The sequence below is a fragment of the Streptomyces sp. NBC_01306 genome (assembly GCF_026340465.1).
GTDB lineage: Bacteria > Actinomycetota > Actinomycetes > Streptomycetales > Streptomycetaceae > Streptomyces.
Window position 1 is genome coordinate 5056771 of record NZ_JAPEPC010000001.1, and the last position, 57671, is coordinate 5114441.

The following is a 57671-nucleotide window of genomic DNA, read 5'->3' on the forward strand; positions in this document are numbered from 1 at the left end:
TGCGCGGGCGGTGGACCCTGCACTGTGCCCCCGCTCGGCGGGTGTACCACTCGACCTCCCCCTGTCTACGTCCAAACGATCGGTCTTCGGACCGGTCTTTCGCGATCGGTCTTCCACGATCCGGCGCGGCTGTCCTTGGCGCTTCCCACGAACTTCCCCATTCACGAACGCCCTGACTGTTCATGAACTCCGGGGCACGCGAAGACAAGTGCCCGGCCAGCAGTATGGCCGCAGCGGCCCGGTCCGCACACCCGGATGGGCCGGATCTTGATCGAATCGATCCGTCTCCTGCCCTCCGCCAGGAGCCTCCCAAGCCTTTCCCCGCTGCTGTCCCGCCTGTCCCGCCTGTGCCGCGCCCGCTCCGCGACGTCCTCACCTTGAATACGCCGCCCGGACCGATTCGGTTCCCGTTCCAGCCCCGCCGCCCGGGTGTCACCGGCGTGCCGTCCGGGCGGAACGCGCACATCAGGGGCGTACGGAAAGGGGGTTGTGCCCCGCTCCACGCGGATCCCAACCCCTCCGCGCCATCGGGACACAACCCCCTCCACCCATCGGGCCGCGCCCTCAGGCGTACTGCTCCCGGATCCGCGCGTAGGACGCCGCCGGGGCCGCGATCCGGTCAAGACCCAGCAGAGCGGCGCCGAGCACCGGTGAGGCCGACACCACCCGGGGGACGGCTTTCGGCGCACGGTCGGCCAGCAGCTGCCGTATGCGGTCGTCCAACTGCGGGTGCCGTGCGGCCAGTACGCTCCCGCCCAGCAGCACCGGAGTCTCCTCGTCGAGCAGGCCGAGCCGGCCCAGCGCCACCGCGGCGAGCGAGACGACCTCCTCCGCCTGCCGCTCGACGACCGAGCGGGCGACCGGGTCACCGGCCGCCGCGGTCGCGAAGAGGACCGGTGCCAGTTCGTGCTTGCGCTCCACCGGGATGCGGCCGAGGTGCAGCGCTTCGATCACCGCGTACATCGTCGGCAGCCCGAAGTGCGCGGGCACCGTCCGCATCAGCTCGGTGGCCCCGCCGCGCCCGTCCTCGGCGCGCGCCGCATGGAACAGCGCTTCCTCGGCCAGACCGCCGCCGCCTCCCCAGTCGCCGGAGATGCGGCCGATCGCGGGGAAGCGGGCGGTGCGTCCGTCGGGTGTCATCCCGACACAGTTGATGCCGGCCCCGCACACGACGGCCACCCCGCGTGGTTCGTCCACGCCCGCGCGCAGGATCGCGAAGGTGTCGTTGCGCACCTCGACCGCCGGGCCCCAGCCGCGTGCCTGGATGGCGGCGGCCAGGTCCCGTTCCTCGACCGGGAGATCGGCATTGGCCAGACAGGCGGAGACGAACGAGGCGTACGGCGGAAGAACAACACCACCAGCCGCACCGCCCTCACGCGCGCCACTGACCCCCATCCCACCAGCCGCACCGCCCTCACCCGCGCCACCGCTCCCACCAGCTGCGACGCCCCTGCTCCCCCCCGGCACGGCGCAAGCCCCCGCGTGTGCCGCAGCCGCCCCCGCGACCGCCTGCGCCACCGCTGCCTCGACCGCGACGGCCAGCACGTCCAGCGCCGCCTCGATCCCCACCAAAGGCGGCTGGAAGCCGCCGGAGCGGCCCCGGCCCAGGACGGTGCCGTCCGCCGCGATGACGGCAGCGTCCGTCTTGCTGTTGCCGGCGTCGATCGCCAGCACACTTGCTGTCAGGCCCACGCGAAGTGCTCCCGGTTGTGCGCGATGAGCTTGTCCGTCAACTCGTCGGCGTACGCGTACTGCCCGATCAGCGGGTGCGCGAGCAGCGCCCGGAACACCCGGTCCCGGCCGCCGCGCAGCGCGGCTTCCAGGGCGAGGTCCTCGTACGCCGTGACGTTCGCGACCAGACCGGCGTACAGCGGGTCCAGCGCGGGCACGGCCAGCGGTGTCGCGCCACTGCCGTCCACCGTCGCCTGCACCTCGATCACGGCGTCGTCGGGGAGGAACGGCAGCGTCCCGTTGTTGTACGTGTTGACCACCTGGTACGTGGATCCTCCCGACCCCAGCAGCGAGGACGCCAGGTCGACGGCCGCCTCCGAGTAGAAGGCGCCGCCCCGCTTGGCGAGCAGCGCGGGCTTCTCGTCCAGCTTCGGGTCGCCGTACATGGTGAGCAGTTCCTTCTCCATCGCTGCGACCTCGGCGGCCCGCGACGGCTTGCTGCCCAGCTCCCTGACGACCGCGTCGTGTGCGTAGAAGTAGCGCAGGTAGTACGAGGGCACCACCCCGAGCCGGTCCAGGACCGAGCGCGGCAGCCGCAGGTCGTCGGCCATCGCGTCGCCGTGCTCGCCGAGCAGCTTCGGCAGGACGTCCTCGCCGTCGGGGCCGCCCAGGCGGACACCCAGCTCCCAGGTGAGGTGGTTGAGCCCCACGTGGTTGAGGAACACGTCGGACGGCGCCACATCGAGGTGCGCGGCGAACTTCCGCTGGAAGCCGATGGCCACGTTGCAGAGCCCGACGGCCTTGTGCCCGGCCTGGAGCAGCGCCCGGGTGACGATGCCCACCGGGTTGGTGAAGTCGATGATCCAGGCATTGGGGTTGGTGCGGCGTACGCGCTCGGCGATGTCCAGCACCACCGGTACCGTGCGCATCGCCTTGGCGAGGCCGCCCGCGCCCGTCGTCTCCTGCCCGACGCAGCCGCACTCCAGCGGCCAGGTCTCGTCCTGCTGCCGGGCGGCCTGGCCGCCGACGCGCAGCTGGAGCAGGACCGCGTCGGCGTCGGCGACACCCGCGTCGAGGTCCGACGTCGTCGTGATGACCCCGGGGTGCCCCTGCTTGGCGAAGATCCGCCGGGCGAGACCGCCCACCAGTTCAAGACGGTCGGCCGCGGGGTCGACGAGCACCAGCTCACTGATCGGCAGCGTGTCCCGCAACCGCGCGAAGCCGTCGATGAGTTCGGGCGTATAGGTGGATCCGCCCCCCACTACTGCGAGCTTCATTTCAGCTAACCCTTCACTCCGGTCAGTGTGACGCCCTCGACGAATGCCTTCTGTGCGAAGAAGAAGACGAGGATCACAGGGGCCATGACCAGGACGGTCGCGGCCATGGTCAGATTCCAGTCGGTATGGTGTGCGCCCTTGAAGGACTCCAGGCCGTAGGAGAGCGTCCAGGCGGCCGAGTTCTCCGAGGTGTAGATCTGCGGGCCGAAGTAGTCGTTCCAGGCGTAGAAGAACTGGAAGAGCGCGACGGCCGCGATGCCCGGTTTGGCCATCGGGACGATGACCTTCAGCAGCGTGCGGAACTCGCCGCAGCCGTCGACCCTGGCCGCGTCGATGTACTCGTTGGGGATGGTCAGCAGGAACTGCCGCAGCAGGAAGATGGAGAACGCGTCACCGAACGCCATCGGGATGATCAGCGGCCAGAGCGTGCCCGACAGGTCCAGCTGCTTCGCCCAGAACAGGTACATCGGGATGATGACGACCTGCGGCGGCAGCATCATCATCGAGATGACGAGCATCAGCGACAGATGCCGGCCGCGGAAGCGGAACTTGGCGAGCGCGTACGCCACGGGCAGCGACGACACCACGGTCAGTACGGTGCCGAGACCCGCGTACAGCAGGGTGTTCCGCCACCAGGACAGGAAGCCCGGAGTGTCGAACACTTTGCGGTAGTTGGACCACTCGAAGGTGTGCGGCCACAGGTCACGGGTGAGTGCCTGCTGGTCGCTCATCAGCGAGGTGAGGATCACGAAGACGAACGGCAGCACGAAGAAGAGCGCCGCCGCCACGCCCAGGGCGTGCACGGCGATCCAGTGCAGCAGGGTCTTGCGGCGGGCGGTCCGCAGGGCGGAGTCATCGGCGTCGTCCTCCCGGCCCCGGACCGGGGGGTTCTCTGCGACCTGGGTGAGCTGTGTCATGACGGTCAGTCACCTGCCTGTACGAGCCCGCTGCGGCGCCGCATCAGCAGTGCGGTGAATGCCATGGCCAGGGCGAAGAGGACGAGCGCGACCACGCACGCGGAGCCGTAGTCGAAGCGCTGGAAGCCGAGCGTGTAGACGAGCTGCGGCAGGGTCAGCGTGGACTTGTCGGGGAAACCGGGCTGGAACTGCTGCCCGGAGCCGCCGATGATGCCCGAAGCGACCTTCCCGGCCACCAGTGGCTGGGTGTAGTACTGCATCGCCTGGATGATCCCGGTGACCACGGCGAACATGATGATCGGCGAGATGTTCGGCAGCGTCACGAACCGGAAGCGCTGCACCGCCGACGCGCCGTCCAGCTCCGCCGCCTCGTACTGCTCCTTCGGTACGTCGAGGAGTGCGGCCATGAAGATCACCATCAGGTCGCCGATGCCCCACACCGCGAGCATGGTGAGCGCGGGCTTCGACCAGGTGGCGTCGGTGAACCAGCCGGGTGTCGGCAGCCCGATGTCACCGAGGATCGAATTGACCGGCCCCGTCCCCGGGTTGAGCAGGAAGACGAAGGCCAGCGTCGCCGCGACCGGCGGCGCGAGATACGGCAGGTAGAAGAGGGTCCGGAAGATCCCGGCGCCCGTCTTGATCTTCGTGATCAGCATTCCGATGCCGAGCCCGAACACCACCCGGCAGGCGACCATCACGACCACCAGCCAGAGCGTGTTGCGCATCGCGGGCCAGAAGTCCGGGTACTCGGTGAAGACGTACGTCCAGTTCGTCAGGCCGTTGAAGGACGGGGCCCTGAAGCCGTCGTACTTCGTGAAGGAGAAGTAGACGGTCGAGACCAGCGGGTACACGAAGAAGACGCTGAACCCGATGAGCCAGGGCGACATGAAGGCCGCCGTCCGCACTGCCGCGCGGCGGCGCTTCGAACGCGGGGTGTACGTGGTCATGGCGAGGCTACTTCGCCTTCTCGTTGTCCTTGTCGATCTGCGACGCGGTCTTCCGCAGACCGGCCTTCAGATCCTTCGCCCTGCCGGACTCGAAGTCGTATCCGAAGTCCTGGAGGGTCACCTGGTAGGTGCCGCCGTTGACCGACGGGGGAGTGGTGTTGGAGGCCGGGTTCTGCGCGATGTCCAGGAACGTCTTCAACCGCGGGTCGAACTTCAGCTTCGGCGACTTGAGCGCGGCCAGCGTGGACGGGATGTTGTGGATGTCGTTGGCGAAGTCCACCACCGCGTCGGTGTCGGTGGTGATGTACTTCACGAACTCCCAGGAGGCGTTCTGCTTCTTGCTGGTCGACGCGATACCGGCGATCGTGCCGGTGATGTAGCCCTTGCCGTACGAGGCGGCCTGGTCGTCGGGGACCGGCAGCGGCGCGATGCCGATGTCCACCTTCGACTTGGCGTCCTGGGCCATCCCGAGCCGCCACTCGCCGTCGACCTGCATGGCGACCTGGCCGGTCTGGAAGGGGTGCTTGGCGCCCCACTCGTCACCGAACGTGGCCCGGTACTTCTCCAGCTTGGTGAAGCCACCCAGCTTCTTCACCAGGTTCTGCTGCCAGGTGAACATCTTCGCGAAGGCGGGGTCCTTGGCGACATTGGACTTGCCGTCCTTGCCGACGTAGGTGGGGCTCCACTGCGCCACCATGTGGCTCGGTGTCGACTCATAGCCGTGGAAGTCCGGCATGAAGCCGAGCTGCTGGTACGAGTCGCCCTTGGACTTCGTCAGCTTGACGGCGTCCTGGTCGAACTCGGTCCAGGTCTTCGGCGGCGCGGTGATCCCGGCGTCCTTGAACTCGGCCTTGTTGTAGTAGAGCGCGTACGCGTCGCTGAGCAGCGGCAGGGTGCAGCGCACGCCGTCGAACTGCGTGTAGTCCTGGAGCGGCTTGGAGAAGGTCTTGTCCAGGTCGATCTTCGACTTGGCGAGGAAGGGCTTCAGATCCGCGAAGGCACCGGACGAGCAGAACTTGCCGACGTTGTCGGTGGTGAAGGAGGAGACGACGTCGGGGGCGTCCGAACCGCCGCCGCGCAGCGCCTGGTTGATCTTGTCGTCGGTCATGTTGCCGACGACCTTCACCTTGATGTTCGGGTGGATCTTCTCGAACCGGTCGACGTCCGCCTGTATCGCCTTGACCTCGCTCGCGGCGCTCCAGCCGTGCCAGAAGGTGATGGTGGTCTTCGCGTTCACGTCGTCGGTCGCGCCGCCCGAACTCTGACCCGTACAGGCCGAGGCGAGCAGGGACATGGATGCGACAGCGACGACGGCCGCGGCCAGTCGGCGGTTTCTGGGCATGACGGAATCTCCCTCTGGCAGATCTGGGGCTGTACGGGGGTACTGACTCGCGGAGCTGGTGCTGTACGGGGCGGTGCTTGCGGAGCTGCTTGCGGGCGCTCGGGGAAGCGGAACCTGCGGGGGTCAGTGGGCCGAGGTGTCGAACACCTCGTCGCGGGTGGTGGCGAGTGCGCTCTCCAGCGCCCCGCGCAGGACGGGCTGTTCGCGTACGGAGCCGAGGACGAGCCGGGGCCGGGACGCGGCCAGTTCGGCCAGCTCGCCCTGGACGAGTTCACGCAGCGGTTCGCCGCCCGCGACGATCAGATCGCCCGAGAGCACCAGGAGTTCGGGGTCGAGCACCGCCACCAGCGAGGCGAGACCGGTGGCCACCGCGGTGGCGAAGACCTCCAGAAGGCGGCGGTACGGTCCCCCGTCGGCCCGCGCGGCCTCGGAGATCAGCGCACTCGCCACCTCGATGTGCGAACCGCTGCCGATCTCCTCGATGCCCAGCTCCCGGGCCAGCCTGGCCAGCGCCTGGGAGCCGGCGAGCTCCTGGAAGCCCCCTGCGTTGACCTTGGTCACCTGGCGTACGAGCGGAGCGCCGGGCACCGGCATGAAGCCGACCTCGCCCGCGCCGCCGGTGAAGCCGCGGTGCAGCCGGCCGCCGAGGACGACGGCGGCGCCGACGCCCTCCTCGTTCCAGAGCAGTACGAAGTCCTCGTGACCGCGGGCGGCCCCCAGCCGCTGTTCGGCGACGGCGGCCAGATTGACGTCGTTCTCGTACTCGACGGGCATCGGCAGGGCGGCCGCCAGCTCGTCGAGCAGGGTGGGGGAGTGCCAGCCGGGCAGATGGGAGGCGTACCGCAGCCGGCCGGTGTTCGGGTCGAAGGCGCCGGGGGTGCCCACCACCACGCGCCGCAGATCGGCCCGCACCAGTCCGGCGGCCTTCGTGGCGCCGTCCAGGGCGTCGGTCACCTGCCGGACCACGCCGGTGCCGCGTCTGCCGGGGGTCGCGAGGCGGAACTCGCCGACGGTGCGTCCGGTGATGTCCGCGACGGCGGCCCGGATGCGCTGCGGGTTCACATCGATCCCGGCGGCGTGGCCGGCCGCGGCGTTGACCGCGTAGAGCTGCGCGCTCGGTCCGGGGCGGCCCTCGCTGGTGCCGGTGGCCACCACAAGACCGGCGGCCTCCAGCCGCGCCAGCAGCTGGGAGGCGGTCGGCTTGGAGAGCCCGGTCAGCTTGCCGATCTTCGTGCGGGAGAGCGGTCCGTGTTCGAGCAGCAGGTCGAGGGCGGCGCGGTCGTTCATCGCCCGCAGCACGCGGGGGGTTCCTGGAGTCGTGCCACCGGCCATGTCGTACGTACCTGCCCCTCGCGCCGCTGTCAGGAGTGCACCGTCGGGAGTGCACGCCGGGAATGCGCTGCCGGAGCGCACTGCCGGGAACGGGAATGCACTGCCGGGAAGCACTGTTAGGAAAGTTTCCAATTCGTTGGAAGGAACGTAGGCCGCAGGTCAGCCGGGCGTCAATGGTCTGTCCCGGTCCGGCAACCAAAGCGTTACCTCGGCACACGAAATGAGCGCCCCGCGTGTCCTGCGGGGCGCTCATGCGTACGGAGAGTGAACAGCGGTGGTGCGGGCTCCGGAAGCCGCCGCCGCTCGGGGCCGCTACTTCGAGAGGTTCTGCGGAGGGATCGGCGACGCGGCGAGCGACTGCGGTGACGTCGGGCTGGCCAGCGCGGACGGGGCCGACATGGCGGCCGACGAGTCGGCCGGCGGCTCCTCCGTGTCGACGGTGACGGGGCCGCCCACGACCAGGATGCCCGCCTCCTCCAGCGCGATCTTGAGCCGCCAGCGCAGCTCCCGCTCCACACCGAGGGCCTTGCCCGGCATGGTCTTGGCGGAGATCCGGATGACCATCGAGTCCAGGAGTACGGAGTCCAGGCCGAGGATCTCGACCGGGCCCCAGAGCTGTTCGTTCCACGGTTCGGACTTGGCCAGGTCCTGCCCGGCCGCGCTGATCACCTCGCGCAGCCGCTCCAGGTTCTCGGTCGGCTTGACCTGGACGTCCACGGCCGCCGTCGCCCAGCCCTGGCTGAGGTTGCCGATCCGCTTGATCTCGCCGTTGCGTACGTACCAGATCGCGCCGTTGTCACCGCGCAGCTTGGTCACCCGCAGTCCGACCTCGATCACCTCGCCGGTCGCGACCCCCGCGTCGATGCTGTCCCCGACGCCGTACTGGTCCTCCATGATCATGAAGACGCCGGAGAGGAAGTCGGTGACCAGATTGCGCGCACCGAATCCGATCGCGACCCCGGCGACCCCGGCGGACGCGAGCAGTGGAGCCAGGTCGATCTTGAGCGTGGAGAGCACCATCAGGGCCGCGGTGCCGAGGATCACGAAGGACGCCACCGAGCGCAGCACCGAACCGATGGCCTCGGACCGCTGGCGACGGCGCTCCTGGTTCACCAGGAGACCGCCGAGAGCGGTGCCTTCAACAGCCGTCGCGCTGCGGTTCATGTGCTCTATCAGCCGGGTCAGCGCCCGCCGGACGAGAGCGCGCAGCACGGTGGCGATGACCAGGATCAGGATGATCCGCAGTCCGATAGAGAGCCACGTGGACCAGTTCTGCTGCACCCAGTCGGCGGCATTCGTCGCGGACTTCTGAGCGTCGTCCAGGGAGTCGGCCGTACCTGGCCGAGAGCTGTCACCCGTCGCTAGTGACCAGGTCACGGCATGCACGGCGTTCACAGCGGAAACCTCCAGGGGAAGCGGGCAGAACCTCCACACTAACGGCGCATCACCGCTACTTCCGACGACCTGTTCGGCGGAGAGACGTATCCCACGCGGGGAACCGGCAGGAACGGCTGGGAACCGCCGACAACCCCTGAAAACCGCCGGGAACAGCGCGCGAACGGTCAGGAACGGCCAGGTGTGGACGAAAACACTCCGAGCCCGTTACCTGACGTTGGTGGCGCTTCCACCAGGCATGAGGAGAGACTGAGGACAGATCGTCCCGGCGCGAGCCACGCGCCGCCGGCGTACAAGGAGGCATCCACCGTGCCGCACGTCCTGGTCCTCAACGCGTCGTACGAGCCGCTCGGCGTCGTACCGCTCCGTCGCGCGCTCGTCCTCGTCCTGGAGAACAAGGCAGTCTCCCTGGAGGAATCCGGCGCCTTCATGCACAGTGCCACCCGCATCGTCCCCGCGCCCAGCGTCGTACGGCTGAAGCGATTCGTACGCGTCCCCTACCGGGGGCCCGTCCCGCTCACCCGCCGGGCACTGTTCGCGCGTGACGGCGGCCGCTGTATGTACTGCGGTGGCGTCGCAACCAGCGTCGACCATGTCATTCCGCGCAGCCGCGGCGGACAGCACCGCTGGGACAACGTGGTGGCCGCGTGCCGCCGCTGCAACCACGTCAAGGCCGACCGGCACCTGCTGGAACTGGGCTGGCGCCTGCGCCACCAGCCCGCCCCGCCGAGCGGCCTGGCCTGGCGCATCATCGGAACCGGACACCGGGACCCGCGCTGGCTGCCGTACCTGCAGCCGTTCGGCGCGGACGACGCCATGGCACGGATCGACGGCGTCTCGGCCTGACGACCCGCGTCACTGGGGGCCCGCCGGGGGCCGCCGGGGGCGGGTCGTGTCAGCCGACGGTGTCCTCCCTGCGGGTGGCCCGGGCGGCGAGCACGGCCGTCCCGGCGAGGGCGTGACGTCGGGGTCGGCGCACCGTCGGGTGAGCCGGGCGTGCAGCCACCCGGCGTGGCGGTCGTAGAGCGCGGCCAGCGCGGCCGGATCGCCCTTGGCCACGGCTCGCAGCAGCGCCGCGTCCCCGGCGTCGTCGTGGTCTCCCCCCAGGGAGCGGAACAGTCTCACGCTCTCCCTATCGCCGCCGCACAGGTCATCGGTTCATCGCCTCATCGATTGATGCGCCCACCGGTTCATCGCCTCACCGGTTGATCGCGTCACCGTTTCATCGCGTCACCGGTTGATCGCGTCAACTTTTTATCGCCTCACCGGTTCATTGCTTCATCGGGTGATCGCCTCATCGCTTTACCCGTCCGCGCCCAGTCGCCGCAGGGGCTGAGCGGGTTTCCGGGTGCGCGCCAGAGTGGTCGGGTGGTGTGCCGAATTGCCCGATCCGGTGGAGGTGTGGACAATTTCGTCTGCGGGGAACGGAATGTGACCCGGCGCACGTTGGTGAGACGAATACGGATGGGGCCGCGCCCGCTGGGTAGGGCTTGAGTCCAACCTCGTCGCCGACCTTACGGAGATTCTCGTGGCCGCTTCAGCGCAGCTTCTGCTCTCGGCCCTGTCCAAACCCGTCCCGGAGACCGTTCCGGAGCTCGTGCCGGACCTGATGCCCGACCCCGACGCGAGCACCAGCTCCATGGAGCTGCCGCTGACGAGCGAGCCCCCGCTCTCCGATGTCGCACCCCTCACCAGCGAACCGCCGCTCGCTGACTTCACCCCGTTGACCAGTGAGCCCACCGCATACGGAACGGCTGCCGGGGTCTGACCGCAGCCTGAACGGGGAGTCCGCATGAGCCTTGCCAGGCTCGCCGCGCTGCATGGAGTCGCCACCAGCTACGCACCGTCCGAGGACGTCACCGTCCCGGTCTCCGACACCACCGTCATCGCTGTGCTCGCCGCGCTCGACATCGACGCGTCGACACCGGAGGCGGTCAGTGCGGCGCTCGCCCGGCACGAGGCGGCCCTGGCGGACCGGCTGCTGCCGCCGACCGTGGTGGCCAGACCCGGTGAGCGCCCCCCGGCCGTACGCGACCTCCCGCCCGGCACCCGGCTGCGGATCGAGACCGAGCAGGGCGGCACCCTCGACAAGTGGCAGGAACTGCCGCTCGGCGTGCACCGATTGCATGCCCAGGCGGCCGACGGGCGCAGTGTGCGGGCCACACTCGTGGTCGCGCCGGAACGCGTGCCGCAGCCGCCGGGCCACAGCCACGGCTTCCTGGTGCAGCTCTACTCCCTGCTGTCCGCACGCTCCTGGGGCATGGGCGACCTCGGCGACCTGGCCGATCTCGCCGCCTGGTCGGGGCGGGTGCACGGCGCCGGATTCGTCCAGGTCAATCCGCTCCATGCGGCAGCGCCCGGAGCGCCCACCGACCCCTCGCCCTACCGGCCGTCGTCGCGGCGCTTCCCGGACCCCGTCCACCTGCGGGTCGAGGCCGTTCCCGAGTACGCGTACGTCGAGGACCGCAGCCATCTCCGCCGGGCCGCCGTGCTGCGGGAGGCGGTGCTCGACCGGGGCGCGCTGATCGACCGCGACGCGGTGTGGGCGCTGAAGAAGGAGGCCCTGGAGCTGGTCTACGAGGTGCCGCTCGGCCCCGGCAGACGCGCCGCCTACGCCGACTACCTCGCCGACCAGGGCCGCCCGCTGGAGGACTACGCCACCTGGTGCGCGCTGGCGGAGGAGCACGGACCCGACTGGCACACCTGGCCCGCGCCGCTCCGCGACCCCCGCTCGCACGGGACGGCCCGCGCCCGCGCCGCACTTCAGCACCGCGTCGACTTCCATATGTGGCTCGCCTGGCTGACCGACGCCCAGCTCGCCGATGCCCAGCGCGCCGCCCGCGAGGCGGGCATGGAGACCGGCCTGGTCCACGACCTCGCCGTCGGGGTGCATCCGGACGGCGCGGACGCCTGGGCCCAGCAGTCCACCTTCGCCGCGGGGATGTCCGTCGGCGCCCCGCCGGACGCCTTCAACGCCCGCGGCCAGGACTGGGGTCTGCCGCCCTGGCGCCCGGACGCGCTCGCCGCGACCGGCTACGCGCCCTACCGAGGGCTGCTCAGAGGCATCCTGCGGAACGCGGGCGCGCTCCGGATCGACCATGTGATGGGGCTCTTCCGGCTCTGGTGGGTACCCGCGGGCGGCGACCCCACCACCGGAACGTATGTCCGTTATGACGCCGACGCGATGCTGGCCGTACTCGCGCTGGAGGCCCACCGCGCGGGCGCGGCCGTCATCGGCGAGGACCTCGGCACGGTCGAGCCGGGCGTCCGTGAATCCCTCTCGCGCCGCGGTGTGCTGGGCACTTCGGTGCTCTGGTTCGAGCGCGACTGGAGCGGCACGGGCCGGCCGCTGCCGCCGGAGATGTGGCGCGAGGAGTGTGTGGCGACGGTCACCACCCACGATCTGCCGTCCACAGCGGCCCGGCTGACCGGTGAACATGTCGAACTCCGCCACCGCCTGGGCCTGCTGACCCGCCCGCTGGGCCAGGAACAGGCCGAGGACAAGGCTGAACTCGCCGAGTGGCTCGGCTTCCTCTCCCGGCTCGGGCTGCTGCCCGAGGGCTCGGGCGACGAGGAGGGGGAGGTCCGCGCGGTCCACCGCTTCCTGCTGCGCACCCCGGCCCGGATGACGGGCATCTGGCTGCCGGACGCGGTGGGGGACCGCAGGCCGCAGAATCTCCCCGGCACCTGGGACGAGTATCCCAACTGGCGGCTGCCGGTCGCCGGGCCGCAGGGCAGGCCCATGACCCTGGAGGAAGTGGCCGCTTCACCCCGTCTACACCGCCTGATGGCTGAGTTCCGGCCGCGTACGGCACCCCCGGGCGCGCAGACCACTTAGCCGTTCGCTACGTTTGGTCCGTGGACAAGAAGAACGCCCTGCGCGCCGGAGCCGTAGCAGCCGGTACGACGCTGATGATGCTGCTCATGTCGTCCCCCGCGCTCGCGCTGACCCGCGACGACGGCGACGACCCCGGTCCGGGCCTGAGTGTCTTCGACACGATCGGCCTCTTTGTGATCACACCTCTCGTGCTGTTCGGGATCATTGCCGGACTGGTGATGGTCCTCGACAAGTCCCGTAAGAAGGCCTGAACAAGAAGATCTGAGCAAGAGGGCCTCACACCCGCCCTCTTGACCCGATGTGCCGCGGAGCCGCCCGACCGGTCCCGCGGCACCTCTGCGTTCCGCCCCGGATCTTCCGGGCCCGGTGAGGTGACCCGCGGGGGATAGGTTGCGGGCATGACCGAGTGGGACATCCGGAAGCTCCAGATCCTCCGCACCCTGAGCGAGCGCGGCACCGTCACGGCCACCGCCGAGGTGCTCAGGATGACCCCGTCGGCCGTCTCCCAGCAGCTCTCCAACCTGGCGAAGCAGCTCGGCGTACCACTGCTCGTGGCGCACGGCAGACGGGTCAGGCTCACCGACGCCGCCCATCTGGTGCTCCGGCACGCCGAGGCGGTCTTCGCCCAGCTGGAGCGCGCGGACGCCGAGTTGGCCGGCTACCTCCAGGGGGAGGCGGGCGAGGTCCGGGTGGGCGCCTTCTCCACCGCGGTTCCCGCCCTGGTGGTCCCCGCGGTGGCCGCGCTGCGCCGCAGCCACCCCGCCGTCGAGGTCCGCATCCGGGAGGCGGAGGCGGCCGAGGCGTACGAGCTGCTCTCGGGCGGCGACGTCGACCTGGCGATCTCTCTCGCGGCCCACGCCCCGACCGCCCGCGACCCGCGCTTCACGCGGGTACCGCTGCTCGCCGACCCGCTCGACGTGGCGCTGCCCGCCGGGCACCCGCTGGCCGCGGCCGAGGGGCTGCGGCTCGCGGACCTCTCCGGTGAGGCGTGGATCTTCGGCGGCAGCGGCCCCTGGTCGGAGATCACCACGGCGGCCTGCGAGGCCGCCGGATTCGTCCCCGAGCAGGCGCACAGCGCGGCCGGCTGGACGGCGATCCTGGCCATGGTGGAGGCGGAGATGGGGGTCGCGCTGGTGCCCAGGATGGCGGTGGGCGGCGAGCGCCGCAGCGGGGTGGTGACCCGGGTGCTCAGCGCCGACCAGCCGCAGCGCCATGTGATCGCCGCGGTGCGGCGCGGGGCCGAGGAGGGTGCCGCGGTCGGCCGGGTGCTGGACGCGCTGCGCGAGGTCGCGGACGGGCAGGGCGGCCACCCGTAGCATTGTTCAGATCCACTGAATGGATTCTGTGGAAACTTTCGATGGACGTGATCGTTGGTTCTGGGTGACAGTCGGAGCATGACTTCCACCGATGCAGCGAGCTCCCAGGATCCCCACGCCAACGACGCGGCCCCCTACGGCGGCGGCGACCCGTACGCCGACTACCGCTCGGGGGACCACGCCTTCACCGAGCTGGTCGACCTGGCTGACCGCCGCCTCGGTGCGGGTGTCGTCGCCGCCAACGACGAGTTCTTCGCCGAGCGCGAGAACCTGCTCGTCCGCGAGCGCGCCGTCTTCGACCCCGAGCACTTCGGTCACAAGGGCAAGATCATGGACGGCTGGGAGACCCGCCGCCGGCGCGGTGCGTCCGCCGAGACGCCCTTCCCGACCCCGGACGACCACGACTGGGCGCTCGTCCGCCTCGGCGCCCCCGGCGTCATCCGCGGGATCATCGTCGACACCGCCCACTTCCGCGGCAACTACCCGCAGCAGATATCGATCCAGGGCGCCACGGTGGAAGGCTCCCCGAGCCCCGATGAGCTGCTCGCCGACGACGTGAAGTGGGAGGAGATCGTCCCGCGCTCCCCCGTGCTCGGCCACGCGGCCAACGCCTTCGAGATCACCGGCGAGCGCGTCTACACCCACGTCCGGCTCTGCCAGCACCCCGACGGCGGTGTCGCCCGCCTCCGCGTGCACGGCGAGGTCGTGCCCGACCCCGAGTGGCTCGACCTGCTCTCCACGGTCGACCTGGTCTCGGTGCTCAACGGCGCCGCCTACGAGGACGCGTCGGACCGTTTCTACTCCTCGCCGACCCAGATCATCCTGCCCGGCACCTCCCGCAAGATGGACGACGGCTGGGAGAACCGCCGTCGCCGCGTCCGCGACACCAACGACTGGGTACGGTTCCGGCTGGCCGCCCAGGGTGCCGTACGTGCCGTGGAGATCGACACCGCCTACCTCAAGGGCAACGCCGCCGGCTGGATCGCGCTGAGCGGCCGCGACGGCGAGTCGGGCGAGTGGTTCGAGATCATCCCGCGGACCAAGCTGCAGCCCGACACCCTGCACCGCTTCAAGCTGCCGTCCGAGGCGGTCGTCACCCACGTACGCCTGGACACCTTCCCGGACGGCGGGGTGGCGCGGATGCGCCTGCACGGCACCTTCACCGAGGCGGGCACTGCGGAGCTGCGCCGCCGCTACAACGCGTCCTGACCCTCGCGCACCGCTGACACCTCTGTCCGGAGGCCGGGGGGAAACCCGCACAGAGGAAGGGGCGGGTGGCTGAGGTCCTGCCGGACCCCGACCACCCGCCCCGCACTCATTCCCGGGCGCGCGCCACGGCTCTACGCGCGCGCCACGGCTCTACGCGCGCCCCACAGCCCTATGCGCACACAGCGTTATGCGCACACAGCTTTATGCGCACACAGCCTTACGCGCGCGCCGCGGCCGCGTCCGCAGCCTGGGCCCGCAGGGCCCGCTCCACGCCCGAGCGCGACTCGGACACCAGCCGGCGCAGCGCGGCGTTCGGCCCGGCGGACTCCAGCCAGGCGTCCGTCGCGTCCAGCGTCTCCTGCGACACCTGGAGCGCCGGGTAGAGCCCGATCGCGACCTGCTGGGCCATCTCGTGGCTGCGGGACTCCCAGACGTCCTTGACCGCCGCGAAGTACTTCTCCGTGTACGGGGCGAGCACCTCGCGCTGGTCGGTCTGGACGAAGCCGCCGATGACCGCTTCCTGGACGGCGTTGGGGAGCTGGTCGGACTCCACGACCGACGCCCACGCCTCCGCCTTGGCGGCCTCCGTCGGACGCGCGGCACGGGCGCTCGCCGCGTGCCGCTCACCCGCGGACGTCCGGTCGCGCTGCAGCTCGGCCGCGATCTCCTCCTCGTCGAACCGGCCGACCGCGGCCAGCCGGTGCACGAACGCCCAGCGCAGCTCGGTGTCGACGGCCAGACCCTCGATCGTCTCCTCGCCTTCGAGCAGCCCGTTCAGCAGATCGAGCTGGAGCGGCGTACGGGCCGTCGCGGCGAACGCACGGGCCCACGCCAGCTGGTGGTCGCTGCCCGCGTCGGCGGAACGCAGATGTGCCAGCGTCGCGTCCGTCCACTGGGTCAGACCGGCCTCGCGCCAGGCGGGGTCCGCGTACATGTCGAGTGCCAGCTTCACCTGGCGGTGCAGCGACTGGACGACGCCGATGTCCGACTCCTTGGAGATCCCGGACAGGACGAGCGCCAGGTAGTCGCGGGTGGCCAGCTCGCCGTCGCGGGTCATGTCCCAGGCGGACGCCCAGGACAGGGCGCGCGGCAGCGACTCGGCGAAGTCGCCCAGGTGCTCGGTGACGACGCGCAGCGACTCCTCGTCGAGGCGCACCTTCGCGTACGAGAGGTCGTCGTCGTTGAGCAGGATCACCGCGGGGCGCGGGGTGTCCTGCGGGAACGGCACCTCGGTGCGCTCGCCCTCGACGTCCAGCTCGATCCGGTTCGTACGGACGAGCTTGCCGTCCTCGTCCAGGTCGTAGCAGCCGATGGCGATGCGGTGCGGGCGCAGCGTCGGCTCGCCCTTGGCACCAGCGGGCAGCTCGGGCGCCTCCTGCCGTACGGCGAAGGAGGTGATGTGGCCGGCGCCGTCGACCTCGATCTCCGGGCGCAGGATGTTGATCCCGGCGGTCTCCAGCCACGCCGTCGACCAGGCCTTCAGATCGCGCCCCGAGGTCTTCTCCAGCGCGCCGAGCAGGTCCGCGAGGCGGGTGTTGCCGAAGGCGTGCTCCTTGAAGTACGCCTGCACGCCCTGGAAGAACTCGTCCATGCCGACATAGGCGACGAGCTGCTTGAGCACCGATGCGCCCTTGGCGTACGTGATCCCGTCGAAGTTGACCAGCACGTCGTCCAGGTCGGTGATGTCGGCCATGATCGGGTGCGTGGACGGCAGCTGGTCCTGGCGGTAGGCCCAGGTCTTCATGGAGTTGGCGAACGTCGTCCACGACTGCGGCCACTGGGAACCGTCCGCGTACGCCTGGCACGCGATCGAGGTGTACGTGGCGAACGACTCGTTCAGCCAGAGGTCGTTCCACCACTCCATCGTGACCAGGTCGCCGAACCACATGTGCGCCAGCTCGTGCAGGATGGTCTCGGCGCGTGTCTCGTACGCGGCGTCGGTGACCTTGGAGCGGAAGACGTACTGGTCGCGAATGGTCACCGCGCCCGCGTTCTCCATGGCGCCCGCGTTGAACTCCGGCACGAAGAGCTGGTCGTACTTGGCGAACGGGTACGCGTAGTCGAACTTCTCCTGGAACCAGTCGAAGCCCTGCCGGGTGACGTCGAAGATCGCGTCCGAGTCGAGGAACTCGGCCAGCGAGGGACGGCAGTAGATCCCGAGCGGGACGGACACGCCGTCCTTCTCGTAGCTGCTGTGCACCGAGTGGTACGGGCCGACGATGAGCGCCGTGATGTACGTCGAGATGCGCGGCGTCGCCTCGAACTCCCAGACGTGGTCACGCGGTTCGGGCGTCGGCGAGTTGGAGATCACGGTCCAGCCCTCGGGGGCCTTCACGGTGAACTGGAAGGTCGCCTTCAGGTCCGGCTGCTCGAAGTTGGGGAAGACCCGCCGTGCGTCGGCGACCTCGAACTGGGTGTACAGGTACGCCTGGTCGTCGACCGGGTCGACGAAGCGGTGCAGGCCCTCACCGGTGTTGGTGTACGCGCAGTCAGCGACGACCCGCAGCTCGTTCTCGCCGGCGAGCAGCCCGGAGAGCGCGATGCGCGAGTCCTTGAAGACGGCGGCGGTGTCCAGCGGCGTGCCGTTCAGGACGGCCTCGTGCACGGTCGGCGCGATGAGGTCGATGAAGGTCTCGGCCCCGGCCTCGGCGCTCCGGAAGCGCACGGTGGTCACGGACCGGTAGGTGCCTCCCTCCTGAGCGCCGCTGAGGTCGAGGTCGATCCCGTACGAGTCAACGGTGAGGAGGCTCGCGCGCTGCCGTGCCTCTTCGCGGGTCAGATTTGTGCCGGGCACCCGGGTCATCTCCTCGGTATGTGACGTTTCCGCTCATCCTTCCACGCCTTGCGCCATCCGAGTGGGCCGGAGGGGACGGGCCCGGTCCCGCGAGGCCGCGGAAGGGACGGCGGAGGGGCGGAACAGCGGAGCGCACAGCCCCGGCCGTGGGGCTGTGCGCTCGCTGTGGGGCTTGTGCCGCCCCGAAAAGTGCTGCGGTGGGCTCAGGCGCTGAGCTCCGCCGCCACCAGCTCGGCGATCTGGACGGCGTTCAGCGCGGCGCCCTTGCGGAGGTTGTCGTTCGAGACGAAGAGGGCCAGGCCGTTCTCCACGGTCTCGTCGTTGCGGATGCGGCCCACGTACGACGGGTCCGTACCGGCGGCCTGGAGGGGGGTCGGGATCTCGGAGATCTCCACGCCCGGCGCCGCCTTCAGCAGCTCGTAGGCGCGCTCCACCGTGAGGGGGCGGGCGAAGCGGGCGTTGATCTGGAGGGAGTGGCCGGAGAAGACCGGGACCCGGACGCAGGTGCCGGAGACCTTCAGCCCGGGGATCTCCAGGATCTTGCGGGACTCGTTGCGGAGCTTCTGCTCCTCGTCCGTCTCGTACGAGCCGTCGTCGACGATCGAGCCGGCCAGCGGCAGCACGTTGAAGGCGATCGGGCGCTTGTAGACGCCGGGCTCCGGGAAGTCCACCGCGCCGCCGTCGTGGGTCAGCCGGTCGGCGTCGGGGACGACCTTGGCCGCCTGGTCGTGCAGCTCGGCGACACCGGCCACACCCGAGCCGGAGACGGCCTGGTAGGTGGCGACGATCAGCGCTTCGAGACCGGCCTCGTCGTGCAGCGGGCGCAGCACCGGCATCGCGGCCATCGTCGTGCAGTTCGGGTTGGCGATGATGCCCTTGGGGCGGTCGGCGATGGCGTGCGGGTTGACCTCGGAGACGACCAGCGGGACCTCGGGGTCGCCGCGCCAGGCGGAGGAGTTGTCGATCACGACGGGCCCCTGCGCGGCGACCTTCTCCGCGAGCGCCCTGGAGGTGGCGCCGCCGGCCGAGAAGAGCACGATGTCCAGGCCGGAGTAGTCGGCCGTGGCCGCGTCCTCGACGGTGACGCCCTTGCTCTGCCAGGCGAGGGTGGTGCCCGCGGAGCGCACGGAGGCGAACAGCCGCAGCTCGTCGACCGGGAACTCCCGCTCAGCGAGGATCTTGCGCATGACTGTGCCGACCTGACCGGTGGCTCCGACGATTCCGACCCTCACGGTGACTCCTCCGTACTCACTGCGCACCTGCTGCGCTTCGTTGCTGGCCATGGTGCGGCCACGGCTGGCCGCACCATCATGCGTACGACTGGCGGCGCCTTGTCCAATCCATTGTCCGGGGAACGGACAGCGGGGCGGGCGCCGATTCTGGCGCCTGCCCCGCTCCCCTGATGTTCACACCTTATTCCGCACGGTTACGGCGTTTCACACAGTTACGGTGTGACCTTCGCGATCCGGACGCTGCCGGTGCCCGCGACCGTGCCACGGGCGTTCAGCAGCTGCACCTGGCCGAAGAGCTCACGTCCGGCGGGCGCAGGTCCCGCGGCGACGATCCGGGCACCGAGCTTCGCCGATGCCCCGGTGGCGAGCTTCACAGCCTTCGACGCGTCGACCTCGACCGAGCCGAGCGACGGCGCGAAGTACACATCGCGGTAGCCGTACGTCGTCGACCCGGCAGGTACCGCGTAGGCGTCCACCTCGACGGTGTACGTACCGGCGGCCGGCTTCACCAGGCTGACCGACTCGTCGGAGCCGCCGGTCGCGGACGAGCCGACCTGGGCGGCGCCCCGGTAGACGTAGAGATCCAGGTCGGCCCCGGTGTCCGAGGTCCCGCCGATGGACACGTCGAACCGGTCGACGCCCTCGGGGACGGTGACCGTGGTGGTCCTGCTCTCACCCTCCTCGATCGTCGGCGTCGCATCGAAGGACGAGCCGAGCGGGCCGCCCTTCAGCGTGCCGTCGATGGCGGCGAAGCCGTTGCGGACCGTCCAGTCGACCGGGGCCGCAGTGCCCGCCTCGGCCTCGGGGAGGGTCTGCACGGCCGGGTCGAAGGCGGCGCCGAGCAGCGCCACATCCAGCTTGTACGGGTTGTCGAGGTAGGGCGAGGTACGGCGGGCCTCGACCTCGATCTCCCAGACGCCCGGTGCCGGGTCCGGGTAGGAGCGCAGCTCCGGACGGCAGGTGTTGGCCGGGTTGTCGTAGTTCGGGTAGCAGCTGGGCGTCCCGGTGTCGTCCACCGGAACCCCGTACGGGTGGATCGAGATGAACCGGGTCTGGCTGCCCGACCGCAGCGCGCTCATCCCGACCTCAAGGGCCTTGGCGCCCTCCGGCACCGTCAGGAAGTACGACGTGGTGCTGTTGCGCTGCACCGAGCCGGAGTGCTTGACGGTGTACGAGGGCTTGGCGAGCGGCTCCGAGACGACCACGGTGGCCATGATCTGCTGGTCGGTGCCCACCGTCCTCGGGTCGTCGAGCTGGAGGATGGCGCTGTGCACCCCGGCCGAGGCCGGTTTCGCCCGGACGGTCACGGTCACCGCCCTGCCCAGCGGCAGGGACACCTGTGCCGGTCCTGCGAGCGAGAAGGTGCCGTCGTTGTTCCGGAAGGTCAGCCGGTGCGTGACGGGCCGGTCGGGCCCGGTGGTCCGCACGACCGTCACCTTGTACGTCTTCTGCTGCCCGGCCTTCAGACCGCCCTCGCGGTCGTAGATGCCGGTGCCGCGGCCCGGGGTCTTCAGGGCGTCGTCGATCGCGGTGTCGACCGGAGCCTGGACCGTGTACTCGTGCGCGGCGCCCTGCTTCGAGTCCGCGCCCTTCCTGATGGTCTTCCAGGCCCCGACGATGTTGATCAGGCCCGCGCCCTCGGCGTGCGCGGGGACGCCCTTGATGTGGGTGGCGGTGCTGGTGAGGGCGGTGCGCAGATCGGCCGGGGGCAGCTCGATGTGCTGCTGCTTCGCGGCCGAGAGGAGCAGTGCGCTCGCGCCGGCGGCCTGCGGGGCCGCCATCGAGGTGCCCTGGAGCATCGAGTACCCGGCGGGCAGCGAGTAGCCCGCCTCCTTCACCGGAGCGCCGGGCAGCCAGGTCTGGGTGGAGTTGATGGCGGCGCCGGGCGCGGAGAGCGTCGGAGTGAAGCCGCCGTCCTCCCGCGGGCCGCGTGAGGAGAACGGCATCATGTCGTTCTTCTTCGTCACGCCGGAGCCGTAGTCGGCGGCCCAGGTCTCCTTGGAGATGGTCGCGCCGACGGAGATCACGTGGTCGGCCAGGCCGGGGTCGCCGATGGTGTTGAGGCCGGGGCCCTCGTTGCCCGCCGAGATGACGAGCTGGACGCCGTAGGTGTCGATGAGGCGCTTGTAGAGCTCGTCCCGTGCGTTGTTGCCGTCGTTGAGCGGGGGCAGCCCGCCGATCGACATGTTCACGATGTCCACGCCGCGGTTGACGACGAGGTCCATCATCCCTTCGGTGAGGGCGACGTTGGTGCAGCCGCCGCTCCAGGTGCAGGCACGCGACGAGACGATCCTGGCGCCCGGCGCCGCACCGTTCATCGCGCCGCCGAACAGGCCGTTCGCCGCGGTGATGCCCGCGACATGGGTGGCGTGCTCGCCCTGGATGACACCGATGTTGACGTAGTCGGACGTGTCGCCCGCCGCGTTGTAGACGACGTTCTTCCGGTCCTCGACCACGAAGGGGACCCGCTCGGCGACCTCCGTCCTCGGGTCGTCCTTGCCGAAGTAGCCGATCTGGAACTTGTCCTTGTACGGCTTCATCGCGACGTCGTCGGTGAAGTCACCGTTACCGTTCAGATCCACCCGTACGGTCCCGGCGGCCGGGTCGTAGAGCACGCCCCACACGTCGGTGGTGTCGCCGTCCCGGTTGAGGTCGCCCGCCTCGTCGCCGCCGGTGGTGACCTTCTCGGCGAAGGTCTGGAAGCGGTACGAACCGGCCGGGGCCCGCCAGGTGCGGCCCGCCGCGGTGAAGGCCGGGCCCGTCACGGCGCTGTTCATCCGCAGCCAGGTGCCGTCGCCGTCGGACACCGGGTCCGTCGCGGTCACCCAGTCGACGATCTTCCGCTCGCCGGTGCTGGTCTTCCGCAGCGCCGGGTGGCCCAGGTCGACACCGGAGTCGAGGATGCCGATGGTCACGCCCCGGCCGTCGGACTTCGGGTGCTGTTTCACGAAGTCCACGGCGCCCGTCTCGAAGGACGGGTTGTACGGGTTCCTGGCCGGGGTCTTCCGGCCCGGAGCGGAGTACGGTCCGGCCGACGCACTGGACTTGGCGCCCTTCGCGGTGTCACCGGCCGGGGTCGGGTCGTCCAGCTGGATCTCCTGCTTGAGGTCGATCCCGTGGACGGATGAGAGCTTCCCGGCCGCCGCGATGGCCGAACCCGCCCTGGGAGTCGGCAGGGTGGCCCTCACGTACCCCAGCTTGTCGTCGGTCCTGCCGACGACCGCGCCGGGAACGGCGTCGAACTGCTTGCGGACCTGGGCGGTGGCGCCCGGGGCGGTGGCCACCATGACGGTCACGGACTTCGTACCGTCCTGCTCGGCCCGGCCGAGCAGCTGTGCGTCGGACGCGCCGAGCTTGGCGGAGGCCGGCCCGGTGGGCTTCGCGGCCTTCACGCCGGCGGGCGCGGGACCGTCCTGACCCGCGGCGGCGACCGCGGGTGCGACTCCGGCCGCGGCGAGGGCGAGGACCACGCCCGCGGCGGCGGCGACCCGGGCCGTGCGTCTCGCCCGGGTTATGGAGCTGGGGAATTCGAGGCTCATCTACATCCCTGTATGTGGAAGAAAAGGTCCGGAATCCGGAGCTTGATGACCGGAGCTTTACCTAAATGACCCTCTCTTGGGGAGAGTTGTCCGCCGGGTGGCCACTCCTTGGCGGTCTTCCGCCATACGCCACCCCGGTCATAGCGGCATGAGGCAGGGCAACTCCGGCCCACCGGGGCGCGAGGCGGCCCTGACGGACAGATGCAGGCCGGGACCGCCGGGCCGATGTGCCCCGATGCCGGGCGCTCCGACGGCAGCGGGTGATCCCTGTGCGGTGATCGGTGTTGCCTGTTGCGGCCTCGTTCACGCACAGGTCATGCCCGCTGCCAACCATCCGTAGGAGCGGGGAAATTCCAGCCCCGCCGCTGTTGGAGACGCGTCCGCACCCGGGGAGACCGAGTCATGTCACGTATGCGTTCCGCCGCCCGCGCGCTCGACCGCCGCGCCTTTCTCGCCGTCGCCGGGGCCGCAGCCGTATCGGCCGGCGTCGGCACGGCCATCGGGAGCGGGAGCGGCGCTTCCGCCGCCCCCGCACCGGCCGCGCCCGGCGCCGCCGTACCCGCCGCACTCCGCTCCGTACCCACCACGCCCGCCGCGCCGTCACCGGCCGGCACCACCCTGCTCACATCGGCGGCCCCCCGCACCGGCCATCCCGGCACCGGCTACCGGTGGCTGGGCGACGGCCCCGGCTGGGACCGGGTCGTACGGGACGGGCTCGCCGCCGCGGGCGCCGGGCGCGCCACCCGGCGCACCACGCTCGCCGCCTTCGTCCAGCTCACCGACCTGCACCTCACCGACGTCCAGCACCCGGTGCGCGGCGAGTTCCTGCGCCCCGCGGACATCGCAGCCTGGCGCCCGCAGGAAGCGCTCACGGTGCCCGGCGCGGTGTCCCTGGTCGAGCGCGTCAACGCGCTGCGCGCGGGCCCCGCCACCGGGGCGCCGCTCTCCTTCGTGATGACCACGGGGGACAACACCGACAACAACTCCCACGCCGAACTCGGCTGGTTCCTCAAGGTGATGAGCGGGGGCCGTATCACCCCCAACACCGGTGACCCGCACCGCTACGAAGGGGTCCAGGACTCCGGCATCAAGCACTTCTGGCACCCGGACACGGCCCTGCGCGACACGGACAAGCAGCGCGGCTTCCCGCGCATCGAGGGCTTCCTCGCCGCGGCCGTCCGCTCCGTGAACAGCCCGGGGCTGCGTATGCCCTGGTACTCGACCGTCGGCAACCACGACTCGCTCACCAGCGGATCCATGGCGGCCCGGGGCCACTTCCTGGCCGACTTCGCGGCCGGCGGGCGGAAGCTGTACGAGATCCCGGCCGCCGAGGCGCGGACCCAGCTGGTCACGGACCAGCGGAACGGGGACTTCGACGGCAGCCACTTCGCCGCCCTGGTCCGCAGACACGGCAAGGACCTGCGCCACATCACCCCGGACCCGGCCCGTGCCCCCTTCACCCCGCGCGAGTACCTCACCGCCCACCTCGACCCCGCACACGCGGGCGCCGGGCCGGTGGGACACGGCTACACCCGGGCCAACCTCGACAGCGACACCCTCTACTACACCTTCCGGGTCGCACCCGGCGTCCTCGGGATCAGCCTCGACACCACCGGCAGGGGCGGCCACTTCACCGGCACGGTCGGCACCGCGCAGCTGAACTGGCTGGAGCGGACGCTCAAGGCCCATGCGGACGAACACGTCCTGGTCTTCAGCCACCACAACAGCTGGACCATCACCAACACCCACCCCGACCCGGCCCGTCCCGGCGAGCGGAACCACTCGGGCGACGAGATCGTCGCCCTGCTGGGCAAGCACCGCAACGCGGTCGCCTGGATCAACGGCCACAGCCACCGCAACAAGATCCAGCCGCACGGCTCCTTCTGGGAGGTCACCACCGCGTCGCACATCGACTTCCCGCAGCTCGCCCGGGTCTTCGAGCTGGTCGACAACAAGGACGGCACGCTCTCGCTCTTTACCACCCTGGTCGAGTCGGCTGCGCCGCACCGCACGGACTTCACCGACCTCTCCCAGACCGGCCTCGCCGCGCTGTACCGGGAGCTTTCCTTCAACGCGCCCGGCGCCCGTACGGACCTCTCGGGCACGGCAGGCGACCGCAACACCGAACTGGTCCTCAAGAAGCGCTGATCCGCGCCCCGGGGCGCCGCCGTTCGCGGCGCCCGACCGCCGGGTCAGCGGGGCAGGATCACCACACGGGCGGCGGGCGCGCGGTCCTCGGCGGCCATCAGGGCGGTGCGCACCACCGTCGCCTGCTGCGCCGGTGCGTCACGCAGCTTGGCCGGCGTCAGATGCACGACGGTGATGCCGAGCCGCTCCAGATGGTCGCGCTTGCGGGCGTACGGCGAACCGAGCACGTCCGCATCGTCGCCGGCCGCACCTGCCGCCCCGTGACCGGAACGCGCACGGGGCACCGGCCGGGTGTCCAGCTCCACGGCCACCGCCTCGTCGGGCCAGTAGGCGTCCACACCGCCGAGCGAGGGCCCGCCGGGCAGCCGCAGCTCCACGTTCCACAGCGGATCGGGCAGCGCGTGGTCGCGCACCAGACCGTAGAGCCGGTCCTCGGCGAGCGAACGCCCCTCAGCGAGCAGCGAGTCCACCGCGTCCGACACCTGCTCGCGCGAGAGCAGCCGGGCCAGAGTCAGTTCTCGGACCAGGATGGCCGGTTCACAGTGCCCGCCGCGTACGGCCTCGGTGAGGAGCCGGCGTACCGCGTCCGCGTCCGAGAGCTCGGCGACCGCGTCGGCCAGGGCCCGTTCCACCGGCGCCACCGGCACCCCGGCGATCTGCTGGGCCCCTGGCAGGGTGTGCGCCCGGACGATCCGGGCGCAGCCCGTGGAGCGGAGCCTGCGGGTGCGCGGCACCAGCACATCGATCCGGTCGACGGAGATCAGCGGGGGAGCGGCCGAGAAGCGGTGCAGCGCGAGCGCCGCGAGGCCGGTGACCATCGTGTTGCCGTACGGGACAGGACCGGCCGCCGGACTGCCCTGGGCCGAAGGGTTGTGCGCCGGAGCGTCCTGCCCCACCCCGCGGCGCGGCTGGGACGGCACCTTCCCGGAGCGTTCCGCCGGGGGCCGCCCCGCGTACAGCAGCGCGGCGTGCAGCCGTTCCTCGCCGGTCGGCGGGCCCGGGTGCAGCACGAAGACCCCTGGCAGCAGCTGCTGCCAGGGGCCTCCGGGCCGGCACTGGGCGGCCGCGCGGGCCGCCGTCACTCCGTGCTCGCGCAGCTGCGGCGCCGAGAGCACCCTGCTGTGGACGCCGGCGGAGTGACCGGGGGAACGGGGGGAGAGCGGGGACGAGGTCTCCCCGCAGAGGGAGGTATCGCGGTTCATGCACCGGAGATGCCCATGGTCCCGCCGCCCGCTAACCCCTGTTACACAACTGTCGGCAAAACCGGACAACACCGTCCTAAAGTAAGCGCGTTCGATGGCCGAGCAGGCCGTCGCCCGATTGGCCCAGGGCGACGGCCCGCTCATGGAGCAGCCGACTGCTTTTCAGACCGCGGTGCGGCCTCTCAGACGGCCGCGGCCGCGGACCCCGCGCCGGCGTCGCACTCCTGGCCGCGCAGCGCACGCGCCAGGTCGTCCCGCGCCTCCAGGACGAGCCGGCGCAGCGCGGGCGCCGCGTCCTGGTGCCCCTCCAGCCAGGCGTCCGTCGCGTCCAGCGTCGACCGGTTGTCCTGCAGCCCGGGGAAGAGGCCCCGCACGACGAGCATCCCGATCTGGATCGAACGCTCGGTCCAGATGCGCTCGATGACCTCGAAGTACTTCGCCGCGTACGGGGCGGTCAGCTCACGCTGCGACGCCTGCCCGAACCCGCCGATCGTCGCCTCCACCAGCGCGTTGGAGAGCGTGTCGGACTCCACGAGCGCCTGCCAGGCCTCGGCCTTGACCTCCGCCGATGGGCGCGATGCCAGCGCGCGCACCTCGTGCCGCTTGCCGGACGCCGTGTCGTCGCGGGCCAGCTCCGCCGCGATGCCCTGCTCATCGGCGACACCGTGCGAGGCGAGCGGGGCCAGCAGCTCCCAGCGCAGCTCCTGGTCCACATCGAGCCCGTCGACCTTCGCCGTGCCGTCGAGCAGCCCCTGGATCAGCTGGAAGTCGGTGCCCGTCGTCGCGGTGGCCGCGAAGAACCGTGCCCAGGTCAGCTGGGCCTCGCTGCCGGGCTCGGCCAGCCGCAGTTCGCGCAGCGCGCCCTCGGCGAGCAGCTGCCCGCCCTCCTCGCGCCAGTCGGGCGCCGCGTAGTGCAGCAGCGCGCTCCGCGCCCAGGCGTGCAGCATCTGGAGCACGCCGATGTCCGACTCGCGGCCCGCGAACCGCAGCACCAGCGCGATGAAGTCCCGGGCCGGCATCAGCGCGTCCCGGGTCAGGTTCCACAGCGCCGACCAGCAGAGCGCCCGCGCGAGCGGATCGGTGATGTCGCCGAGGTGCTCGCGCAGCGTGTCCAGGGAGCCCTCGTCGAAGCGGATCTTGCAGTACGTGAGGTCGTCGTCGTTGACCAGCACCAGATCGGGCCGCTCGGCACCGGCCAGTTCGGCCACGACCGTACGCGGGCCCGACACGTCGGCCTCGGCGCGCGCGTACCGCACCAGCGCCCCGTCCTCGATCCGGTACAGCCCGACAGCGACCCGGTGGGGCCGGAGTTCGGGGTGCGAGTCGGCCGCGTCCTGCAGCACGGCCAGCTCCGTGATGCGGCACTCCGCGTCGTGGACGATGGCGGGCGTCAGCGAGTTGACCCCGGCCGTCTGGAGCCAGGAGCGCGACCAGGACACCATGTCCCGGCCGCTGGTCTCCTCCAGTACGGACAGCAGATCGCCGAGGCGGGTGTTCCCGTACGCGTTCCGCTTGAAGTAGCGGCGGGCGCCCTCCAGGAAGGCGTCTTGCCCGACGTAGGCGACCAGCTGCTTGAGCACCGAGGCGCCCTTGGCGTAGGTGATCCCGTCGAAGTTGAGCTTGGCGTCCTCCAGGTCACGGATGTCGGCCGTGACCGGATGGGTGGACGGCAGCTGGTCGGCGCGGTACGCCCAGGCCTTGCGGTTGTTGGCGAAGGTGATCCAGCCGTCGGTGAAGCGGGTGGCGTTCACCATCGAGAAGGAGCCCATGAAGTCCGCGAAGGACTCCTTCAGCCACAGGTCGTCCCACCAGACCATGGTGACGAGATCGCCGAACCACATGTGGGCCATCTCGTGCAGGATGACGTTGGCCCTGCGCTCGTACGCGGCACGCGTCACCTTGCCCCGGTAGATGTACTCCTCGCGGAACGTCACCAGACCCGGGTTCTCCATCGCTCCGAGGTTGTACTCGGGCACGAAGGCCTGGTCGTACTTGCCGAAGGGGTACGGGTAGTCGAAGTGGTCGTGGAAGAAGTCGAGACCCTGCTTGGTCACCAGGAAGATGTCATCGGCGTCGAAGTGCCTGGCAAGGCCCTTGCGGCAGAGCGCGCCGAGCGGGATCTCCAGCTCGGTCCCGTCCTCCAGGGTCCGGCGGTAGACATCCGTCACGTGGTGGTACGGGCCGGCGACGACCGCGGTGATGTACGTGGAGATCGGTTTGGTCTCGGCGAAGCTCCACACCCCGTCGGTCTGCTCGCCGACGCCGTTGCTCCACACCGTCCAGCCGTCGGGCGCGGTCACCTCGAACTCGTAGGTCGCCTTCAGGTCGGGCTGTTCGAAGTTGGCGAAGACCCGGCGCGAGTCGGCGGGCTCGTACTGCGTGTACAGATAGACCTCGCCGTCCTCCGGGTCGACGAAGCGGTGCAGGCCCTCGCCGGTCCTGCTGTACGCGCACTGCGCGTCCACGACCAGGAGGTTCTCGGTGGCGATCCCGTCGAGCGCGATCCGGGACCCGTCGAAGACGGCGGCCGGGTCCAGCTCCCGCCCGTTCAGCTTCACCGACGTCACCGACGGAGCGATCAGATCGGCGAAGGTGGAGACGCCCGCCTCGGCCGAGCGGAACCGCACGGTCGTCACCGAGCGGAAGGTGCGCGGCTCGTCGCCCGGGCCGTCCCCGACCGCCGAGCGCAGATCGAGGGCGACCGCGTACCCGTCGACAGAGAGGAGCTCGGCCCGCCTCCGGGCTTCGTCGCGGGACAGATTCTCACCGGGCACGGGCACTCCTTCGTGTATACGATCCGTTGTCCGAATCCTCCCACGCGCCGCTCGGGGGAGGCAGCCGGGAATGGCGGGGCCGACCGGGGGTGTTGCAGCAGAAGAGTTGCCGCAGTGGAGAAGTGTCGAGAAGTGCGCATCCCGAGGAGAGACATGTCCGAGAAGACCCCCGTCGACTTCTGGTTCGATCCGCTGTGCCCCTGGGCGTGGATGACGTCCCGCTGGATGCTTGAGGTCGAGAAGGTCCGGGATGTCGAGGTCCGCTGGCACGTGATGAGCCTGGCCGTCCTCAACGAGGACCGGCTCGACGAGCTGTCCGACGAGTACCGCGAGATGCTGGCCGTCAGGGCCTGGGCGCCGGTGCGGGTCGTCATCGCCGCCCAGCAGAAGCACGGCGATGAGATCGTCGGCAAGCTGTACACCGCGCTCGGCACCCGTTTCCACAACGAGGGCCAGGGCCCGACCCGGGAGGCCATCGCGGCCGCGCTGGACGAGGTGGGGCTGCCCGCCGAACTGCTCGATTACGCGGACCAGAGCCCCTTCGACTACGAGGCGGAGCTGCGCGCCTCCCACCACGAGGGCATCGACATGGTCGGCCAGGAGGTCGGCACCCCGGTCATCGCGGTCCCCGGCGCCGATGGCGAGCAGATCGCGTTCTTCGGCCCGGTCGTCACCCCGGCGCCCAAGGGCGACGAGGCGGCGAAGCTCTGGGACGGCACCCTGATGGTCGCCTCGATCCCCGGCTTCTACGAGATCAAGCGGACGCGTACCCAGGGCCCGATCTTCGACTGAGCCTTCTTCGGCCTTCTTCAGGCCTGTTGAGTCTTCTTGCGCCTTCTTGAGCCTTCGGCCGAAGTCCTGGGGTGAACGACGCCGGCAGCCGGCCTCCGCGAGTCATGTCCTCGCGGAGGCCGGCTGCTTTTCATCCGCCCGCAGGTGAAGGTTGAGAAGACGATCACGAGCAGGACGTCATGAGCACCGCGCCGTCACGGTGCGAGCAGCAGCACGTCGGCGCGCTCCTTGGCCGCGGCGTAACGCTTCGCCACGTCCTGCCAGTTGACGACCTTCCACATCGCCTCGATGAAGTCCACCTTCTGGTTCTTGTACTGCAGATAGAAGGCGTGCTCCCAGGCGTCGAAGACGAGCACAGGCACCGAACCCTGGCCGACGTTGCCCTGGTGGTCATAGATCTGCTCGACGATGAGCCGCCCGCTGACCGGCTCGTACGCGAGGACGCCCCAGCCCGAACCCTGGGTGGTCGCCGCGGCCTTGGTCAGCTGGGCCTTGAACTTGGCGAAGGAGCCGAACGACTCGGCGATCGCACCGGCCAGCTCGCCGGTGCCGTCCTTGTCGAGGGGTTCGCCGCCGCCGTCACCGGTCATGTTGTGCCAGTAGATGCTGTGCAGGATGTGGCCGGAGAGATGGAACGCGAGGTTCTTCTCCAGCCCGTTCACCGCACCCCACTGGTCCTTGTCGCGCGCCTCGGCCAGCTGCTCCAGCGTGTCGTTCGCGCCCTTCACATACGCCGCGTGGTGCTTGTCGTGGTGCAGCTCGATGATCTGGGGATTGATCACCGGTTCCAGCGCCGCGTAGTCGTACGGAAGTTCAGGAAGTGTGTAAGTCGCCATGTCGTCCGAGCCCTCCGACTGCTTATTGCAACCTCTATGCAAGTGCAGGCTAGCAGCAGGTGCGGGAAGTGTGCGGGATGGGCCGTCGTGCGGCCACGCGGGCGCACTGCCATGCGTGGACAGCCGTGCGAGGACAGCCGGAAGGGCGGGTGCCCTGTACGGCGCCCGCCCTTCCGGTCCCTCTGTCGCGTCAGCTGCCGGCGACGCCCGCCGGCGCACTCCCGCGCCGCCGTGCGCTCAACTCCCGTACGCCCGCGGCCACCAGCACCACGGCCGTCGCGCCCAGCGACCACAGCAGCTGCGGGCGCGCCGTGGCATCGGTCAGCATCAGGACGAAGACGGCGGCCAGACCGGCCAGCGTCGCCCAGGTCAGCCAGGGGAAGCCCCACATCTTCAGCTGCAGCAGCTCCGGGGCGTCCCGCTCGATCTTGCGGCGCAGCCGCAGCTGGGAGGCCGCGATCAGGGCCCAGACGAACAGCAGCACCGCGCCGACCGCGTTGAGCATGTAGAGGAAGACCGAGTCGGGCCACTGCAGATTGAGCAGGACCGACACGAAGCCGAAGGTGACGGAGGCGAGGACCGCCCGGCGCGGCACGCTGCCGGTGACCTTGAGCAGCCCGCGCGGCGCCTCGCCCCGCTCGGCCAGCGAGAAGATCATCCGTGATGAGCCGTACAGGTTGGCGTTCAGCGCGGAGAGCATCGCCACGAACACGACGATGTTCATGATGGTTCCCGCGGACGGCACGCCGATCGAGTCGAGCACCGTCACATAGGGGGAGAGCCCCGCCTTCTGCGCGCTCCAGGGCAGCACCGTCACGATGACCAGCATCGATCCCACGTAGAAGAAGAGGATCCGGACCACCGCGCTGCGCACTGCCCGGCCGACCGCGCGCACCGGGTTCTCCGTCTCCGCCGCGGCGATCGTCACGACCTCAAGACCGCCGAAGGCGAAGACGACCGCGAGCACGCCGGAGATGACGCCGTGCCAGCCGTGCGGCAGGAAGCCGCCCTGCCGGGTGAGGTTGGTCAGCCCGACCGGGTCGGTGTCCGGGAGCACGCCGAAGACCGCCAGCAGTCCGAGCGCCAGGAAGAGGACGATCGCGCCGATCTTCAGCGCCGCGAACCAGAACTCGAACTCGCCGAAGTTCCGCACGGCCGCGAGGTTGGCGACGGTGAAGACCACCATGAAGACCAGTACCCAGGTCCACTGCGGTATGCCGGGCACCCAGCCGTTGGCGATCTGGGCCGCGGCCGTCGCCTCCACCGCGAGGACGACCACCAGCAGGAACCAGTACAGCCACCCGACCGTGAACCCGGCCCAGCGCCCCAGCGCCCGCTCCGCGTGCACCGAGAAGGAACCGGAAGCGGGGAGCGCCGACGACATCTCGCCGAGCATCCGCATCACCAGCATCGCGAGTGTGCCCGCGATCAGATAGGAGACGACGATGCCGGGGCCCGCCACGGCGATGCCCGCGCCCGAACCCACGAAGAGCCCGGCGCCGATCACCCCGCCCAGGCCGAGCATGGTCAGATGGCGCTGCTTCAGCCCGGCGGAGAGAGGTTCCGCCTGGAGTGGTTCGGACATGTCAATGCTCGCGATGCTCTGGATGATGGCGCTGGACGTTTTGGCCGGCTGATCCGGCCGGGCCGTTTTGGTGAGATCCCACAGTGTCCCCAAGTGGCCACCCGTTCCGCAACGGAGATGCACCCGCCCCGGACCTTCAGTGACGAGCATCACGCGGGAAGATGGTTGAACCACGCGCTTTGTATGAAACCAACCAAAGCCCCAACCTCCGCTTTGTGGGCCGCTGATGGTGATCCGAGCGGGGCCGCCGCGCTAACGTCAGCCTGTCCCCACCTGCCCTCACCCGCGGAGTCCCGATGAGTACTGCTGCCGCCACCACCCGCCCCGGAGCGGTTCTCGCCGACCTGCTGCCCGCCACCCGTACGCGCGACATCGCGCTCGTGCTCGGCGGCGCCGCGCTCACCGGCATCGCGGCGCAGATCGCCGTGCCGATCCCCGGCTCCCCGGTCCCGGTCACCGGACAGACCTTCGCGGTGCTCCTGGTGGGCGCCGCGCTCGGCGCGCGCCGCGGCTTCCTCTCCCTCGCGCTGTACACGCTGGTGGGCATGGCGGGTATGCCGTGGTTCGCCGACGGCACGTCGGGCACCGGCAGCGCCTCGTTCGGCTACGTCCTGGGGATGCTGCTCGCATCGGCCGCGGTCGGCGCGCTGGCCCGGCGCGGCGGCGACCGGTCCGTGCTGCGCACCGCGGGGACCATGGTGCTCGGCTCGGCGATCATCTACGCGGTCGGCGTCCCGTACCTGGCGCTGACCACCGGCCTCTCGGCCTCCGCGGCCATCGCCGCCGGTCTCGTCCCGTTCCTCATCGGTGACGCGCTGAAGGCGGCCCTCGCGATGGGCGTGCTGCCGAGCGCCTGGAAGCTCGCGGGCCGCCGCGGCTGACCCCCGCGACCGACGACAGAAATGCGGGAGGGGCCGCACCCGGCGAACCGGGTGCGGCCCCTCCCGCATGGGTTGCGGACGTGTACGGATCAGCCGTCGGCCGCGGCCGGGGCAGCCGCCGCGACGGTCTTCCGCCGCCGGTCCCGCACCACCGCGACCACCAGCACCAGCGCGGCCACCAGCACCGAGAGCAGCATCTGCTTGCGCCCGTCGGTGTCGTACAGCATGTAGCCAACCACGAAGAGGATCAGGGCGATCGTCGCCCAGGTCAGATACGGGTACAGCCACATCCGTACGGTCAGCAGCTCCGGGTTCTCCCGCTCGATCCTGCGGCGCATCCGCAGCTGCGAGAAGCAGATGACCAGCCAGACGAAGAGGGCCACCGCGCCCGACGAGTTCAGCAGGAACTGGAAGACGGTGTCCTGGGCGATGTAGTTGAAGAACACCGCCACAAAGCCGAACGCGACGGACGCCCAGATCGCGACGGCGGGTACGCCGCCCTTGTTGACCGTGGCGAACGCCTTCGGGGCGTCACCGCGCTGACCGAGCGAGAAGGCCATCCTGGAGGCCGTGTACAGACCGGAGTTGAGACAGGAGAGCACCGCGGTCAGCACCACGATGTCCATGATCGTGCCGGCGCCGGGGATGTCCAGCGAGTCGAGCACGGCCACGTACGGGCTGGCCGTGACCGCCTTGGAGTCCCAGGGCAGCAGCGTGACGATGACGAAGATCGAGCCGATGTAGAACAGCGCGATCCGCCAGATCACGCTGTTGACCGCCTTGCGGACGGCCTGCACCGGGTTGGGCGACTCGGCGGCGGCCAGCGTCACGATCTCCGAGCCCATGAAGGAGAAGACGACCAGCAGCATCCCGGAGAGGATCGCGCCCGGCCCGTTCGGCAGGAATCCGCCGTGCCCGGTCAGATTGCTCATCCCGGCCGGGTCGCCGCCCGGCGGCAGGCCGAACACGGCGAGCAGCCCGATCACGATGAAGGCAATGATCGAGACGACCTTGATCCCGGCGAACCAGAATTCGAATTCGCCGAAGGAGCCGACCGAGACCAGGTTGGTGCCGGTCAGCACCAGCATCACCAGGAGGGCCCACGCCCACTGCGGTATCGCGGGCACCCACCCGGTGAGGATGGAAGCGGCCGCGGTCGCTTCCACGGCGAGGACCACGGCCCAGAAGAACCAGTAGAGCCAGCCGATGGTGAACCCGGCCCACCGGCCGAGCGCCCGGTCCGCGTACGTGGAGAAGGAACCGGAGACCGGATCCGCCGCGGCCATCTCGCCCAGCATCCGCATCACCAGGACGACGAGCAGCCCGGTCAGCGCGTACGAGAGCAGAATGCCGGGGCCCGCGGCGTTGATCCCGGCCCCGGAGCCCACGAACAGCCCCGCGCCGATCACACCGCCGATGGCGATCATCGAGAGATGACGGTTCTTCAGGCCGGCCTGAAGTCCGTCGGGAGAATCGCCACCGGGCGATCTGTCAGCGACCCGCGAAGGAGGTGCAGCACTCATGCTCTCTGTCCTTAATTGTCGCGAACGGGTCACGCACACGTGCCCCGACCAGGCGTCCCACCTACCCGGCGTGCCACACTCGAAGCATGCGCGTGTACCTCGGTTCCGATCATGCCGGTTACGAACTCAAGAACCACCTCGTCGAGTGGCTCACCGCCCACGGCCATGAGCCCGTGGACTGCGGTCCCCACATCTACGACGCCGTGGACGACTACCCGCCGTTCTGCCTCCGGGCCGCCGTGAAGACGGCCGCGGACCCCGACAGCCTCGGCGTCGTCATCGGTGGCTCCGGCAATGGTGAGCAGATCGCGGCCAACAAGGTCAAGGGGGTACGGGCGGTGCTCGCTTGGAGTGAGCAGACCGCAGCTCTCGGTCGTGAGCACAACAACGCCAACGTCATCTCCGTCGGCGGCCGGATGCACACGCAGGAGGAGGCGGTGAAGTTCGTGGAGATCTTCCTCAACACCCCGTACTCCGGCGAGGAGCGCCACCAGCGCCGCATCGACATGCTCACCGCATACGAGGCGACCGGCGAACTGCCGCCCGTCCCGGCCCACCACCCGCAGAAGGACTAACTTCTCAGTGCCCGAGGGCCACACCATCCACCGACTGGCCGCCGACCACTTCGAGAGGTTCGGCGGCCGGCCTGTGCGTGCCTCCAGTCCGCAGGGCAAGTTCTCCGGCAGTGCGGCGCTCATCGACCGCCGCACCCTGGAGACCGCCGAGGCGCACGGGAAGCATCTGTTCCTGGGTTTCGGCGCGGGCGGCTGGGTCCATATCCACCTCGGTCTGTTCGGAAAGCTGGGCTTCGGCACCGCGCCCGCCGCGCCGCCCACCGACACCGTCCGGCTGCGCCTGGTCAACGACGACGCGTACGCCGACCTGCGCGGCCCGACCACCTGCGCGCTGATCACGGACGGCGAGAAGCAGGCGATACACGACCGGCTCGGTCCCGACCCGCTCCGTCCCGAGGACTCCGCCGACCGCGCCTGGTCCCGCATCTCCCGCTCCCGTACGACCGTGGCCGCCCTGCTCATGGACCAGAAGGTGATCGCGGGCGTCGGCAACGTCTACCGCGCCGAGGTCCTCTTCCGGCACGGCATCGACCCGTACCGCGCGGGCAAGGACCTGACCCGCGCCGAGTGGGACGCGGTCTGGGCCGACCTCGTGGACCTGATGCGGGAGGGCGTACGGAACAACCGCATCGACACCGTCCGCCCCGAGCACATGCCCGAGGCGACCGGCCGGGCGCCGAGGGTCGACGACCACGGCGGTGAGGTGTACGTCTACCGCCGGGCCGCGATGCCCTGCCACCTCTGCGGCGCCGAGATCCGCACCGCACCGCTGGCCGCCCGCAACCTCTTCTGGTGCCCGGACTGCCAGCAGCGCTAGCGGACCGCCCGCACGCTCAGAACCCGTGCGGCAGCCAGGGCGCCTTGTCCGAACCGAAGGCGAGCGATGCCCCGGCCAGCGTGCCGGGCCGCAGCTCCCGCACCAGACCGGCATCCGCCAGCGCCGTGAGCGGCGTACCGCCCAGATAGGCGGCGCCCAGCTCCTGTACGGACAGTTCGAGGTCGGCCGGGTCGTCGGTCCGCACACAGGACGCGCCCCGGACGTCCCCGGTCAGCCGCCAACGCCCGCTGTTCCAGGGGCAGAAGGCGTCCTCGACGCCGAACACCACATCCACCGGGGCCCGGTAGGTACGGCCTTCGAGCGCCGCCCCCACATCCACCAGCCGCAGATGCAGCACATCGCGCACCTGGACCCGGCACCGGCGGATGTCCGACACCAGATACTGCCAGGGGTCGTCGAGCGGGCGGTTGTGGACGCGCACCGTTGACGTCAGGTCGATGCCGAACAGGAACCGCCACAGAGCCGCGCATGCCGCGGGGTCCACCGCGTCGATGTGCCGCAGGGTGACGGAGCCATCGGGGCCCGCCGCGTCGGAGTCGATCTTCGTACGGAAACGGACGTACCCCACCATCTCGCCGTCCCGCTCGGCGACCACGCACTGCAGCGGCGACGCACCCCCACGCTCGGCGGGCGGGTCGAGCAGCGGCATCCGCTCCCAGCCCGGCGCCCGCTGGAGCATTCCGGGGCGCGAACCGATGGAGCGCACATACAGCGCCTCGCACTGCGCGGCCACCTCATCGACCGGCGCGTACCGCAGCCGTACGGCGTCGGCCCCGGGCGGCACCGCGAGCGTCACCCGCGCCGTGTCGATCTCGGCCGCCAACTGCCGGGAGGCGATGCCGTATCCGAAGCGGCCGTAGATCGCCGGCTCCGAAGCGGTCAGTACGGCCAGCGGCTCTCCGAGCGCCCGTACGTCGTCCAACTGCCGCCGCATCATGGATGTCAGGATCCCGCGCCGCCGGTGCGTCGCCGCCACGCTGACCATGGTCACGCCCGCCGCCGGTACGTATGCGCCCCCCGGTACCGAGAGCTTGAAGCTGAACGCCCCCGCCGTACCCACACACAGGTCACCGTCCCAGGCGCCGATCGAGCGCTCGAACTCGGTGAGATCCTCCCAGAGCGCGCGCTCATCGGGTGATTCGTCGAACCCGCCGAAGGCCCGCATCAACCCCCGGTACCAGGTGTCCATGGTGTCGCGGCGCAGTACCTTCAGCTCGGTATCCATGAACCATCCCTACCAGCGGGGCCCATGCCGGGCGAGTCAATTTCGAACGCGATGTCACAGGGTCCCCCTGCGCGGGACCCGCACGGGTGGATAAGGTCCGGGCAATGGCCGGTCGCGTCGGAGAAGAAGCGTTCATGGCCCGGATGCGGAAGTCGGTGCACCGGGCCAGGACCGTGCTGCGCCGGTCCGGTGTCGACTACTTCCGCGGCGACGGCTCCGAAGGGCTCGCCCTCGCCACGCTCCTGCTGACCGTCCCCGCGCTGGCCTGGGCGACCATCCTCACCCCGGTCTGGTGCTCGCCCTCGACGCTGGTACTGCCCATCGTGGCCGGCGGACTGCTACTGCGCCCGGCGAGCCTGCTGGGCCTCTACGCCGCGGCGGCCGCCGCCCTCATCGTCGAGTCGGTCAAGCTCGGTCCGTACACCGGCGGGGCCACGCCGGTCACCCCCGGCACGGTCCTCACGGTGGCCGCCTGCGGGCTCTTCGGCCTGCTCATCGCGCAGTTCCGCAGCCGGGTCGGGGTGCCGTGGCGGCGCGGCGGGACCATGCTCTTCGACCTGCGTGAACGGATCCGCGTCCAGAGCAAACTCCCGCGGCTGCCCCAGGGGTGGCACCGCGAGATGGCGCTGCGGCCCGCCGGCGGTCAGTCCTTCTCGGGCGACTTCGTGGTCGCCGGGCGCACCTGTGGGGGCCGCACCCTGGAAGTCGTCCTCACGGACGTCTCCGGCAAGGGGATGGACGCGGGCTCCCGGGCCCTGCTGCTCTCGGGTGCCTTCGGCGGTCTGCTCGGCTCGCTCCCGCCCCATGACTTCCTGCCGGCCGCCAACGGCTATCTGCTGCGCCAGGACTGGGACGAGGGGTTCGCCACCTCGATCCATCTGGTCCTCGACCTGGACACGGGCGACTACGAACTCCTCTCGGCCGGCCACCTCCCGGCGCTCCAACTGCACGCGGGCAGCGGCCTGTGGGAGGAGAAGTCGGGCGAAGGCCCGCTCCTCGGTGTCTACGACGGCGCCGAGTTCGACGCGGCCAAGGGGTCACTCGGCCCCGGCGACGTCCTGATGCTCTTCACGGACGGGCTGGTCGAGGCGCCCGACCGCGACATCAGTGAGGGGATCGACCGGCTGACGGGGGAGGCCGACCGCTATGTCGCCAGCACCTTCGAGGGCGCGGCGTGGCATCTCATCGAGGCGGTGGCCAAGGACGTCAACGACGACAGGGCGCTGCTGCTGATCTGCCGGGACAGCGACGCGGGGCCCATGCTGTAGCCCGCTCCGGTCGCGCATTCGCTCTGTTACGCAGTTGCCCTGTGACGCAGTTGCTTTGTGACGCGTTGCTCTGCTGCGCAGTTGAGCCCCGTCCAACGGTTCTCCGTCGGACGGGGCTCAACTGCGGGCGGTGTGCTGCTGGTTCAGCTCCGGAGACCGGGCCCGGGGCTGGGTTCCGTTCGGATCAGGCCGGAACCTTTTCGCGCTCGCGCTCCCGCTTCCGTGCGTTCTCCACCGGGTCGGACCGGAACGCCCACTTCATCTCGGGTTCCGTCGCGAAGCGCATCACGCGCCGCACCGGCGGGGTGCAGAACAGCGTGACGGCGGCCGCCATGAAGAGCGTTGCGAAGATCTCGCCCAGCGGGCTCTTCAGCCAGCTGTAGTCGTCGATCAGGCCCGCGTACTCGATGGTCTTGATGAGCAGACCGTGCAGCAGATAGCCGCAGAGCGTGCCGGCGCCGAGCGAGGTGAACCAGGTCTTGCGGCGCGGCACGAGGGCCAGGAAGCACGCGGTCAGCACCAGCCCGCAGACGGTGAGGCCGAGCGTCATCACGACGCCCTCCCACCAGTCGACGCCGAGCTGCTGGGCGCTGGTGCCCCGGTAGAACCAGTTGAGCGTCATTCTGGGCGCCGCCCAGTAGGCGAACACCACCGTGACCAGCATGATCGCGACGGCCACCGGCCGCGCACCCCGGCGCTGCACCCACTGGAAGTGCTCGGGCTTGAGCTTCAGACCCAGCACGAAGAACGGCAGGAACTGGAGGACCCGCTGCAGATCGAGGTCGTCGCCGATGTTGGGGGTGATCGACGCGAGGATCGCGATGACGAGCGAGATGGTCATCGGATAGCGCAGATTGAGCCAGATTGGCGTGGTGAGCCGCCAGATGAAGAGGGCGATCAGGAACCACGTCAGGAAGTACGGGTCGAGCAGGCTGATCTGGTGACCGGGGTCGTTGTTGCCCCACTTCTCGTAGAGCGAGTAAGTGGTCTCGAAGATCACATAAGGAACGACGACACCCGTCACCAGCCGACGCAGCCGGTCGGGTCGCATGTCGAAACTGCGGGAGAAATATCCCGAGATAATGATGAATGCAGGCATATGGAACGTGTAGACGAACATGTACAGCGCCCGCGTGGTGCGGCTGCCGTCCATGATCGGCTCCCACGCGTGCGCCATGGCCACGAGCACGATGGCCAGGAACTTCGCGTTGTCGAAGAGAGCGTTGCGCTCCTTCTTGGCGCCGGGGGCAGGCGCCTGTACATGCGCTGTGTCCGGTCTGGGCGGCGCCTGTGAGGCTGTGGAGGTTTCGGGTTCCGTCTCCCGCGCCAGGGGGAGTGGGGCCCGCTGATATCCGTGTGGAGCATGAACCATTCGAGGAACCCTAGCGTCGCGTGAGGGAATCCGTAAAACCCTCTCCGGTGTCTGTGATATTCGCAGTACGTCTGCCCCCGCGGCTTACCTTTACTACCCTGATCTTATGTATGCATATGGGGTAACTCATCCCACTTAAATGGCGCATAACGACGCCCTTCGGGACCTGCTTCAGGGGGCTGTCCGGTGGCTGCTCGGGCTTATCGCAATCGCCTGTGAACGAAATGTGTGGGCAGTGAAACGATCGATTCGGATTTATCCCCGCGAGTGGCGGACCGCACAGTCCGGAAATTGCCGTCGCGTGCCCCGGCGGCGCCCGCGCGCCGGGCGCCGGAGCGGGACGCGCGGGGAGCGCGGGATGGCGCGATCCGATCGGCGCCGTTTCGTCACCGGGCAACAACCACAGGCCTGTTGGTGGCACCATGGACCAGCGGAAGAAGTGCTGGAGCGGCATCGTTCCCGGCCGGCAAGGCGGACCGACCAAGGGTTGTGATCAGTTGTGGCCATTTCACTGTCAGTGGTGCTGCTGTTGGCGATCGTCCTTGTGGTGTTGATCCGTGGTGGATCCATCAAGGCCGGTCCCGCGATCGTCGCCATGCTCTTCGGCTTCTTCCTGGCGTCGACGGGCATGGCTCCGTCGATCAACAGGTTCCTCAACTCGATAGCTGACACGATCAATCAGATCAAGTTCTAGCGCCGGAGCCCCGGCTCCCGACGTCCCGGCCGGCTCCGGCGAACGGTGCCGGCCGCGGCGTGCGCGGCGGCCCTGCCGGCGAGGAATCAGCGGGCGGCGGAACCGGTGATCGGTGGCTGAAACAGCGACGGCCCGGCCGGTGAAAGTACTCACCGGCCGGGCCGACTGCTGTGTGGAGCGGGCGACGGGAATCGAACCCGCGTAGCTAGTTTGGAAGACTAGGGCTCTACCATTGAGCTACGCCCGCATGCGCCGCCGGTCGGAGCGACCGCGGCACGAGAAGCATCGTAGCGGGTCGGACCCGGTCCGCGCACACCCGTTCCGTGCTGCGTGGATCCGCGGGAACGCCATGCCCCCGATAACACTGCCACGGTGCGGCGGGCGGCCATGTACCCTACGTCTCGCACCGACGGGGTGTGGCGCAGCTTGGTAGCGCGTCCGCTTTGGGAGCGGAAGGTCGTCGGTTCGAATCCGGCCACCCCGACCAGCAGCAAGATCGCATTGTGGGTCTCCTCCTGCTTGCCGTTACTATGCAAGCTGTGTGCCCGCGTGTCTCTAAAACCGGGCAGAGATTCTGAAGTCAGCCCCCAAGGAGACCGAACCGTGAAGAGCGCCGTGGAGACCCTGAACCCGACTCGGGTTCGGCTCAGCATCGAGGTGCCCTTCGAGGAGCTCAAGGACAGCCTCGACGCGGCGTACAAGAAGATCAACGAGCAGGTCACGGTGAAGGGCTTCCGTAAGGGCAAGATCCCGAACCGCGTGATCGACCAGCGCTTCGGCCGCGGTGCGGTGCTGGAGGAGGCCGTCAACGACGCCCTCCCGAAGTTCTACACCGAGGCCGTCAACGAGGGTGAGCTGAATGTCCTCGGCCAGCCCGAGGTCGACATCACGGAGCTCAAGGACGGCGAGCTGCTCTCCTTCACCGCCGAGGTCGACGTCCGGCCCGAGATCGAGATCCCGGACTACTCCGGCATCGAGGTCGAGGTCGACGCGGTCGACGTCAGCGACGAGGACGTCGACAAGGCCGTCGAGGAGCTGCGTGGCCGCTTCGCGTCCACCAACCCCGTCGAGCGCGCCGCCGCCGAGGGTGACGTCGTCACCATCGACCTGGAGGCCAAGGTCGACGGCGAGGTCCTGGAGGACGGCGTGGCCGAGGGTGTCTCGTACACCATCGGCTCCGGTGAGCTGCTCGACGGGATCGACGAGGCCGTGACCGGTCTGGAGGCCGGTGGCGAGGCCACCTTCACCTCCGAGCTCAAGGGCGGCTCCGCCGAGGGCAAGCCCGCCGAGGTCACCGTCAAGGTCACCGCGGTCGCCGCTCGTGAACTTCCCGGCCTGGACGACGACTTCGCGCAGCTGGCGAGCGAGTTCGACACGCTGGACGAGCTCAAGGCCGACAGCCGCAAGCGCCTCGAAAGCACCAAGCAGTACGAGCAGGCCACCCAGGCCCAGGAGCGCGTCCTCGACGAGCTGCTGAGGCTGGCGGAGGTCCCGATCCCCGAGAAGCTTCTTGAGGACGAGATCAACACCCGCAAGCACAACCTGGAGCACCACCAGCTCGGCCAGATGGGCCTCGACCTCGCCAAGTACCTGGAGATCCAGGGCAAGACCGAGGAAGAGTTCACGGCCGAGACCAAGGAGCAGGCCGAGAAGGGCATCAAGACCCAGTTCATTCTCGACGAGCTGGTCAACAAGGAGAAGCTGAACGTCAACCAGGAGGAGCTCACCGAGCACCTCATGCGGCGCGCCCAGTCCTCCGGCATGAGCCCCGACCAGTTCGCCCAGGCGGTCGTCGAGGGTGGCCAGGTCCCGATGCTCGTCGGCGAGGTGGCCCGCGGAAAGGCCCTCGCGGTCGTCGTCGAGGCCGTCAAGGTCAAGGACACCAACGGTGAGGTCGTCGACCTGAGCGACGACGAGGACGAGGCCGCCGAGGACGCAGCGGTCACCGAGACCGCCGAGGCGTCCGCGGACGAGACCGAGGCCAAGCCGGAGGCCTGAGCCTCCACCGGTCTCGGCCGGGCCGGTCTCCGATCCGGCCGGTTCTGATCTCGATCAAAGCGAAGGGTCCGGGCGTGCCGCACGTCCGGACCCTTCGTCGTACGCACGCGCCGGGCCTACCTTGCGCTCCCAGCGAACAGTTCGGGAAGCGGGATGGCGTTGTCCTACCTGCGCGTTAGGGTCCATGAAGAGGAGAGCCCGGGAGTAGGAAACCACCCCCGGACTCCTGCTGTACGAAGACGCTGAGACGGCCGGAGCCGTCAGAGACGAGCAGGTGGATACGTGACGAATCTGATGCCTTACGCCGCCGGCGAGCCCAACATCGGTGGCGGCCTCGGCGACCAGGTCTACAACCGACTGCTCGGTGAGCGGATCATCTTCCTCGGCCAGCAGGTCGACGACGAGATCGCCAACAAGATCACCGCGCAGCTGCTCCTCCTTGCCGCCGATCCGGAAAAGGACATCTTCCTTTACATCAACAGCCCCGGCGGCTCGGTGACGGCAGGCATGGCGGTCTACGACACCATGCAGTACATCCCGAACGACGTGGTCACCATCGGTATGGGCCTCGCGGCCTCGATGGGCCAGTTCCTGCTGACCGGCGGCACGGCCGGCAAGCGCTTCGCGCTCCCCAACACCGACATCCTGATGCACCAGGGCTCGGCCGGTCTCGGCGGCACCGCATCGGACATCAAGATCCAGGCCCAGCAGCTGCTCCGTACGAAGAAGCGCATGGCCGAGATCACCGCCCGGCACTCCGGCCAGACCGTCGACGCGATCATCCGCGACGGTGACCGCGACCGCTGGTACACGGCGGATGAGGCCAAGGAGTACGGCCTCATCGACGAGATCATCTCCTCCGCCTCGGGCGTTCCGGGCGGCGGCGGCACCGGGGCCTGACGCCCCGCATCCCTGCCTCCGACCCCCGACCGACCACTTGAACGCCACCAGGATGGTGAACACCAGCATGAACGACTACTCCGCCTCCGCCAGCGGCCTCTACACCGGCCCGCAGGTCGACAACCGCTACATCGTTCCGCGCTTCGTCGAGCGCACCTCGCAGGGCGTGCGCGAGTACGACCCGTACGCGAAGCTCTTCGAGGAGCGCGTGATCTTCCTCGGTGTGCAGATCGACGACGCCTCCGCCAACGACGTCATGGCGCAGCTGCTCTGCCTGGAGTCGATGGACCCGGACCGGGACATCTCCATCTACATCAACAGCCCCGGTGGCTCGTTCACCGCGCTGACCGCGATCTACGACACCATGCAGTTCGTGAAGCCGGACATCCAGACGGTCTGCATGGGCCAGGCGGCCTCCGCCGCCGCGGTCCTGCTGGCGGCCGGCACCCCCGGAAAGCGCATGGCGCTCCCGAACGCCCGTGTGCTGATCCACCAGCCGTCCTCGCAGACCGGCCGTGAGCAGCTCTCCGACCTGGAGATCGCGGCCAACGAAATCCTGCGTATGCGGACCCAGTTGGAAGACCTGCTGGCCAAGCACTCGACGACGCCGGTGGAGAAGATCCGCGACGACATCGAGCGCGACAAGATCCTCACGGCCGAGGACGCCCTCGCCTACGGCCTGGTCGACCAGATCGTTTCGACCCGTAAGGGCTCCGTGGGAATGATGACCACCTGATGGCCATTTGATTTACCTTCCGTCCCCTGGCACGGTGCACGTCAAAGTGAACCGTGCCAAGGGGGGCCCGAACGAGGGGCCCGGCAAGGTACCGTCGAATATGAGGCACCAGGAGACGCTGAACGTGGCGCCTCCCAGGCGAAGGGGAAGCACCTCGTGGCACGCATCGGTGATGGCGGCGACCTGCTCAAGTGCTCGTTCTGCGGGAAGAGCCAGAAGCAGGTGAAGAAGCTCATCGCAGGCCCCGGGGTGTACATCTGCGACGAGTGCATTGATCTCTGCAACGAGATCATTGAGGAAGAGCTCGCGGAGACCTCCGAAGTGCGGTGGGAGGAACTGCCCAAACCGCGCGAGATCTATGAGTTCCTTGAGGGATACGTCGTCGGGCAGGAGCCCGCGAAGAAGGCCCTCTCGGTAGCGGTCTACAACCACTACAAGCGCGTCCAGGCCGGTGAGAACGGCGGCGGCGCCAGCCGCGAGGACGCGATCGAACTCGCCAAGTCCAACATCCTGCTGCTGGGTCCCACCGGCTCCGGCAAGACGCTGCTCGCCCAGACGCTGGCCCGGATGCTCAACGTCCCGTTCGCCATCGCGGACGCGACAGCGCTGACGGAGGCCGGCTATGTCGGCGAGGACGTCGAGAACATCCTGCTCAAGCTGATCCAGGCCGCCGACTACGACGTCAAGAAGGCCGAGACCGGCATCATCTACATCGACGAGATCGACAAGGTCGCCCGCAAGAGCGAGAACCCGTCGATCACCCGTGATGTCTCCGGCGAGGGCGTCCAGCAGGCCCTGCTGAAGATCCTGGAGGGCACCACCGCGTCGGTGCCGCCGCAGGGCGGCCGCAAGCACCCGCACCAGGAGTTCATCCAGATCGACACCACGAACGTGCTGTTCATCGTGGGCGGCGCGTTCTCCGGTCTGGAGCGGATCATCGAGTCCCGGGCGGGCGCGAAGGGCATCGGCTTCGGCGCCACCATCCGCTCCAAGCGGGAGATCGAGGCCAGCGACCAGTTCCAGGAGGTCATGCCGGAGGACCTGGTGAAGTTCGGGATGATCCCCGAGTTCATCGGCCGCCTCCCGGTCCTGACGTCGGTGCACAACCTGGACCGCGAGGCGCTGCTGCAGATCCTGGTCGAGCCGCGCAACGCACTGGTGAAGCAGTACCAGCGCCTCTTCGAACTCGACGGTGTGGAGCTGGACTTCGACCGTCCCGCGCTGGAGGCCATCGCCGACCAGGCGATCCTGCGCGGCACCGGGGCGCGCGGCCTGCGCGCCATCATGGAGGAGGTCCTCCAGTCGGTGATGTACGAGGTGCCGTCCCGCAAGGACGTCGCCCGGGTCGTCATCACGGCGGACGTCGTCCGGGACAACGTGAACCCGACGCTGGTCCCGCGCGAGCCGCGGATCGTCGGCAACGACGGACGGCACGAGAAGTCCGCGTAACCGCGGCTGTGTTGAGTGCGTACGCGATGAGCGCGCAGATGAGCTGAGTGCGCACGGCGAAGGGGCGCCGGCCGGTCCATACGGACCCGGCCGGCGCCCCTTCGGTCTGAGCGCGAGCGGCTACTGCTTGACGCGGGACGTGTTGTACACCTTGGCCGTGAGGGCCGCGGCGTCGTCCAGCGAGAGCGACTGGTGGGTCATGATCAGCGACACATCGGTGTTCTGCACGATCCCGAGGGTGCTGTAGTCCGCCCAGACGCAGATGGGCAGTACGAAGGTCTTCGGCACCTGCGATGTGGGATCACTGCTGTCGCCTGTGCTGCTGGCGGTGTTCGTGACCTTGGCGTTCTGACACTTCATGAGAGCGCCGCTGAAGCCGGCCGGTGTGACCGTCTTGGGGCTGTCCTGGAGCTCGACCTTGAGGCCGCCGGACGCGGTCTTGGCGATGTTGGCCTTGGAGAGCGCGAACGCCCCGTCCAGGGCCTGCTCCGGGTCGTCGATCGTGCCCCAGAGACCGGAGAGGTTGAGGTCCTTCTCGGTCAGGTTCGAACCGGTCTTGTAGGCGGCGCCCATCTTCGAGGGGTTCTTGATGCCCAGGGCCTCGGCCTTCTCCTTGCCGCCCGCGGCCCACGCCGACTGGTCGGCGCCCTGCTGCTTCTGGTACTCGTCGATCGAAGCGGGGGCCACGAGCTTGTACCCCTTGGTGGCGGCCGAGACATCGCTGTTGCCGCCGCCCTGCGAGGTCAGCAGATAGACCCCGCCGCCGATCACCGCGACCGCCACGATCACCGCGCCGACGATCAGGCCCGTCTTCTTCTTCGGGGCCTGCGGGGGCGGCGGCACCTGGCCGTACGCGGGCTGCTGTCCGTACGGCGGCTGCTGGGGCTGCTGGCTGTACGGGTTCGGCTGGCCCGGCTGCTGCTGCGGGTATCCGTACCCCTGCGGCGGGACACCCTGCGGCGGGACGCCCTGCGGGGGCTGCTGCGGGTAGCCGTAGCCGGGCTGCGGCTGGCCGGCGGGCTGGCCGTACGGGTTGCCGGGCTGCTGCTGGGGCTGCTGCGGCTGTCCGTACGGTCCGGGCTGCTGAGGCGGCTGCTGTCCGTACGGACCTGGCTGCTGAGGCTGTTGTCCGTACGGTCCCGGCTGGTTGTAGCTCATGGACTGTGGTCCCCCTCTGGATTCTTACGTGATGCGAACATCCTGACGGACGCCTGTACGCGTGGGGGAGACGGGGGCCACAGTCTCACCAAAGATTCCCGTTTCAGTACGGGACCGTGACGCCCTTAAACTGAACCCGTGACCGAGAACTCATCGCAGACTCCAGCGCCCATCACCGAACTGCCGACCCAGTACGCGCCGGCCGAGGTAGAGGGGAAGCTGTACGAGCGCTGGGTGGAGCGCGGTTACTTCGAGGCCGACGCCAAGAGCGACAAGCCCCCGTTCACCATCGTCATCCCGCCGCCGAACGTCACGGGCGCCCTGCACCTGGGCCATGCCTTCCAGCACACGCTGATGGACGCCCTCACCCGCCGCAAGCGCATGCAGGGCTATGAGGCCCTGTGGCTGCCCGGTATGGACCACGCCGGTATCGCCACCCAGAACAAGGTCGAGCAGCAGCTCGCCGAGGAGGGCAAGTCCCGCCAGGACCTGGGGCGCGAGGAGTTCACCGCGCGCGTCTGGCAGTGGAAGGAGCAGTACGGCGGCAAGATCCTCGGGCAGATGCGCCGCCTCGGGGACGGGGTCGACTGGTCCCGTGAGCGGTTCACCATGGACGAGGGGCTGTCCCAGGCCGTCCAGACCATCTTCAAGAAGCTCTACGACGACGAGCTGATCTACCGCGCCGAGCGCATCATCAACTGGTGCCCGCGCTGTCTCACCGCGATCTCCGACATCGAGGTCGACTACCAGGACGACGACGGCGAGCTCGTCTCGCTCAAGTACGGCGAGGGCGACGAGACCCTGGTCGTCGCGACCACCCGGGTCGAGACGATGCTCGGTGACACCGGGATCGCCGTCCACCCCGACGACGCCCGGTACGCGCACCTCATCGGCAAGCGGATCAAGCTGCCGCTGACCGACCGGACCATCCCGGTCGTCGCGGACACGCACGTCGACCCGGAGTTCGGCACCGGCGCCGTCAAGGTGACGCCCGCCCATGACCCGAACGACTTCGCCATCGGCCAGCGGCACGGCCTGGAGTCCATGACGATCATGGACGAGCGCGGAGTCATCACGGTCCCCGGCCCGTTCCACGGGCTCGACCGGTTCGAGGCGCGCTCCACGATCGTCGAGGCCATGCGGGAGCAGGGCCGTGTCGTCGCCGAGAAGCGCCCGTACACGCACTCCGTCGGCCACTGCTCGCGCTGCAAGACGACCGTCGAGCCCCGGCTCTCCCTCCAGTGGTGGGTCAAGGTCGAGACGCTCGCCAAGGACGCGGGCGACGCGGTCCGCGACGGCCGCGTCACGATCCACCCGAAGGAGATGGAGAAGCGCTACTTCGACTGGGTCGACAACCTCAACGACTGGTGCATCTCACGCCAGTTGTGGTGGGGCCACCGGATCCCCGTCTGGTACGGCCCGGAGGGTGAGGTCGTCTGCGTCGGACCGGACGACGAAGTGCCCACCGGTGAGGGCTGGCGTCAGGACGAGGACGTCCTCGACACCTGGTTCTCCTCCGGCCTGTGGCCGTTCTCCACGCTCGGCTGGCCGGAGCGGACCCCGGACCTGGAGAAGTTCTACCCGACCGACGTCCTGGTCACCGGCCACGACATCATCTTCTTCTGGGTCGCCCGGATGATGATGTTCGGTCTCTACGCGATGGACGGCGTCGCACCGTTCCACACGATCGCGCTGACCGGTCTCGTCCGTGACGAGAACGGCAAGAAGATGTCCAAGTCCTTCGGCAACGTGGTCGACCCGCTGGAGTGGATGGACGAGTACGGCTCCGACGCCGTCCGCTTCACCCTCGCCAACGGCGCCAACCCCGGTGCGGACGTGCCGATCGGCGAGGACTGGGTCAAGGCGTCGCGGAACTTCGCCAACAAGATCTGGAACGCGACCCGCTTCGCGCTGATGAACGGCGCCACCGTGGAGGGCGAACTGCCGCCCGCCGAGAAGCAGTCGGCCAACGACCGGTGGATCCTGTCGCGGCTGAACGCGGTCGTCGCCGAGGCGGACGCGTACTACGACGACTACCAGTTCGCCAAACTCGCCGACACCCTCTACCACTTCGCGTGGGACGAGGTCTTCGACTGGTACGTCGAGCTGTCGAAGACGACGTTCTTCGCGGGCGGTGATCCCGCCAAGGTCTCGGCGCGGGTCCTCGGTGAGGTCCTCGACGTGATGCTGCGACTGCTCCACCCGATCGTCCCGTTCGTCACCGAGACGCTGTGGACCACGCTCACCGGCAAGGAGTCGGTCGTCGTGGCCGACTGGCCGAAGGACTCCGGCTTCCGGGACAGCGCGGCCGAGCAGGAGATCCTGCTGGTCCAGCAGGTCATCACCGAGGTCCGCCGCTTCCGCTCCGACCAGGGGCTGCAGCCGGGCCAGAAGGTCCCGGCCCAGCTCGACCTGACGGGCACGGCGCTGGCGCCCCACGAGGCGTCCATCCGGCAGGTGCTGCGGCTCCAGCCGGCGGGGGAGGGCTTCCAGGCCACCGCATCGCTGCCGGTCGCGGGTGCCAAGGTCGCACTGGACCTGTCGGGGACCATCGACGTGGCGGCCGAGCGCAAGCGGCTGACCAAGGACCTCGGCGCCGCCGAGAAGGAGAAGGCGCAGGCGCTCGGGAAGCTCGGCAACGAGGCGTTCCTGGCGAAGGCACCGGACAACGTGGTCGACAAGATCCGCACGCGCCTCGCCAAGGCCGAGGCGGACATGGAGCGGATCCAGGCCCAGCTGGACGGGCTGCCGCAGGCGTAGCCCTGGCGTGTACCCGTACGAGGAAGACCCCCGGTTCCGCCGGGGGTCTTCGTCGTACAGCCTTCGTCGTACAGCCTTCGTCGTACACGCGGGACGAGAGGCGTCACGTGGCGGGCGTCAGCACCTTGGTGCTCACCGAGTCGAACTCCTCGACGCACTTGCCCGTCCCCAGCGCCACGCACTCCAGCGGCGTCCCGGCCACGGTCACGGCGATGCCGGTGGCCGACGCGATCCGCTGATCCAGACCCGGCAGCAGCGAGCCGCCGCCCGTCAGGACGATCCCGTGCTTCATCACGTCGGCCGCCAGCTCGGGCGGGCACTCGGCCAGGGTCGACTGCACCGTGGCGACGATCGCCTCGATCGGCTCGTGCATCGCCTCGCGGATCTCGGCCGCGGTGAGGATGAGCGCGGTCGGCACCCCGTTGATCTTCTCGCGCCCCCGGACCGTGCAGGTCCGGCTCTCCAGCGCCTGGTCGTCCGGGACCGGCCAGGCCGAGCCGATCTCCAGCTTGACCTCCTCGGCGGTCCGCTCGCCGATCAGCAGGCTGCGCTCCTCGCGGATGTGCTCGGTGATCGCCGTGTTCATCCGGTCGCCCGCGAGCCGCAGCGACCGCGAGGTGACGATGCCGCCCATGGAGATCACGGCGACCTCGGTCGTACCGCCGCCGATGTCGACGACCATGGAGCCGCGCGGTTCGTCGACCGGCAGCCCGGCGCCCATCGCCGCCGCCATCGACTCGTCGAGCAGATGGACGGTGCGGCCGCCCGCCTCCTGTGCGGCCTGCACGATCGCCCGCAGCTCCACCGGGGTCACCCCGGTCGGCATGCAGACCACCATCCGGGTGCGCGTCCGCCTGCCTTTGAGGGCCTTGCGCACGAAGTACCTGATCATTTCTCTGGCGGCCTCGTAGTCGCCGATCACGCCCTCCCGCATCGGGCGGAGCGCCGAGACCGAGTCCGGGGTGCGTCCGAGGCTCTCGCGCGCCTCGTCACCGATGGCCGGGGCTCCGCGGCCGCCGTCGCGCACTGCCACCACGGAGGGTTCGTTGAGCACGATGCCCTTGCCGCGGACGTAGAGGAGCGTGTTCGCCGTACCGAGATCAATACCTATGTCCATATTTGGTAAGTCTGGCCTGACAAGGGGGTGTTCCGCGCGCCGGAGTGCTCCGAACCGGGGGTCCTGGCCCGGACGGGACGGGCGAGGTCCGGGCGCGCCGGGACCTCCGTAGACTGGTCCTGTGAGCGAGTCCGACCCTTTCGACGAAATCGTCGACGCAGCGACCGACCTTCCCCCAGCCGACGGCGCGGAATCAGCGGGGGAGACCCCGTCGTCCCCCGACCAGGCGGTGATCGAGGCCGGCAGCCGCACCCTGCGTACCCACGGCGGACCTCCGCCGGGCGACACAGTGCCGGCCAGGCCCGCCGACCCGGAGGTGGACAGGGCGCTGCGCGCGGTGGAGCAGGAGCTCATCGGCCGCTGGCCCGAGACCAGGCTCGACCCCTCCCTCGTACGGATGGAGGCGCTGCTCGACGTCCTGGGCGATCCGCACCGCGCGTACCCCTCGATCCACATCACCGGCACCAACGGCAAGACATCGACGGCCCGCATGGTCGAGGCGCTGCTCGGCGCGCTGGACCTGCGTACCGGGCGGTACACCTCGCCGCACGTCCAGTCGATCACCGAGCGCATCAGCCTCAACGGTGAGCCGATCGAGGCCGAGCGGTTCATCGAGACGTACGAGGAGATCAAGCCGTTCGTCGGCATGGTCGACGGGCAGCAGGAGCACCGGCTCTCCTTCTTCGAGGTGCTCACCGGAATGGCCTACGCGGCCTTCGCCGACGCGCCGGTGGACGTCGCCGTCGTCGAGGTCGGGATGGGCGGCAGCTGGGACGCGACGAACGTCATCGAGGCCCCTGTCGCCGTCGTCACCCCGATCTCGCTGGACCACACGGACCGCCTCGGCAACACGCCCGCCGAGATCGCCGGTGAGAAGGCCGGGATCATCAAGCAGGGCGCGACGGTCATTCTGGCGCAGCAGCCGGTCGACGCCGCCCAGGTGATGCTGAAGAAGGCCGTCGGGATGGACGCCACGGTCGCCCGCGAGGGCATGGAGTTCGGCGTCGGCACCAGGGAGATCGCCGTCGGCGGCCAGCTGCTGACGCTGCGCGGCCTGGGCGGTGACTACGAGGACGTCTTCCTCCCGCTGTACGGCGCCCACCAGGCGCACAACGCGGCGGTGGCCCTCGCCGCGGTCGAGGCGTTCTTCGGGGTCGGTGCGCAGCAGGCGCAGCGGCTCGACATCGACGTGGTCCGCAAGGCCTTCGCGTCGGTCTCGTCGCCGGGCCGCCTGGAGGTCGTACGCAGCTCCCCGACGGTCGTCCTGGACGCGGCGCACAACCCGGGGGGCGCGCTGGCGGCCGCCGCGGGTGTCACCGAGGCCTTCAGCTTCTCGCGGCTGATCGGAGTGGTCGGGGCGAGCGGCGACAAGGACGTGCGCGGACTGCTCGAAGCGTTCGAGCCGATCTTCGCGGAGATCGTGGTCACCGAGAACTCCACGCCCCGGGCGATGAGGGCGGACGACCTGGCCGCGATCGCCGTCGAGGTGTTCGGCGACGAACGCGTGGTCGTGGAGCCCCGGCTCGACGACGCTCTGGAGGCGGCGATCACGCTCGCCGAGGAAGAGGACGAGTACGCCGGAGCGGGTGTTCTCGTCACCGGTTCCGTGATCACGGTCGGCGAGGCCCGGCTGCTTCTGGGAAGGCGCTGACCTATGCGCACGCTCTGCGCGTCCACCTTGATCGGTGAGTTCTTCGTGATCGGTTTCGCCGGTCTGGTCGCCATGAAGGGCGATCTGTCGGAGACCACGGTCTGGACGGTATGCGGTATCGGGATGCTCCTCTCCGTGCTGCTGTGCGGAATGCTGAGCCGTCCGGGTGCTGTCCAGATCGGCTGGGCGCTCCAGATCGCGCTGATCGCCAGCGGTTTCTTCGTACCGGTGATGTTCATCCTCGGGGTGGCGTTCGCCGGACTGTGGTGGGCGTCCGTCCACTACGGGCGGATCGTCGACGAGGCGAAGGCCCGCTGGGCGGAGCAGGCCTCCGCAGGGCCTGACGCTGCGTAATAGGCGCACGACAGGCCCTGTAGCCTGAGGGCTCGTTACCCCTGTATCCCGTACCGCCCGTACTGAAGGAGTCCGTACAGTGAGCCAGCGCACGCTCGTTCTGCTCAAGCCCGACACCGTATGCCGCCGGCTTGTCGGCGAGGTCGTCGGCCGCATCGAGCGCAAGGCGAACTGGACCATCACGGCGATGGAGCTGCGGACGCTCGACCAGGACACGCTGGAGCAGCACTACGGCGAGCACAAGGGCAAGCCCTTCTACGAGCCGCTGGTCGAATTCATGGCCTCGGGTCCGGTCGTCGCGCTGGTCGTCGAGGGTGAGCGGGTCATCGAGGGCGTACGCGCCCTGGCGGGTCCGACTGACCCGATTGCCGCAGCGCCCGGCTCCATTCGTGGCGATTTCGGCACCATCGTCCGGGAGAACCTCATCCACGCCTCGGACTCGGAGGAGTCCGCAGAGCGAGAATTGAAGATTTTTTTCCCGGGCGTATCCTGACGTCGTGTCAGCCGAATAGCGCTCCCGGCCTCGGGCGACCGAATTAATTCGGTCGCCCTTCGGCATATGCCGGGCGATTTCGGGAACGCATCGCACCGACATGACGTCACCATGACTGAGGCGGCCACAACTTCCGCCCACATGGCGGAGGACCCTCGCGCGCTGTCCGGGCAGGCGGCATTACGATGGAAGCCTTCACACCCACAGCGCTCACTTCGCCTACCAAAAAGCCAATCGCTCCACTTGGGAAGGCCCGACGCATCCTCATGGGGAACAAGGGGAACTCAATGTCGTTCATCGGCCGTGACATGGCTATCGACCTCGGGACTGCCAACACGCTGGTGTACGTCAGGGGTCGAGGAATCGTCCTCAACGAACCCTCCGTCGTCGCCATCAACACCAACACCGGCGGGATCCTCGCCGTAGGCGCCGAGGCGAAAAAGATGATCGGCCGTACGCCGGGCAACATCGTTGCCGTACGGCCGCTGAAGGACGGCGTGATCGCCGACTTCGAAATCACCGAGCGGATGCTCCGCTACTTCATCCTGAAGATCCACAAGCGCCGCTACCTGGCCCGGCCGCGCGTCGTCGTCTGTGTTCCCTCGGGCATCACAGGGGTCGAGCGCCGCGCCGTCATCGAGGCGTCGACCCAGGCGGGCGCCCGCCAGGTGCACATCATCGAAGAGCCCATGGCGGCCGCCATCGGCTCGGGGCTGCCCGTCCACGAGGCCACCGGCAACATGGTGGTCGACATCGGCGGCGGCACCACCGAGGTCGCGGTGATCTCGCTCGGAGGAATCGTCACGGCGCAGTCGATCCGGGTCGCGGGCGACGAGCTGGACAACGCGATCATCCAGCACATCAAGAAGGAGTACTCCCTCCTCCTCGGTGAGCGCACCGCCGAACAGATCAAGATCACGATCGGCTCCGCGTTCGATCTGGAGAAGGACGAGCACACCGAGATCCGCGGCCGCGATCTCGTGTCCGGGCTGCCCAAGACGGTGGTGATCTCTGCCGCCGAGGTCCGCAAGGCCATCGAGGAGCCGGTCAACGCCATTGTCGACGCGGTCAAGACGACGCTCGACAAGTGCCCGCCCGAGCTCTCCGGCGACGTCATGGACCGCGGCATCGTCCTCACCGGCGGCGGGGCGCTGCTCCGCGGTCTGGACGAGCGGCTGCGCCACGAGACGGGCATGCCCATCCACATCGCCGAGGACCCGCTCGACTCCGTCGCCCTCGGATCGGGCAAGTGCGTCGAGGAGTTCGAGGCACTCCAGCAGGTCCTGGACGCCCAGCCCCGCCGGTGACGATCCCCGTCCTTGAGCCGTACGGGGCATGTCCGCCCCGTACGGCGGATCGTTGAAGCAAAGAGTCCGTCCGTATCCGGGCCGGCCTCCGCAAGCGAATAGTCCGACCAACGCAGAGCTTCATGGACGTAGAGCTCCACAGACACGGAGCTCCACAAACGCAGAACTCCACAAACGCATATGAATTCCGACGAGGAAGGCACGGCCTCCGCACGTGAGGGACACACGAGAGAGCCGGCTGCTCCTGGTGCTGCTGATCGCCATCGCGTTCGCGCTGATCACGGTGGACATCCGCGGCGGTGAGGCGTCTCCGGTGGATGGCGCCCGGCACGCCGCCGCCACCGTGTTCGGACCGGTCGAGAGCGGTGTCGCGGACGCCGTGAACCCGGTCGGCAACGCCATCGGTGCAGTACGGGACTCCGGCGACCGGCACAACCGCATCAGCGCGCTGCAGCGTGAGAACACCGCTCTGAAGCAGCAGCTCGGCAGCAGCGCCCGCAACCGCAGCCGCGTACGCCAGCTCGACAGCATGCTCAAGACCGCCGGCGCGGGCCAGTACGGGATCAAGGGTGCCCAGGTCATCGCCATAGGAGCGGCCCAGGGGTTCTCCTGGACGGTCACCATCGACGCCGGAACCGCCGACGGCATCAAGCGGGACATGACCGTGCTCAACGGGGACGGACTCGTCGGCCGGGTCACCACCGTCGGCCCCAACACCGCCACCGTGCTGCTCGCCAACGACCCCGACTTCACCGTCGGCACCCGGATGGAGAAGACCGACGAGGTCGGCTTCGCCACCGGCCGCGGCGACCGCCCGCTCTCGGTCCAGTTCCTGAACGGCAAGGCCGAGGTCAAGAAGGGCGACCGGCTGGTCACCTTCGGCTCCAGCAACGACAAGCCCTTCGTGCCCGGGGTGCCGGTCGGCCAGGTCGTCCGCGTGGACCCGTCCGGCGGCGACCTCACCCGTACGGTCTACGTCCGCCCGTACGTCAGCTTCACCAAGCTCGACCTGGTCGGCGTCGTCGTGGAGCCGCCGCGCAGCAACCCGCGCGACACGGTCCTCCCCGCCAAGCCCGCCAAGCCGAAGCCCACCCCCACCGTCACGGTCACCGCCACGCCTTCCGGCGCCGGGGCCAACACCGACCCCAACGCCCCCCAGCAGTAGGAGCTGATCAGTATGCGTCTCAACCGGATGCTGCTCTCGGCCACGCTGGTGGTGGTCGCCCTGGTGATCCAGGTGAGCGTGCTCGCCCGACTCCAACTCCCCGGCGCCGTGCCGGACCTGCTGCTGCTCACGGTGGTGGGCCTCGCCCTGGTGTACGGCCATGTGGGCGGCGCCCTGATCGGCTTCGGCGCCGGCCTGCTGGCCGACCTGGCCCCGCCCGCCGACCACGCCGCCGGGCGGTACGCGCTGGTGCTGTGCGTGATCGGGTACGCGGCCGGGCTCGCCAAGCCGGAGAACGGCCGGATCAGGTCCGTCACCGTACCGATGCTCGTGGTGGTCGCCGCCGCGATCGGCTCCACGCTGCTCTACGCCGGGGTGGGCTCCCTCGTCGGTGACACGGCAGCACGCCATGTGGGCCTGCTCGGGCTGCTGTTCAGCGCCGCGATCTACGACCTGCTGCTCGCACCGTTCACCGTCCCGCTCATCATGGCGCTGGCGAGACGCGCCGAGAACGACCCGCTCGCCGAAGGCCGCGACACCGGCGGAGTGACGAGCGACGTCGCCACCGGCTGGCTGGCGACGGGCACCGGACTGAAGATCGGCAGCCAGCGTGGCGGCCTGCGCATGAAGGCGGCCAAGTCACGCGCGGCGAAGGCCGGACGCATCAAGGGGGTCAAGAGGCTGTGACACTGCGACACGCGGGGGCACGGCCGTCGGATCCCGGCCGGACAATCAGTGGGGCACGGCTGTGAGCAATATTCCCGAGACCGGACGGACCTCGCGGGTCCGGATCCGGCTCGTCGTCATTCAGGTCCTGGTCTTCTCCCTCCTCCTCACCCTCGGCGGCCGGCTCTGGTACCTCCAGATCCGCAACGGCCAGGAGTACAGCGCGGAGGCCAGGAACAACCACGTCCAGCAGGTCGTACAGCCCGCCGTGCGAGGCTCCATCTTCGACGCGCGCGGGGTGCCGATCGCCGACAACGAGACCAAGCTCGTCGTCTCCGCCAACCGCACCGACCTGTTGCGGATGAGCGACGACGGCAAGGCCGTCCTCACCCGGCTGGCCGGCGTGCTCGGGATGAAGCCCAAGGACGTCATCGCGAAGGTCAGGCTCTGCGACGCCAAGACACCGAAGCCGTGCTGGAACGGCTCGCCGTACCAGCCGATCCCCGTCACCGAGACCGCCACCACCCAGCAGGCGCTCCAGATCCGCGAGCGCACCGAGGACTTCCCCGGCATCACCGCCGGGCCCACCGCGGTCCGCAGCTACCCCGGCACCGGGGGACTCAACGCCGCCCAGGTCCTCGGCTACCTCGGCCCGGTCACCGACCAGGAAGTCGCCAAGTCGAACAAGACGAACAACCCGCTGCTCCGCTCCGACCAGGTCGGCCGGGCCGGTCTTGAGTCCACGTACGACCAGCAGCTGCGCGGCAAGTCCGGTGTCACCCGCTACGAGGTGGACAACCTCGGCCGGGTCATCGGCAAGGCCGGGCAGACGGCGTCGCAGCCCGGCAGTTCCCTGGTCACCAGCATCGACTCCCGGGTGCAGGCGCTCACCGAGAAGGAACTGGACGCGACCATGAAGGCCCTCCGGAAAACCTATGACTCGGTCACCCACACCAACTACAAGGCCGACTCGGGCGCGGCCGTGGTGATGGACGTCCACACCGGGCAGGTCATCGCGATGGCCAGCGCCCCGACGTACAACCCCAACGTCTGGGGCGGCGGCATCTCGGCCAAGAACTACAGCAAGCTCACCAAGGCGTCCTCCAACTACCCCCTGCTGAACCGCGCCATCCAGGGGCAGTCGGCGCCCGGCTCGACCTTCAAGGTCATCTCCACCAGCGCCGCCATCAACGCCGGGTACGCGCCCGACGGCGGCTACCCCTGCACCTCGTCGATGACCATCGGCAACCGCGAGTTCAAGAACTTCGAGGGCGAGAACTACGGGGACATCAGCCTGGGCAAGGCCCTGGAGGTCTCCTGCGACACGGTCTTCTACCACGTGGCCTACGACCAGTGGAAGAAGGACGGCGGCAACAACCCCAAGCACCCGAAGGA

The 57671-nt window shown here is 69.5% G+C and carries 45 protein-coding genes, 2 tRNA genes and 1 pseudogene (2 of these 48 only partly in view); 26 read left to right on the plus strand and 22 right to left on the minus strand.

All coding sequences use genetic code 11. The features are described from left to right. From OG385_RS22245 to OG385_RS22280, 8 genes are all read right to left on the minus strand, one after another. A protein-coding gene (locus tag OG385_RS22245) for a hypothetical protein (RefSeq protein WP_266856962.1) crosses the window boundary here: on the minus strand, nt 1–50 show its 5' end (the start). Its footprint begins 1375 nt before the window's first position; the window shows 50 of its 1425 coding nt (coding positions 1–50); its start codon is at nt 48–50; its stop codon lies beyond the left edge, outside the window. A gap of 514 nt (nt 51–564) precedes the next feature. After that, the gene (locus tag OG385_RS22250; RefSeq protein WP_266856964.1) at nt 565–1692 is read right to left on the minus strand and encodes an N-acetylglucosamine kinase; all 1128 of its coding nucleotides are present in this window, start codon (nt 1690–1692) and stop codon (nt 565–567) included. Next, nucleotides 1683–2948, minus strand: a complete 1266-nt coding sequence (locus OG385_RS22255; RefSeq protein ID WP_266856966.1) for a 6-phospho-beta-glucosidase — start codon at nt 2946–2948, stop codon at nt 1683–1685. Before OG385_RS22255 ends, OG385_RS22250 begins: the two co-directional genes overlap by 10 nt. 5 nt (nt 2949–2953) lie before the next feature. Continuing rightward, nucleotides 2954–3865: a carbohydrate ABC transporter permease gene (locus tag OG385_RS22260; RefSeq protein WP_266856968.1), complete on the minus strand. Its 912-nt coding sequence runs from the start codon at nt 3863–3865 to the stop codon at nt 2954–2956. Nucleotides 3866–3870: 5 nt separating this feature from the next. Then, complete coding sequence (locus tag OG385_RS22265) at nt 3871–4812, minus strand: carbohydrate ABC transporter permease (protein ID WP_266856970.1); 942 nt, start codon at nt 4810–4812, stop codon at nt 3871–3873. A 7-nt stretch (nt 4813–4819) separates the two neighbouring features. After that, nucleotides 4820–6154, minus strand: coding sequence for an ABC transporter substrate-binding protein (locus tag OG385_RS22270; protein ID WP_266856972.1), 1335 nt, complete (start codon nt 6152–6154; stop codon nt 4820–4822). A gap of 123 nt (nt 6155–6277) precedes the next feature. Next, nucleotides 6278–7486: an ROK family transcriptional regulator gene (locus tag OG385_RS22275; protein ID WP_266856974.1), complete on the minus strand. Its 1209-nt coding sequence runs from the start codon at nt 7484–7486 to the stop codon at nt 6278–6280. 312 nt (nt 7487–7798) lie between these two features. After that, nucleotides 7799–8872, minus strand: coding sequence for a mechanosensitive ion channel family protein (locus tag OG385_RS22280; RefSeq protein ID WP_266861074.1), 1074 nt, complete (start codon nt 8870–8872; stop codon nt 7799–7801). A 318-nt stretch (nt 8873–9190) separates the two neighbouring features. On the opposite strand from OG385_RS22280, the gene OG385_RS22285 reads away from it, so the two are divergent. Continuing rightward, nucleotides 9191–9727, plus strand: a complete 537-nt coding sequence (locus OG385_RS22285) for an HNH endonuclease (protein ID WP_266856976.1) — start codon at nt 9191–9193, stop codon at nt 9725–9727. A gap of 117 nt (nt 9728–9844) precedes the next feature. Here OG385_RS22285 and OG385_RS22290 read toward each other — a convergent pair. Then, nucleotides 9845–10006 (minus strand): annotated as a pseudogene (locus OG385_RS22290) (RNA polymerase subunit sigma-24); the annotation flags it as partial. A 403-nt stretch (nt 10007–10409) separates the two neighbouring features. Between OG385_RS22290 and OG385_RS22295 the strand changes: the two are divergent. The 5 genes from OG385_RS22295 to alc all read left to right on the plus strand — a co-directional run bounded on the left by OG385_RS22295 (nt 10410) and on the right by alc (nt 15244). Further along, nucleotides 10410–10649, plus strand: a complete 240-nt coding sequence (locus tag OG385_RS22295) for a hypothetical protein (protein WP_266856978.1) — start codon at nt 10410–10412, stop codon at nt 10647–10649. Between the two features lie 24 nt (nt 10650–10673). Beyond that, the gene (gene malQ / locus OG385_RS22300; RefSeq protein ID WP_266856980.1) at nt 10674–12719 is read left to right on the plus strand and encodes a 4-alpha-glucanotransferase; all 2046 of its coding nucleotides are present in this window, start codon (nt 10674–10676) and stop codon (nt 12717–12719) included. A 20-nt stretch (nt 12720–12739) separates the two neighbouring features. Further along, the gene (locus OG385_RS22305) at nt 12740–12970 is read left to right on the plus strand and encodes a hypothetical protein (protein WP_266856982.1); all 231 of its coding nucleotides are present in this window, start codon (nt 12740–12742) and stop codon (nt 12968–12970) included. A gap of 147 nt (nt 12971–13117) precedes the next feature. Beyond that, nucleotides 13118–14035 carry a LysR family transcriptional regulator gene (locus OG385_RS22310; RefSeq protein WP_266856984.1) on the plus strand — a complete coding sequence of 306 codons (918 nt, stop codon included), beginning with the start codon at nt 13118–13120 and terminating at the stop codon, nt 14033–14035. Between the two features lie 78 nt (nt 14036–14113). Beyond that, on the plus strand, nt 14114–15244 hold the full coding sequence (gene alc / locus OG385_RS22315) for an allantoicase (RefSeq protein WP_266856986.1): 1131 nt from the start codon (nt 14114–14116) through the stop codon (nt 15242–15244). Between the two features lie 217 nt (nt 15245–15461). Here the strand turns inward: alc and pepN (OG385_RS22320) are convergent, their stop codons facing one another. The 3 genes from pepN (OG385_RS22320) to OG385_RS22330 form a co-directional block, all read right to left on the minus strand. Further along, on the minus strand, nt 15462–18038 hold the full coding sequence (gene pepN / locus OG385_RS22320; RefSeq protein WP_266856988.1) for an aminopeptidase N: 2577 nt from the start codon (nt 18036–18038) through the stop codon (nt 15462–15464). Nucleotides 18039–18241: 203 nt separating this feature from the next. Beyond that, complete coding sequence (locus tag OG385_RS22325; protein ID WP_266856990.1) at nt 18242–19270, minus strand: aspartate-semialdehyde dehydrogenase; 1029 nt, start codon at nt 19268–19270, stop codon at nt 18242–18244. A 212-nt stretch (nt 19271–19482) separates the two neighbouring features. After that, nucleotides 19483–22809: a S8 family serine peptidase gene (locus tag OG385_RS22330; RefSeq protein WP_266856992.1), complete on the minus strand. Its 3327-nt coding sequence runs from the start codon at nt 22807–22809 to the stop codon at nt 19483–19485. 402 nt (nt 22810–23211) lie between these two features. Between OG385_RS22330 and OG385_RS22335 the strand changes: the two genes are divergently transcribed. Next, entirely contained in the window at nt 23212–24957 is a 1746-nt protein-coding gene (locus OG385_RS22335; protein ID WP_266856994.1) for a TIGR03767 family metallophosphoesterase, read from the plus strand. Between the two features lie 44 nt (nt 24958–25001). Here OG385_RS22335 and OG385_RS22340 read toward each other — a convergent pair whose 3' ends face one another. Both OG385_RS22340 and pepN (OG385_RS22345) read right to left on the minus strand, forming a co-directional pair. Further along, nucleotides 25002–26159 (minus strand): hypothetical protein, encoded by a 1158-nt coding sequence (locus tag OG385_RS22340; protein ID WP_266856996.1) that lies wholly within the window; start codon nt 26157–26159, stop codon nt 25002–25004. Nucleotides 26160–26341: 182 nt separating this feature from the next. Next, on the minus strand, nt 26342–28933 hold the full coding sequence (gene pepN, locus OG385_RS22345; protein ID WP_266856998.1) for an aminopeptidase N: 2592 nt from the start codon (nt 28931–28933) through the stop codon (nt 26342–26344). Between the two features lie 153 nt (nt 28934–29086). Between pepN (OG385_RS22345) and OG385_RS22350 the strand changes: the two genes are divergently transcribed. After that, nucleotides 29087–29725, plus strand: coding sequence for a DsbA family protein (locus tag OG385_RS22350; protein WP_266856999.1), 639 nt, complete (start codon nt 29087–29089; stop codon nt 29723–29725). 194 nt (nt 29726–29919) lie between these two features. On the opposite strand, the gene OG385_RS22355 is transcribed toward OG385_RS22350, so the two are convergent. Both OG385_RS22355 and OG385_RS22360 read right to left on the minus strand, forming a co-directional pair. Then, nucleotides 29920–30561, minus strand: a complete 642-nt coding sequence (locus OG385_RS22355) for a superoxide dismutase (RefSeq protein WP_266857001.1) — start codon at nt 30559–30561, stop codon at nt 29920–29922. Nucleotides 30562–30751: 190 nt separating this feature from the next. After that, on the minus strand, nt 30752–32146 hold the full coding sequence (locus OG385_RS22360; protein ID WP_266857003.1) for an amino acid permease: 1395 nt from the start codon (nt 32144–32146) through the stop codon (nt 30752–30754). Nucleotides 32147–32442: 296 nt separating this feature from the next. Here OG385_RS22360 and OG385_RS22365 point away from each other — a divergent pair, with 296 nt between their 5' ends. Beyond that, the gene (locus OG385_RS22365; RefSeq protein ID WP_266857005.1) at nt 32443–33027 is read left to right on the plus strand and encodes a biotin transporter BioY; all 585 of its coding nucleotides are present in this window, start codon (nt 32443–32445) and stop codon (nt 33025–33027) included. 89 nt (nt 33028–33116) lie between these two features. Here OG385_RS22365 and OG385_RS22370 read toward each other — a convergent pair whose 3' ends face one another. Further along, the gene (locus tag OG385_RS22370; protein ID WP_266857007.1) at nt 33117–34550 is read right to left on the minus strand and encodes an amino acid permease; all 1434 of its coding nucleotides are present in this window, start codon (nt 34548–34550) and stop codon (nt 33117–33119) included. Nucleotides 34551–34636: 86 nt separating this feature from the next. On the opposite strand from OG385_RS22370, the gene OG385_RS22375 reads away from it, so the two are divergent. Next, nucleotides 34637–35125 (plus strand): ribose-5-phosphate isomerase, encoded by a 489-nt coding sequence (locus OG385_RS22375; protein WP_266857009.1) that lies wholly within the window; start codon nt 34637–34639, stop codon nt 35123–35125. Nucleotides 35126–35132: 7 nt separating this feature from the next. Continuing rightward, nucleotides 35133–35942, plus strand: a complete 810-nt coding sequence (locus OG385_RS22380) for an Fpg/Nei family DNA glycosylase (RefSeq protein WP_266857011.1) — start codon at nt 35133–35135, stop codon at nt 35940–35942. Between the two features lie 16 nt (nt 35943–35958). On the opposite strand, the gene OG385_RS22385 is transcribed toward OG385_RS22380, so the two are convergent. Next, a complete protein-coding gene (locus OG385_RS22385) occupies nt 35959–37188 on the minus strand; it encodes a GNAT family N-acetyltransferase (protein WP_266857013.1) in 1230 nt (409 codons plus the stop codon). A gap of 104 nt (nt 37189–37292) precedes the next feature. Between OG385_RS22385 and OG385_RS22390 the strand changes: the two genes are divergently transcribed. Then, nucleotides 37293–38456, plus strand: coding sequence for a PP2C family protein-serine/threonine phosphatase (locus OG385_RS22390; protein WP_266857015.1), 1164 nt, complete (start codon nt 37293–37295; stop codon nt 38454–38456). 184 nt (nt 38457–38640) lie between these two features. On the opposite strand, the gene OG385_RS22395 is transcribed toward OG385_RS22390, so the two are convergent. Next, nucleotides 38641–39828, minus strand: a complete 1188-nt coding sequence (locus OG385_RS22395; protein ID WP_266857017.1) for an acyltransferase family protein — start codon at nt 39826–39828, stop codon at nt 38641–38643. A gap of 499 nt (nt 39829–40327) precedes the next feature. Between OG385_RS22395 and OG385_RS22400 the strand changes: the two genes are divergently transcribed. After that, nucleotides 40328–40522: a hypothetical protein gene (locus OG385_RS22400; protein ID WP_164261160.1), complete on the plus strand. Its 195-nt coding sequence runs from the start codon at nt 40328–40330 to the stop codon at nt 40520–40522. A gap of 173 nt (nt 40523–40695) precedes the next feature. On the opposite strand, the gene OG385_RS22405 is transcribed toward OG385_RS22400, so the two are convergent. Next, nucleotides 40696–40769: transfer RNA gene (locus OG385_RS22405), tRNA-Gly, on the minus strand. Nucleotides 40770–40932: 163 nt separating this feature from the next. On the opposite strand from OG385_RS22405, the gene OG385_RS22410 reads away from it, so the two are divergent. The 5 genes from OG385_RS22410 to clpX all read left to right on the plus strand — a co-directional run bounded on the left by OG385_RS22410 (nt 40933) and on the right by clpX (nt 45605). Then, nucleotides 40933–41009: transfer RNA gene (locus tag OG385_RS22410), tRNA-Pro, on the plus strand. 116 nt (nt 41010–41125) lie between these two features. Then, the gene (gene tig, locus OG385_RS22415; RefSeq protein WP_266857021.1) at nt 41126–42520 is read left to right on the plus strand and encodes a trigger factor; all 1395 of its coding nucleotides are present in this window, start codon (nt 41126–41128) and stop codon (nt 42518–42520) included. 282 nt (nt 42521–42802) lie between these two features. Beyond that, the gene (locus OG385_RS22420; protein WP_323183829.1) at nt 42803–43420 is read left to right on the plus strand and encodes an ATP-dependent Clp protease proteolytic subunit; all 618 of its coding nucleotides are present in this window, start codon (nt 42803–42805) and stop codon (nt 43418–43420) included. 52 nt (nt 43421–43472) lie between these two features. Then, a complete protein-coding gene (locus tag OG385_RS22425) occupies nt 43473–44156 on the plus strand; it encodes an ATP-dependent Clp protease proteolytic subunit (RefSeq protein WP_164261167.1) in 684 nt (227 codons plus the stop codon). 156 nt (nt 44157–44312) lie between these two features. Then, a complete protein-coding gene (gene clpX, locus OG385_RS22430) occupies nt 44313–45605 on the plus strand; it encodes an ATP-dependent Clp protease ATP-binding subunit ClpX (RefSeq protein ID WP_266857025.1) in 1293 nt (430 codons plus the stop codon). A gap of 120 nt (nt 45606–45725) precedes the next feature. On the opposite strand, the gene OG385_RS22435 is transcribed toward clpX, so the two are convergent. Beyond that, entirely contained in the window at nt 45726–46763 is a 1038-nt protein-coding gene (locus tag OG385_RS22435) for a hypothetical protein (protein WP_266857027.1), read from the minus strand. Between the two features lie 138 nt (nt 46764–46901). On the opposite strand from OG385_RS22435, the gene OG385_RS22440 reads away from it, so the two are divergent. Continuing rightward, the gene (locus OG385_RS22440; RefSeq protein WP_266857028.1) at nt 46902–49523 is read left to right on the plus strand and encodes a valine--tRNA ligase; all 2622 of its coding nucleotides are present in this window, start codon (nt 46902–46904) and stop codon (nt 49521–49523) included. A 103-nt stretch (nt 49524–49626) separates the two neighbouring features. Here the strand turns inward: OG385_RS22440 and OG385_RS22445 are convergent, their stop codons facing one another. Beyond that, the gene (locus tag OG385_RS22445) at nt 49627–50640 is read right to left on the minus strand and encodes a rod shape-determining protein (protein ID WP_266857030.1); all 1014 of its coding nucleotides are present in this window, start codon (nt 50638–50640) and stop codon (nt 49627–49629) included. 121 nt (nt 50641–50761) lie between these two features. On the opposite strand from OG385_RS22445, the gene OG385_RS22450 reads away from it, so the two are divergent. The 7 genes from OG385_RS22450 to mrdA all read left to right on the plus strand — a co-directional run. After that, a complete protein-coding gene (locus tag OG385_RS22450) occupies nt 50762–52291 on the plus strand; it encodes a folylpolyglutamate synthase/dihydrofolate synthase family protein (RefSeq protein WP_266857032.1) in 1530 nt (509 codons plus the stop codon). A 3-nt stretch (nt 52292–52294) separates the two neighbouring features. Then, the gene (locus tag OG385_RS22455; protein WP_266857034.1) at nt 52295–52645 is read left to right on the plus strand and encodes a DUF4233 domain-containing protein; all 351 of its coding nucleotides are present in this window, start codon (nt 52295–52297) and stop codon (nt 52643–52645) included. Nucleotides 52646–52724: 79 nt separating this feature from the next. Beyond that, nucleotides 52725–53138 carry a nucleoside-diphosphate kinase gene (gene ndk / locus OG385_RS22460; RefSeq protein ID WP_266857036.1) on the plus strand — a complete coding sequence of 138 codons (414 nt, stop codon included), beginning with the start codon at nt 52725–52727 and terminating at the stop codon, nt 53136–53138. A 287-nt stretch (nt 53139–53425) separates the two neighbouring features. Next, nucleotides 53426–54445, plus strand: a complete 1020-nt coding sequence (locus OG385_RS22465; RefSeq protein ID WP_164261203.1) for a rod shape-determining protein — start codon at nt 53426–53428, stop codon at nt 54443–54445. A gap of 214 nt (nt 54446–54659) precedes the next feature. Further along, nucleotides 54660–55610: a rod shape-determining protein MreC gene (mreC, locus tag OG385_RS22470; protein ID WP_266857038.1), complete on the plus strand. Its 951-nt coding sequence runs from the start codon at nt 54660–54662 to the stop codon at nt 55608–55610. Nucleotides 55611–55622: 12 nt separating this feature from the next. Continuing rightward, a complete protein-coding gene (gene mreD / locus OG385_RS22475; RefSeq protein ID WP_266857040.1) occupies nt 55623–56297 on the plus strand; it encodes a rod shape-determining protein MreD in 675 nt (224 codons plus the stop codon). A 61-nt stretch (nt 56298–56358) separates the two neighbouring features. After that, nucleotides 56359–57671, plus strand: partial view of a penicillin-binding protein 2 gene (mrdA, locus tag OG385_RS22480; RefSeq protein WP_266857042.1) — the 5' portion only. It continues 868 nt past the right edge of the window; 1313 of the gene's 2181 nt are visible here — the first part of the coding sequence; it begins with the start codon at nt 56359–56361; its stop codon lies beyond the right edge, outside the window.

Bases quoted from the DNA above. Each gene is read 5' to 3' on its own strand.
- OG385_RS22255 (WP_266856966.1), bottom strand. From the start codon at position 2,948: ATGAAGCTCGCAGTAGTGGGGGGCGGATCCACCTATACGCCCGAACTC.
- OG385_RS22260 (WP_266856968.1), bottom strand. From the start codon at position 3,865: ATGACACAGCTCACCCAGGTCGCAGAGAACCCCCCGGTCCGGGGCCGG.
- OG385_RS22265 (WP_266856970.1), bottom strand. From the start codon at position 4,812: ATGACCACGTACACCCCGCGTTCGAAGCGCCGCCGCGCGGCAGTGCGG.
- OG385_RS22270 (WP_266856972.1), bottom strand. From the start codon at position 6,154: ATGCCCAGAAACCGCCGACTGGCCGCGGCCGTCGTCGCTGTCGCATCC.
- OG385_RS22275 (WP_266856974.1), bottom strand. From the start codon at position 7,486: ATGGCCGGTGGCACGACTCCAGGAACCCCCCGCGTGCTGCGGGCGATG.
- malQ (WP_266856980.1), top strand. From the start codon at position 10,674: ATGAGCCTTGCCAGGCTCGCCGCGCTGCATGGAGTCGCCACCAGCTAC.
- OG385_RS22310 (WP_266856984.1), top strand. From the start codon at position 13,118: ATGACCGAGTGGGACATCCGGAAGCTCCAGATCCTCCGCACCCTGAGC.
- alc (WP_266856986.1), top strand. From the start codon at position 14,114: ATGACTTCCACCGATGCAGCGAGCTCCCAGGATCCCCACGCCAACGAC.
- OG385_RS22330 (WP_266856992.1), bottom strand. From the start codon at position 22,809: ATGAGCCTCGAATTCCCCAGCTCCATAACCCGGGCGAGACGCACGGCC.
- OG385_RS22335 (WP_266856994.1), top strand. From the start codon at position 23,212: ATGTCACGTATGCGTTCCGCCGCCCGCGCGCTCGACCGCCGCGCCTTT.
- OG385_RS22340 (WP_266856996.1), bottom strand. From the start codon at position 26,159: ATGAACCGCGATACCTCCCTCTGCGGGGAGACCTCGTCCCCGCTCTCC.
- OG385_RS22350 (WP_266856999.1), top strand. From the start codon at position 29,087: ATGTCCGAGAAGACCCCCGTCGACTTCTGGTTCGATCCGCTGTGCCCC.
- OG385_RS22355 (WP_266857001.1), bottom strand. From the start codon at position 30,561: ATGGCGACTTACACACTTCCTGAACTTCCGTACGACTACGCGGCGCTG.
- OG385_RS22360 (WP_266857003.1), bottom strand. From the start codon at position 32,146: ATGTCCGAACCACTCCAGGCGGAACCTCTCTCCGCCGGGCTGAAGCAG.
- OG385_RS22365 (WP_266857005.1), top strand. From the start codon at position 32,443: ATGAGTACTGCTGCCGCCACCACCCGCCCCGGAGCGGTTCTCGCCGAC.
- OG385_RS22370 (WP_266857007.1), bottom strand. From the start codon at position 34,550: ATGAGTGCTGCACCTCCTTCGCGGGTCGCTGACAGATCGCCCGGTGGC.
- OG385_RS22375 (WP_266857009.1), top strand. From the start codon at position 34,637: ATGCGCGTGTACCTCGGTTCCGATCATGCCGGTTACGAACTCAAGAAC.
- OG385_RS22385 (WP_266857013.1), bottom strand. From the start codon at position 37,188: ATGGATACCGAGCTGAAGGTACTGCGCCGCGACACCATGGACACCTGG.
- OG385_RS22390 (WP_266857015.1), top strand. From the start codon at position 37,293: ATGGCCGGTCGCGTCGGAGAAGAAGCGTTCATGGCCCGGATGCGGAAG.
- OG385_RS22395 (WP_266857017.1), bottom strand. From the start codon at position 39,828: ATGGTTCATGCTCCACACGGATATCAGCGGGCCCCACTCCCCCTGGCG.
- OG385_RS22425 (WP_164261167.1), top strand. From the start codon at position 43,473: ATGGTGAACACCAGCATGAACGACTACTCCGCCTCCGCCAGCGGCCTC.
- OG385_RS22435 (WP_266857027.1), bottom strand. From the start codon at position 46,763: ATGAGCTACAACCAGCCGGGACCGTACGGACAACAGCCTCAGCAGCCA.
- OG385_RS22445 (WP_266857030.1), bottom strand. From the start codon at position 50,640: ATGGACATAGGTATTGATCTCGGTACGGCGAACACGCTCCTCTACGTC.
- OG385_RS22455 (WP_266857034.1), top strand. From the start codon at position 52,295: ATGCGCACGCTCTGCGCGTCCACCTTGATCGGTGAGTTCTTCGTGATC.
- OG385_RS22465 (WP_164261203.1), top strand. From the start codon at position 53,426: ATGTCGTTCATCGGCCGTGACATGGCTATCGACCTCGGGACTGCCAAC.
- mreD (WP_266857040.1), top strand. From the start codon at position 55,623: ATGCGTCTCAACCGGATGCTGCTCTCGGCCACGCTGGTGGTGGTCGCC.